General features: G+C 30.1%; 51 protein-coding genes, 9 tRNA genes and 1 riboswitch (2 of these 61 cut by a window edge). Of the genes, 52 read left to right on the forward strand and 8 right to left on the reverse strand.

Annotated elements, in window-relative coordinates; all coding sequences use genetic code 11:
• The 12 genes from ABDZ93_RS08600 to ABDZ93_RS08655 form a co-directional block, all read left to right on the forward strand.
• A protein-coding gene (locus tag ABDZ93_RS08600; RefSeq protein ID WP_343825540.1) for a synaptonemal complex protein 1 crosses the window boundary here: on the forward strand, positions 1–795 show its 3' portion. 3,798 nt of this gene lie to the left of the window's left edge; the window shows 795 of its 4,593 coding nt (coding positions 3,799–4,593); its start codon lies beyond the left edge, outside the window; the stop codon is at positions 793–795.
• A 26-nt stretch (positions 796–821) separates the two neighbouring features.
• On the forward strand, positions 822–4,835 hold the full coding sequence (locus ABDZ93_RS08605; RefSeq protein WP_343825543.1) for an Ig-like domain-containing protein: 4,014 nt from the start codon (positions 822–824) through the stop codon (positions 4,833–4,835).
• Between the two features lie 297 nt (positions 4,836–5,132).
• Positions 5,133–6,272 (forward strand): DUF4430 domain-containing protein, encoded by a 1,140-nt coding sequence (locus ABDZ93_RS08610; protein ID WP_343825545.1) that lies wholly within the window; start codon positions 5,133–5,135, stop codon positions 6,270–6,272.
• Between the two features lies 1 nt (position 6,273).
• The gene (locus ABDZ93_RS08615; RefSeq protein ID WP_343825657.1) at positions 6,274–7,260 is read left to right on the forward strand and encodes an energy-coupling factor transporter transmembrane component T; all 987 of its coding nucleotides are present in this window, start codon (positions 6,274–6,276) and stop codon (positions 7,258–7,260) included.
• A complete protein-coding gene (locus tag ABDZ93_RS08620) occupies positions 7,250–8,980 on the forward strand; it encodes an ABC transporter ATP-binding protein (RefSeq protein WP_343825547.1) in 1,731 nt (576 codons plus the stop codon). Before ABDZ93_RS08615 ends, ABDZ93_RS08620 begins: the two co-directional genes overlap by 11 nt.
• Positions 8,959–9,840, forward strand: a complete 882-nt coding sequence (locus ABDZ93_RS08625; protein ID WP_343825549.1) for an ECF transporter S component — start codon at positions 8,959–8,961, stop codon at positions 9,838–9,840. The genes ABDZ93_RS08620 and ABDZ93_RS08625 overlap by 22 nt, the downstream gene beginning before the upstream one ends.
• Positions 9,837–10,634 carry a class B sortase gene (gene srtB, locus ABDZ93_RS08630; RefSeq protein ID WP_343825551.1) on the forward strand — a complete coding sequence of 266 codons (798 nt, stop codon included), beginning with the start codon at positions 9,837–9,839 and terminating at the stop codon, positions 10,632–10,634. The genes ABDZ93_RS08625 and srtB overlap by 4 nt, the downstream gene beginning before the upstream one ends.
• Positions 10,635–11,230: 596 nt before the next feature.
• On the forward strand, positions 11,231–11,794 hold the full coding sequence (locus ABDZ93_RS08635) for an HD domain-containing protein (RefSeq protein WP_343825553.1): 564 nt from the start codon (positions 11,231–11,233) through the stop codon (positions 11,792–11,794).
• Between the two features lie 61 nt (positions 11,795–11,855).
• Complete coding sequence (locus ABDZ93_RS08640; protein WP_343825555.1) at positions 11,856–12,284, forward strand: GNAT family N-acetyltransferase; 429 nt, start codon at positions 11,856–11,858, stop codon at positions 12,282–12,284.
• Between the two features lie 18 nt (positions 12,285–12,302).
• On the forward strand, positions 12,303–13,094 hold the full coding sequence (locus ABDZ93_RS08645; RefSeq protein ID WP_343825557.1) for an HAD family hydrolase: 792 nt from the start codon (positions 12,303–12,305) through the stop codon (positions 13,092–13,094).
• 6 nt (positions 13,095–13,100) lie between these two features.
• The gene (locus tag ABDZ93_RS08650; protein ID WP_343825559.1) at positions 13,101–13,679 is read left to right on the forward strand and encodes a DUF4269 domain-containing protein; all 579 of its coding nucleotides are present in this window, start codon (positions 13,101–13,103) and stop codon (positions 13,677–13,679) included.
• 132 nt (positions 13,680–13,811) lie between these two features.
• Positions 13,812–14,001, forward strand: a riboswitch (cobalamin riboswitch).
• Between the two features lie 138 nt (positions 14,002–14,139).
• The gene (locus tag ABDZ93_RS08655; protein WP_343825562.1) at positions 14,140–14,565 is read left to right on the forward strand and encodes a hypothetical protein; all 426 of its coding nucleotides are present in this window, start codon (positions 14,140–14,142) and stop codon (positions 14,563–14,565) included.
• Positions 14,566–14,619: 54 nt separating this feature from the next.
• Here ABDZ93_RS08655 and ABDZ93_RS08660 read toward each other — a convergent pair whose 3' ends face one another.
• Entirely contained in the window at positions 14,620–15,513 is an 894-nt protein-coding gene (locus ABDZ93_RS08660) for a DUF1002 domain-containing protein (protein ID WP_343825564.1), read from the reverse strand.
• A 399-nt stretch (positions 15,514–15,912) separates the two neighbouring features.
• Between ABDZ93_RS08660 and pepV the strand changes: the two genes are divergently transcribed.
• The 3 genes from pepV (at position 15,913) to ABDZ93_RS08675 (ending at position 19,839) form a co-directional block, all read left to right on the forward strand.
• The gene (gene pepV, locus ABDZ93_RS08665) at positions 15,913–17,316 is read left to right on the forward strand and encodes a dipeptidase PepV (protein ID WP_343825566.1); all 1,404 of its coding nucleotides are present in this window, start codon (positions 15,913–15,915) and stop codon (positions 17,314–17,316) included.
• 376 nt (positions 17,317–17,692) lie between these two features.
• Positions 17,693–18,148: a DUF1905 domain-containing protein gene (locus ABDZ93_RS08670; RefSeq protein ID WP_343825568.1), complete on the forward strand. Its 456-nt coding sequence runs from the start codon at positions 17,693–17,695 to the stop codon at positions 18,146–18,148.
• Between the two features lie 449 nt (positions 18,149–18,597).
• Positions 18,598–19,839, forward strand: coding sequence for an HlyC/CorC family transporter (locus ABDZ93_RS08675; protein ID WP_343825570.1), 1,242 nt, complete (start codon positions 18,598–18,600; stop codon positions 19,837–19,839).
• 228 nt (positions 19,840–20,067) lie between these two features.
• Here ABDZ93_RS08675 and ABDZ93_RS08680 read toward each other — a convergent pair whose 3' ends face one another.
• On the reverse strand, positions 20,068–20,748 hold the full coding sequence (locus ABDZ93_RS08680) for a lysoplasmalogenase (RefSeq protein ID WP_343825572.1): 681 nt from the start codon (positions 20,746–20,748) through the stop codon (positions 20,068–20,070).
• 425 nt (positions 20,749–21,173) lie between these two features.
• On the opposite strand from ABDZ93_RS08680, the gene ABDZ93_RS08685 reads away from it, so the two are divergent.
• Positions 21,174–23,081, forward strand: coding sequence for an endonuclease MutS2 (locus ABDZ93_RS08685; protein WP_343825658.1), 1,908 nt, complete (start codon positions 21,174–21,176; stop codon positions 23,079–23,081).
• A gap of 99 nt (positions 23,082–23,180) precedes the next feature.
• Here ABDZ93_RS08685 and ABDZ93_RS08690 read toward each other — a convergent pair whose 3' ends face one another.
• Entirely contained in the window at positions 23,181–23,624 is a 444-nt protein-coding gene (locus ABDZ93_RS08690; protein WP_343825574.1) for a hypothetical protein, read from the reverse strand.
• A 141-nt stretch (positions 23,625–23,765) separates the two neighbouring features.
• Between ABDZ93_RS08690 and ybaK the strand changes: the two genes are divergently transcribed.
• Complete coding sequence (ybaK, locus tag ABDZ93_RS08695; protein ID WP_343825576.1) at positions 23,766–24,242, forward strand: Cys-tRNA(Pro) deacylase; 477 nt, start codon at positions 23,766–23,768, stop codon at positions 24,240–24,242.
• 69 nt (positions 24,243–24,311) lie between these two features.
• On the opposite strand, the gene ABDZ93_RS08700 is transcribed toward ybaK, so the two are convergent.
• Positions 24,312–24,965, reverse strand: a complete 654-nt coding sequence (locus tag ABDZ93_RS08700) for an HAD family hydrolase (protein ID WP_343825578.1) — start codon at positions 24,963–24,965, stop codon at positions 24,312–24,314.
• A 163-nt stretch (positions 24,966–25,128) separates the two neighbouring features.
• Here ABDZ93_RS08700 and ABDZ93_RS08705 point away from each other — a divergent pair, with 163 nt between their 5' ends.
• Positions 25,129–25,545 carry a hypothetical protein gene (locus ABDZ93_RS08705; protein WP_343825580.1) on the forward strand — a complete coding sequence of 139 codons (417 nt, stop codon included), beginning with the start codon at positions 25,129–25,131 and terminating at the stop codon, positions 25,543–25,545.
• A gap of 95 nt (positions 25,546–25,640) precedes the next feature.
• On the opposite strand, the gene ABDZ93_RS08710 is transcribed toward ABDZ93_RS08705, so the two are convergent.
• A tRNA-Pro gene (locus tag ABDZ93_RS08710) sits at positions 25,641–25,716 on the reverse strand.
• A 208-nt stretch (positions 25,717–25,924) separates the two neighbouring features.
• Between ABDZ93_RS08710 and ABDZ93_RS08715 the strand changes: the two genes are divergently transcribed.
• Positions 25,925–26,353: a hypothetical protein gene (locus tag ABDZ93_RS08715; protein ID WP_343825581.1), complete on the forward strand. Its 429-nt coding sequence runs from the start codon at positions 25,925–25,927 to the stop codon at positions 26,351–26,353.
• 80 nt (positions 26,354–26,433) lie between these two features.
• Positions 26,434–27,669: a glycoside hydrolase family 10-like protein gene (locus tag ABDZ93_RS08720; RefSeq protein ID WP_343825583.1), complete on the forward strand. Its 1,236-nt coding sequence runs from the start codon at positions 26,434–26,436 to the stop codon at positions 27,667–27,669.
• A 15-nt stretch (positions 27,670–27,684) separates the two neighbouring features.
• Here ABDZ93_RS08720 and ABDZ93_RS08725 read toward each other — a convergent pair whose 3' ends face one another.
• Complete coding sequence (locus ABDZ93_RS08725; protein WP_343825586.1) at positions 27,685–28,611, reverse strand: PhzF family phenazine biosynthesis protein; 927 nt, start codon at positions 28,609–28,611, stop codon at positions 27,685–27,687.
• 79 nt (positions 28,612–28,690) lie between these two features.
• Positions 28,691–30,067, reverse strand: a complete 1,377-nt coding sequence (murC, locus tag ABDZ93_RS08730) for a UDP-N-acetylmuramate--L-alanine ligase (protein ID WP_343825588.1) — start codon at positions 30,065–30,067, stop codon at positions 28,691–28,693.
• 435 nt (positions 30,068–30,502) lie between these two features.
• Between murC and ABDZ93_RS08735 the strand changes: the two genes are divergently transcribed.
• Positions 30,503–30,646, forward strand: coding sequence for a hypothetical protein (locus ABDZ93_RS08735; RefSeq protein WP_343825590.1), 144 nt, complete (start codon positions 30,503–30,505; stop codon positions 30,644–30,646).
• 80 nt (positions 30,647–30,726) lie between these two features.
• On the opposite strand, the gene hutG is transcribed toward ABDZ93_RS08735, so the two are convergent.
• On the reverse strand, positions 30,727–31,749 hold the full coding sequence (gene hutG / locus ABDZ93_RS08740; RefSeq protein WP_343825592.1) for a formimidoylglutamase: 1,023 nt from the start codon (positions 31,747–31,749) through the stop codon (positions 30,727–30,729).
• A gap of 256 nt (positions 31,750–32,005) precedes the next feature.
• On the opposite strand from hutG, the gene ABDZ93_RS08745 reads away from it, so the two are divergent.
• From ABDZ93_RS08745 to hpt, 31 genes are all read left to right on the forward strand, one after another.
• On the forward strand, positions 32,006–32,239 hold the full coding sequence (locus ABDZ93_RS08745) for a hypothetical protein (RefSeq protein ID WP_343825594.1): 234 nt from the start codon (positions 32,006–32,008) through the stop codon (positions 32,237–32,239).
• Positions 32,240–32,638: 399 nt separating this feature from the next.
• Positions 32,639–33,469: a pur operon repressor gene (gene purR / locus ABDZ93_RS08750; RefSeq protein WP_343825596.1), complete on the forward strand. Its 831-nt coding sequence runs from the start codon at positions 32,639–32,641 to the stop codon at positions 33,467–33,469.
• 95 nt (positions 33,470–33,564) lie between these two features.
• Positions 33,565–33,849: a septation regulator SpoVG gene (spoVG, locus tag ABDZ93_RS08755; protein WP_035132518.1), complete on the forward strand. Its 285-nt coding sequence runs from the start codon at positions 33,565–33,567 to the stop codon at positions 33,847–33,849.
• A 240-nt stretch (positions 33,850–34,089) separates the two neighbouring features.
• Positions 34,090–35,460, forward strand: a complete 1,371-nt coding sequence (glmU, locus tag ABDZ93_RS08760; RefSeq protein ID WP_343825599.1) for a bifunctional UDP-N-acetylglucosamine diphosphorylase/glucosamine-1-phosphate N-acetyltransferase GlmU — start codon at positions 34,090–34,092, stop codon at positions 35,458–35,460.
• Positions 35,461–35,481: 21 nt separating this feature from the next.
• Positions 35,482–36,441, forward strand: coding sequence for a ribose-phosphate diphosphokinase (locus tag ABDZ93_RS08765; protein WP_343825601.1), 960 nt, complete (start codon positions 35,482–35,484; stop codon positions 36,439–36,441).
• 253 nt (positions 36,442–36,694) lie between these two features.
• Positions 36,695–37,381 carry a response regulator gene (locus ABDZ93_RS08770; RefSeq protein WP_343825603.1) on the forward strand — a complete coding sequence of 229 codons (687 nt, stop codon included), beginning with the start codon at positions 36,695–36,697 and terminating at the stop codon, positions 37,379–37,381.
• Positions 37,382–38,806 (forward strand): sensor histidine kinase, encoded by a 1,425-nt coding sequence (locus ABDZ93_RS08775; RefSeq protein ID WP_343825604.1) that lies wholly within the window; start codon positions 37,382–37,384, stop codon positions 38,804–38,806.
• 33 nt (positions 38,807–38,839) lie between these two features.
• On the forward strand, positions 38,840–39,973 hold the full coding sequence (locus ABDZ93_RS08780; protein WP_343825606.1) for a S1C family serine protease: 1,134 nt from the start codon (positions 38,840–38,842) through the stop codon (positions 39,971–39,973).
• Between the two features lie 274 nt (positions 39,974–40,247).
• Entirely contained in the window at positions 40,248–40,817 is a 570-nt protein-coding gene (pth, locus tag ABDZ93_RS08785; RefSeq protein ID WP_343825607.1) for an aminoacyl-tRNA hydrolase, read from the forward strand.
• A 23-nt stretch (positions 40,818–40,840) separates the two neighbouring features.
• Positions 40,841–44,356, forward strand: coding sequence for a transcription-repair coupling factor (mfd, locus tag ABDZ93_RS08790; protein ID WP_343825609.1), 3,516 nt, complete (start codon positions 40,841–40,843; stop codon positions 44,354–44,356).
• Positions 44,357–44,442: 86 nt separating this feature from the next.
• Complete coding sequence (locus ABDZ93_RS08795) at positions 44,443–45,444, forward strand: peptidylprolyl isomerase (RefSeq protein WP_343825610.1); 1,002 nt, start codon at positions 44,443–44,445, stop codon at positions 45,442–45,444.
• 147 nt (positions 45,445–45,591) lie between these two features.
• Positions 45,592–46,140: a stage V sporulation protein T gene (gene spoVT, locus ABDZ93_RS08800; RefSeq protein WP_343825612.1), complete on the forward strand. Its 549-nt coding sequence runs from the start codon at positions 45,592–45,594 to the stop codon at positions 46,138–46,140.
• 205 nt (positions 46,141–46,345) lie between these two features.
• Positions 46,346–47,881, forward strand: a complete 1,536-nt coding sequence (locus ABDZ93_RS08805) for a putative polysaccharide biosynthesis protein (protein ID WP_343825614.1) — start codon at positions 46,346–46,348, stop codon at positions 47,879–47,881.
• A gap of 17 nt (positions 47,882–47,898) precedes the next feature.
• Positions 47,899–49,362, forward strand: a complete 1,464-nt coding sequence (yabN, locus tag ABDZ93_RS08810; RefSeq protein WP_343825616.1) for a bifunctional methyltransferase/pyrophosphohydrolase YabN — start codon at positions 47,899–47,901, stop codon at positions 49,360–49,362.
• A gap of 110 nt (positions 49,363–49,472) precedes the next feature.
• Positions 49,473–49,748: an HU family DNA-binding protein gene (locus ABDZ93_RS08815; RefSeq protein WP_343825617.1), complete on the forward strand. Its 276-nt coding sequence runs from the start codon at positions 49,473–49,475 to the stop codon at positions 49,746–49,748.
• A gap of 106 nt (positions 49,749–49,854) precedes the next feature.
• Positions 49,855–50,115, forward strand: coding sequence for an RNA-binding S4 domain-containing protein (locus tag ABDZ93_RS08820; protein ID WP_343825619.1), 261 nt, complete (start codon positions 49,855–49,857; stop codon positions 50,113–50,115).
• Positions 50,116–50,192: 77 nt separating this feature from the next.
• Entirely contained in the window at positions 50,193–50,489 is a 297-nt protein-coding gene (gene yabP, locus ABDZ93_RS08825) for a sporulation protein YabP (RefSeq protein ID WP_343825621.1), read from the forward strand.
• Between the two features lie 7 nt (positions 50,490–50,496).
• Entirely contained in the window at positions 50,497–50,889 is a 393-nt protein-coding gene (yabQ, locus tag ABDZ93_RS08830; protein ID WP_343825623.1) for a spore cortex biosynthesis protein YabQ, read from the forward strand.
• Positions 50,890–51,015: 126 nt separating this feature from the next.
• The gene (locus tag ABDZ93_RS08835) at positions 51,016–51,282 is read left to right on the forward strand and encodes an FtsB family cell division protein (RefSeq protein ID WP_343825625.1); all 267 of its coding nucleotides are present in this window, start codon (positions 51,016–51,018) and stop codon (positions 51,280–51,282) included.
• A gap of 81 nt (positions 51,283–51,363) precedes the next feature.
• Positions 51,364–51,780, forward strand: coding sequence for a S1 domain-containing RNA-binding protein (locus ABDZ93_RS08840; protein ID WP_343825627.1), 417 nt, complete (start codon positions 51,364–51,366; stop codon positions 51,778–51,780).
• Positions 51,781–51,988: 208 nt separating this feature from the next.
• Positions 51,989–52,077 (forward strand) — tRNA-Leu (locus ABDZ93_RS08845).
• Positions 52,078–52,081: 4 nt separating this feature from the next.
• A tRNA-Met gene (locus ABDZ93_RS08850) sits at positions 52,082–52,157 on the forward strand.
• Between the two features lie 3 nt (positions 52,158–52,160).
• A tRNA-Met gene (locus ABDZ93_RS08855) sits at positions 52,161–52,237 on the forward strand.
• Between the two features lie 34 nt (positions 52,238–52,271).
• A tRNA-Leu gene (locus ABDZ93_RS08860) sits at positions 52,272–52,360 on the forward strand.
• 5 nt (positions 52,361–52,365) lie between these two features.
• Positions 52,366–52,441, forward strand: a tRNA-Met gene (locus ABDZ93_RS08865).
• A gap of 3 nt (positions 52,442–52,444) precedes the next feature.
• A tRNA-Met gene (locus ABDZ93_RS08870) sits at positions 52,445–52,521 on the forward strand.
• Between the two features lie 34 nt (positions 52,522–52,555).
• Positions 52,556–52,644 (forward strand) — tRNA-Leu (locus ABDZ93_RS08875).
• Positions 52,645–52,649: 5 nt separating this feature from the next.
• Positions 52,650–52,725, forward strand: a tRNA-Met gene (locus ABDZ93_RS08880).
• Between the two features lie 420 nt (positions 52,726–53,145).
• Complete coding sequence (gene spoIIE, locus ABDZ93_RS08885) at positions 53,146–55,548, forward strand: stage II sporulation protein E (RefSeq protein ID WP_343825629.1); 2,403 nt, start codon at positions 53,146–53,148, stop codon at positions 55,546–55,548.
• 167 nt (positions 55,549–55,715) lie between these two features.
• On the forward strand, positions 55,716–57,146 hold the full coding sequence (tilS, locus tag ABDZ93_RS08890) for a tRNA lysidine(34) synthetase TilS (RefSeq protein WP_343825631.1): 1,431 nt from the start codon (positions 55,716–55,718) through the stop codon (positions 57,144–57,146).
• Positions 57,139–57,671 carry the 5' portion of a hypoxanthine phosphoribosyltransferase gene (hpt, locus tag ABDZ93_RS08895; RefSeq protein WP_343825634.1) on the forward strand. Its footprint extends 10 nt past the window's final position, so the window shows 533 of its 543 coding nt (coding positions 1–533); its start codon is at positions 57,139–57,141; its stop codon lies beyond the right edge, outside the window. The genes tilS and hpt overlap by 8 nt, the downstream gene beginning before the upstream one ends.

Below are 57,671 nucleotides of genomic sequence, written 5' to 3' on the forward strand. Positions count from 1 at the left end.
GTTTCAAGAGATACCATACAAGGTATTAAACTAGCATCAGAAAAATTTGAAGAGTTGAAAAAAAGTTCAGAAAGTGCAGCAAGTATTTTAGAAAATGAAGTGGCTAGTTTAGAAAGATTAAAAGATAAAATTTATGCAAAGAAAAAGCAACTTAATGAAGAGAACAAGGTAGTTAGAATTTCAGGCGATATTCCATGGGATGTGGAATTAGAAATCAAGGAAGTAGAAGATAAAAACTATGATATGTTAAAGAGTTATTTATCTAAATATAAGGATGCTTCAATGATTAAAGCAATAAGTATTGATGGTTCTGAAATAATGTCCGATGGAAGTTTAAAGAAGTATATTACTGCAAAAGGTTATGTTGCTACAATATTTACTAATGAAGATTTTGCAAATAAAAATGTTTATCTAGCTATGTTATCAAATGATGGAGTAAATATTTTAAATAGTAGTGTATCTGGTAGTGATGTTACCTTTACTATGGATGGTATTAGCGGAGAGTATGCAATAGGTGTCAAAGCTGTTAAAACAATAGGGCCATCGAATGATGATACAATTGGTGGTAATAAAGAAGGGGATATAAATAAAAACGGTGCAGATAAACAAGGAAAGACAACTACCTTGCAGCCATCAGATAAAGGTAAAAATGTAAGTAATAGTTCTGGAAAAACTTCATCAGCACCTAAAACTGGAGATGTTTTACCACAAAAGATGGGAATTATGCTTCTTTTAATTGCTATAGGCAGCAGTATATTTATTACAGCAAAAAAATGCAAGACTAATACTAGGTAGGTTTTTATAGAATTGAGGTTGAAAAAATGAAGTATAAGAAAAAAGATAGAATTAAAAAGTTAACGGCAGTTCTTTTGCTTCTATTTATGACAGTTACTACTTTTCTGGGAAATTGTAAACCTGTTTGGGCAGATTCAGAAAAGGGTATTGTAACAGTTACCGTTGAGAGATTTTCAATAGGTAAAGGATATGTAGTTGAGCCTAGTATGATATCAATAAAAGAAGGGGAAAACTATGCTTCTCTATTGAAGAGATTCTTAAATTCACAGGGATATGGGTATGATATTCCTGATACTCAATATGGTGCATATTTAGCTTCTATTCATAATGCAGATTCACAAGATATGAAGTTAAATATTCCTAATTCCATATTAAAGATGGCTAGGGCAAATGGAGATTTTACATTAAATAATAATTTGACTAATGCTTATGCACCAAAGCTATCAGAGTTTTCCTATACAGGAACTTCTGGATGGGTATATTCTATTAACAATGAATTCCCTGGCGTAGGAATTGGCAATATGTATCCTAAAAATGGTGATGTATGTAGGTTACAGTTTACTATTTATGGAACAGGAGCAGACGTAAGTGGTAAAGACGTAAGTAGTGGGAAAGTTTATTACACTCCAGCTGATAGAAGTAAATTATTATGTAAGATAGCAGAAATAAATCAAGCAAAGGATCTTTGGTTTACTATAGATGGATGTGAAGCGGCTTATGATAAAGCTATGAAGGTTTTAAATAACTTTGATGCAACTCAAGCAGAAGTGGATACAGCATTAAGTGCGCTTCCTTCTATGGAAGCTATTTATCCTAAATCTGTAGCGTTATCAGATAGTAATCTATCTATAGATATAGACGAAGAAGGTAAGCAACTTAAAGCATCTATTTATCCTAAGAACACTACTTTTAGTAAACTAGTATGGAAGTCTTCAGATGAAAGAGTAGTAAAGGTAGATGAGGAAGGAAAGCTTTTACCAGTTTCAGTTGGTGAGGCTGATATTACAGTAAGTACAATAAATGGATGTAGTGCTACATGTCATGTTGTAGTAAAGGATCGACTTTTAACTGAAGTTGTATTAAATAAGTCAAGTCTTTCTTGTGAAATAGATGATACATTTCAACTAAGTGTAGCAGAATGGATACCTGAAAATACTACAAATGAAAAAAATGTGACTTGGACAACTAGTGATGAAAAAGTTGCTACAGTATCTGAAGATGGATACGTTGTTGCTAAAAAATCAGGTGAAGTAGATATTAAAGCTACAACCAAAACTGGAATTAATGCCATCTGTCATGTGACTGTAGGAAATGGCAAAGAATTAGCAGAAGCTATGGAAAAGAAAGTTTTTGAACTTCCAAATCCTGCTGATATGAAAATAAAAGATGTTAAGGGAGTTTATGCTCTTAGAGATGAGTTTGAATCTTTAAAAGAGGAAAGTAAAGTTTATATATCTGATGCTGCAATAAGTAAGCTAAAAGCTTGTATAGAGAAAGCTGATGTGCTAACTGTAATTTCTAAAATTAATGATTTGCCTTCTATATCAGTTCTTAAACTTGAGGATGAAAGCAAAGTGCAGGAAGCAAGATCATATTACGATGCTTTAAGTAGTAAAAATCAAAAGCTTGTTGGAAGACCTTATATAAAACGGCTTTCCAAGGCTGAGAATCGTTTAAAAGATTTAAAGAAAGAAGTAAAAAATGTAGAAGATAAGATGATAAAATTACCTAATGAAGTAACATTAGCTGATATTGACTTAGTTATTTCTGTCAGAAATGCTTATGAAGGTGAGCTTACTCAGGCACAAAAAAGTATTATTTCAGAAGAAGCTAAAAACAAGCTGGCTAATGCATTAGGTAGTTTGCAATCATTGATTACAAGCGCCATAGATGCAGTAGATACTAGTAAAGAGGTTGATACTAATTCAAAGGAAATTCAAGAATTCCTTAAAGCTATAGCCTTTTATGAGGATATGGAAGGAATAATGGAAGTTCCAGAGGATACAAAAAGTAAAATTGATGCTACAGAAAAATGGATTGAACAAGCCATTCATACTTGTGAAGGTATTACTGTAGAAAGCCCTTGGTATATAAAAACTAAGGTATCAGATGTAAATGGAAAAACAGAATTCCTTAAACAGATAAAAAAGGCTTATGATTCTTCTAAAGCATCTATAGTTTTTGCAAAAGAGATTAGTTATGAGGATATTAGAAATAAATCTAATTATTCTCAAGAGAAGACTGTTGCAATTACCTTTAAGTTACCAGCAGAATATGATTCTATGGAAAATCCAAAGATATTCATGGTCAAAGATGGAAAAACTAAGGAGCTAGATACAACTTATAATTCTGAAAGTAATAATATGACTGTTCATTCTCGCTCCATTGGAAAATTGATTTTAGCTGATGTACCAGTAGCTATAAAGGATATTTCTATTTCCTCTACAGCACAAGTAGAAAAAGGTGGAACTACATCTTTAAAAGCCCATAAGCTACCTGAAAGTGCTACAGAACCTCTAGAAATTAGATGGAAGTCATCTAATGATAATATAGCTACTGTAGATAATAATGGTGTAGTTACTGGAATTAGTGAAGGTACTGTAACAATTACAGCTTCTTTAGCTAGTAATTCGCGTATTAAAGCCCAATGTAAGGTGGCAGTAGTTACAAAGGCAAACTCTCTTTCTAAAAGTGTTGAAGACATTTTAAATGAAACAAGAGGATATATTCTTTCTATTGATGAAAATCCTGCAAAGGGTAGTGAATGGTTTGTAATAGGTTTAGCAAGAGGTGGAATGGACATAAATAGTGATTATTTTAATACTTATTACAATCATATGGTAAATTACTTAAAAGAGAAGGATGGAAAGCTAACAGATACAGTTAAATATACTGAATACTCTAAAGCTATTACTGCTATGACTGCCATAGGAAAAGATGCTAGGAATATTGGAGGATATAATTTACTTGCTAACTTAGCTGACTTTAATGAGATTAAAAAGCAAGGAATTAATGGATCAATATGGGCTCTTATTGCTTTAAAAACAAATCCAGATTATGTTATTCCTGAAGTTTCTGGAGTATCAAAGCAGACCACAGAAGAAGTATTAATAGATTATATTCTTTCGGATCAAAAAAGTGATGGAGGATGGAATTTATCAGGAAAATCAGGTGATGTTGATTTAACAGGAATGGCATTACAAGCTCTTGCGCCTTATTACAATAAAGAAGGAAGAGAAAAAGTAACTGTAGCAATAAATAAAGGACTTTCATTTTTAAGTAAAAATCAGCTAGAAAATGGAGGATTTGCTACTAGTGGTGTAGAGACTTCAGAATCTAATGCTCAAGTTATTACTGCTCTTTGTGCTCTTGGAATTGATCCAGAGACAGATCATAGATTTATTAAAAATGGTTATTGGTCAGTGGAAAATATACTTAAATATCATATATCAGATAGTGGGTTCATGCATGCAAAAGTTGGAGCAGGCAATAATGGTGGTGCTGAAGCAGGTATGGTTGATGGAATGGCAACAGAACAAGCTTATTATGCGTTAGTTGCTTATAACAGATTAAAAAATAAAAGAACTTCTTTATATGATATGTCAGATTTATCTATAAAAGCTGGTGGTAGTGGAGATAATTCAGGCACTGGAATTAACAATGAAAAATCTGAACCTGAAGTAGAAGTGAATAAAGTTGAAAATAATATATCCAGTATTTTAAGTAAAGCTATAGAGGGAAAAAGTGTTCCAAAAGTTTCAAAAACTACTGATAATGCGAAGAAAAAGGATAAGAAAAGTGTAGATAAAAAGACTACGAAAGATTCCAAGAAAGATGAAGAAGGTTGGAATTTTACAGGTGAAGAATATGAAGGCAGTGAGGATTCTTTAGATGCTGGATTGGAAGAAAAAGTAAATAAAACTGAAGATACAAGGGTAAGTTCAAATAAAATACTTAAAGAACATTTACCATATTCCCTTTGTATTTTATGTGGAGCTGCAGTTGTAGGTGTATGCATTTACTTTAAAAAGAAAAAGTAATAATTTTAAAGTAAGGCATCTTCAAAAAATAAATAAGTCAGAATGCTCGTCTATTTCGTGTTATACTGCGTCAGCAGAACCCTTAGATAGTGCTATTATCTGCGGAACCTGTTTCCTTGTCTAACTCAAAATATACTTCTCATCTTTGACTTATTATTTATTTTCAGATGCCTAAGCTAATTCTCATGTATAGAATTATGGAAATTGCTCGTTAAAATGTATTTTTATATGTAAGAAATATGCTGAGCATTAGTGTATTTCTTACATATAATTTATTTTCGCAGGGAGGAAAATAATATGCGCAAAACTTGGTTAAAAATAATTGCGTTGTTAATATGTATAGTTTTTTTTATTACTGGTTGCAGTAAACCTAATAGTAAGAGGAATAGTAATAATGATAAAGACAAGCAGGGCATAACAGTATCAGAAAAAAATATCTTATCGGAAGATGGTATAGTATCAGAGGATATTATGTCAGGAATATCTGGAGTAGATAAGGTTTTTTCTTTTGAAGGAATGGATAGTAGTGGAATTAAGTACACTTGGTTTTATGATGGAAAAAAAGTTCAAAATCCTATAGAGCAAAAGTTGAAAGTAGAATTTTCTAAGGAAAATTTAGATGATATAAAAATTGCAGCTAATAATGCTACAGTTGGACTAGAAATGAAATTTGATAAAATGCAGTTGGCAGCTCCAGTACAATTGAGCATTATACTTACAGAAAAGTGGGATGCTGATAAGGTTTTGCTTTGCAAGTATATCGATGGCAAAGTTCAAAAAATGGAGGATGTTAAGATTGAAAACACTAATAATGGAGATAAGGAATGTACTAAGTTAACTTTTGAAGTTAGAGAAGCTGATGGTACTTATTATTTATTAGGCGGTAATACAAAAAAGACATCGGACAAAGAAGTAAAAAGTGAGGAAAATTCACAAAAGGAGAAAAGTGAAAACTCAAAAGAACAGGCTAGTGTAAAAGAAAAGTCTGATGATAAAGCAAGTGTTTCTCCAAGAGATAATTCTTCCCAAAAGTATACTTGTACAATATCCATTGAATGCGGAACAATTTTAAATAATAGGAATGATTTGAACAAAAATAAAGCTGATTTTGTTCCATCTAATGGTTGGATTTTAGGAAGCAAAACTGTGGAATTTACTCCAGGAGAAACGGTTTATGATATTCTTGGAAGAGTATGCAAGGAATCTAATATACAAATGGAGGCAAATTTTACCCCTATGTATAGTTCCTATTATGTAGAAGGTATAAATCAACTTTATGAATTTGACTGTGGGAGTTTATCAGGTTGGATGTATAGGGTAAATGGTTGGTATCCTAATTACGGATGCTCTAAATATGAAGTAAATGATGGAGATAATATTGAGTGGAAGTATACTTGTGACTTAGGAAGAGATGTTGGAGGATATGTAGGTGAGTGATATGGAAGAAGAGAAAAGGGACGTATTTGCATCTTATCATCCTATAGTTAATCTTCTTTTCTTTTTATTAGTTTTAGGAATAACTATGTTTTCACAACATCCTATGGTTTTGATTATTTCATTTTTAGCAGCATCATCTTATGCTGTTCTTTTAAAGGGATTAAAGAAGGTAGCAAAGTTCAATTTTTTATTTACTCTTCCAGCTATGATAATAGTAGCTTTGGTTAATCCTGCATTTAATCATTATGGTGTAACACCATTGTTTTATTTAAAGACAGGAGCAGTTACTTTAGAAGCTATTGTTTATGGAATAGTATTAGCATGTAATTTATTTATAATTATACTTTGGTTCACATGTTATAACGAAATAATGACTAGTGACAAGTTTATTTATCTATTTGGACGTATAATTCCAGCAATGTCCCTAGTATTGTCTATGGCTTTACGATTTGTTCCTAAATTTATTGAGCAAGTTAAAGAAATTAGAAATGGACAAAAATGCGTTGGAAGGGACATTAAAAATGGTGGTTTTATAAAAAAAATAAAATATGGAATTAAAATTATTTCTATTTTAGTTACATGGTCATTAGAGAATGCCATCGAAACCTCAGATTCCATGAAGGCAAGAGGCTATGGATTAAAAGGAAGAACAGCTTTTTCTTTATATAAACTAGATAAAAGGGATAAAATAATGCTCATAATTCTAGGAATATTGTTTTTAATATTTTGTCGAGGGGTGAAAGCTGGGTATACCAATGCAATATATGATCCTATGATTAAAATAGGTGGAATGACATTGTCTGTAGGTGTAATTTTCACCTGGTTAGCATTTGCAACCATATGTTTTATACCATGTATTTTGCAAGGTTACGAGGCTATATTATGGAAAAAGCTATATGGCAAAATAGAGGAAGAAAGGAATATTCCGTCTTATTTATATACATTGATGGGAGAAGAGAGGATAGGTGAGAAAGAACATGGAAGATAAGAATTGTATTATAGAGATTAAAGACCTTACTTTTTCTTATCCGTTACAGCAATATGCTTCTCTCAATAACATTAATTTGTCCATTGAAGAAGGTGAATTTATAGTATTTTGCGGGAAAAGTGGTTGTGGAAAAAGTACTCTTTTACGTCATTTAAAATCAGTACTAGAACCTCATGGAAAAAAATGTGGTAAAGTACTATATTATGGAACACAATTATCACAGGTATCTGAAAGAATGCAAAGTGCAGAGATCGGATTTGTATTACAAAATCCAGATAATCAAATTGTAACGGATAAGGTATGGCACGAATTAGCCTTTGGCTTAGAAAGCTTAGGGTATGATACTCAAACCATTAGACTTAGAGTAGCTGAAATGGCATCATATTTCGGAATACAAAAATGGTTTATGAAGGATGTTAGAGAACTTTCAGGTGGACAAAAGCAACTATTAAATTTAGCCTCAATTATGGCAATGCATCCAAAGGTATTAATATTAGACGAGCCAACCTCACAGCTTGACCCAATTGCTGCTTCAGATTTTTTAGAAACTGTTAAGAAAATAAATAGGGATATAGGAACAACGATTATACTGACAGAGCATCGTTTAGAGGATGTAATTCCCTTTGCAGATAGGGTATACGTTATGGAGAATGGACAAATATTAACTGAGGGTACTCCTAGAGAGATTGGAGAAAAATTAAAAGAACTTAACAATGATATGTTTGTATCGATGCCAACGCCAATGCAAATTTATACAGGAGTAAATAATGATTACATATGTCCATTGACGGTAAGAGAAGGAAGAAGATGGATAGATAATATAGTAAAGAATAAGAAGAGTATTGATTTAAAAAAAATAGAAGAAACAAGAGTATCAAGAAATAGTATAAAGATGAAAAATAATATAGAAATTCCGGCTATAAAGGTAAAGGATGTATGGTTTAGATATGGTAAAGATATGGCAGACGTTGTAAAGGATTTGTCAATGGAAGTCAAGGCAGGTGAGTTTTTTGCATTGTTAGGGGGAAATGGAACCGGGAAAAGTACAACACTTAGTATGTTAGCACGTATAAGGTTCCCATATAGAGGGAAAATATGGTTAGATGGAAAAGCATTAGAAAAATATACAGATAATGAGCTTTATAATGGATTTTTAGGAGTATTACCTCAAAATCCTCAAAGTTTATTTGTGAAAAATACAGTAGAAGCAGATTTGTATGAGATGATTGACGGAAGAAAACAACGTAAAAGTGATGCTTATCCAATTGATATGAAAAAAGAAGATGCAATAAATGGGATAATATCTTTGACTAAACTAGAAGGATTAATGAAGCGTCATCCCTATGATTTAAGTGGTGGAGAGCAGCAAAGACTTGCCCTCGCAAAGGTACTTTTATTAAGACCTAAAATTCTTTTAATGGACGAACCTACTAAGGGGCTTGATAATTACTACAAACAAGAATTCGGAAAAATACTAAAAAAACTTACAGAACATGGGGTTACAATTTTGCTCATATCCCATGATGTGGAATTTTGTGCTCAATATGCAGATAGGGTAGGATTATTCTTTGAAGGACATATAGTGTCAACTTCTACGGCAAAAGAGTTTTTTGCAGGAAATAGTTTTTATACTACAGCTGCCAATAGAATGGCTAGAAAGCATTATCCAGAGGCAGTTACTGTAAAGGATGTGATAGAGTGCTTAGAGAAAAAGCTATAGATGAATTTTTAGACATGTTTCTAGAAAATAAAAATAAAGCAGAAGTTGATATAGATTTTTGGAAAGAAGATAAGAAAAATATCAAAGAGGTATTAAAGAACAACATTTTTGAAGAAGGAATAAGAATTTCTAAGGAAGAAAAGAGAAAAATCCCCAAACGTACGTGGGTTGCAATGTTTTTAATATTAGTAATGATTCCAATTACTGTGTGGATAGGAATTACATATTTAAATGATAGAAAGTATTTGTTTATTAGTTTAGTTATAGTGATTTATTCCACAATTCCTTTTTTTATGATATTTGAAAGTCGTAAGCCAAAGGCTAGAGAATTAGTTATAATAGCTACATTGTCAGCCATTGCAGTGGCTGGTAGAGGTGCATTTTTTATGCTTCCGAGTTTTAAACCAGTAGCAGCCATAGTGATTATATCTGCCGTTTGTTTTGGAGGAGAATCAGGTTTTTTAGTAGGAGCCGTATCAATGATTGTATCAAATATGTTTATGGGACAAGGTCCATGGTCTCCATGGCAAATGTTTGCCATGGGTATAATTGGATTTATTACTGGGATTTTATTTAATAAAGGCTGGTTAAAAGCAACTAGAGGTTCTTTGTGTATATATGGTTTTTGGTCTGTATTTATTATATATGGAGGAATAATGAATCCAGCCTCTTTAGTAATGATGTCTAAAAGAATTACTTGGAAAGGATTATTAGCTGTATACATTTCAGGAGTTCCTGTTGATTTGGTACATGCTACAGCTACTGTTATCTTTTTATGGATTATAAGTAAACCTATGATTGAAAAGCTAGAGAGAATTAAGGTTAAATATGGATTGATTGAAGGAGAAGATATTAAATGAAGAAAGACGAAATATCTGAAAAAGATAATAAAGAGAATTGTGAAGATAAAGATAAGAAAAAGAAGAGTAATAGAATATTAAATATTATTATGATTTTTGCTATATGTATTATAGTTTATGGAATATGGAGTGTAATAGCTTTAAAGATGCAGTATAAAAAGGCAGGAGAAGAATATGAAAGGTTACGTAAAACAATGGACATAGCTTCTGAAGAAAATTTACTCGATAAAGATGCACCTAATTTAAATATAGATTTAAAACAATTAAAGAAAGAAAATCCAGATACTATGGGGTGGATTTATTATCCATGTCTTAATATCAATTATCCAATTATGAAAGATGAGGATAATACTTACTATATTAAGCATACATTCTCAGGGGATAAAAATGATATAGGAAGTATTTTTTTGGACTGCATGGCAAGTGAAGACTTTACTGATGACAATACATTTTTATATGGACATAATGCAATGGACGGTTCTATGTTAGGGAGTTTAAAAGATATAAGAGAAGTGGGTGTAGTAGAGAAAAATCCGTATTTTTGGATATATACTGAGAATGGATGGCAAAAGTACAGTATATTTTCTTATCATGATGCTAAAAAAACAGATAATACTTTTAAAATAAAGTTTGACAATGAAGAAGAACATAAGGCGTTTTTAGATCACATAGTAGAGCTATCAGAAGAAAAAATAGATGTTAAAGTTTCAGAAAAAGATAAAATTGTAACACTAGCTACATGTACAAGTAACTCATCTATACGATTTGTAGTCCATGGAGTAGAAATAAAGTGAAATTGAGTAATATTCATGATTATTCTAAGAAATTTATACGATGACTACCAGCTCTAATACTCCCACCTTCTTCAAAGTGGGAGTAAAGAGCAGCTACGTCCCTGGATAACCATTTCCCCTAAAGGACAACGAATTCTAAGTATCGAAAATACTGATACTAAGAATTCTGTTAGTAACCTTCATCGGGAGTAAAAACTCCCTTTGAAGCAAGGAACTATGTTTATGTGACTCTGTGTTAGTGTTTGTGTAGTCCATAGTTATTATTCTCCATGTATGTATTTTGTTTATAGATTAAATCATACACAGAATAATCCACTATGGATTTTTTATTGGTGCAATTTCATTATACAACTAGTCCATAATTTTTATATGTGAAATAAAGAGAATAAATTTAACATAATTTTAGAATAACTAGATAATTATGTATGAAATGTATTATAATTATTTGAATGGGTAGTAAAATTATATGTAATTCATATTATCAAGAAGATAATTTAGCTATTTTACAATTGTAGATAAGGTTAAGTAAATAGATTTTTGATAATTGAATAGTATTATATTTTAATAAGTAAAATAGCCTGGTGAATGGAGGAAAAATGGAAAGGAATATGATTGAGAAGATAAAGGAAGATGTAAAAAGAAGATGTGAAAGTCCAAATAATTTTTTTGGTGTTGGAAGTTATGAACATATTGAAAGTGTAGTGAATAATGCAATTGAATTAGCTACACTATATAAAGCAGATGTTGAGGTATGTGAAATTGCAGGATGGTTGCATGATATAGCTTCAATCACAGATTATAAGTTATACGAAAATCATCATATTCATGGTGCAAATATGGCAGAGAAAATCTTGAAATCATATAATTATCCAATAGATAAAATTGGGTTAGTTAAATTATGTATATTAAATCACCGTGGAAGCGTATTAAAAGAAAAAACAACTAAGGAAGAAATATGTGTTGCTGATGCTGACGCTATTTCTCATTACGATACATTGCCATCACTATTTTATTTGGCATTTGTTCAAAGAAAACTGAATATTGATGATGGGTTGGAGTTTGTTAAAAGCAAACTTGAAAGAAGCTATAATAAAATGTCTATAGAGAGCAAAGAATATTATCAAGATAAAAGAAATATGATTCAAGCTATATTAAGGTAATTATGGTTGAGATGTATTATACATATTTAATAAGGTAGTAAAAAAATATGGAGGCCTTAATATGAAAATAGCAGAAATGAAAACTTCAAATTATGAGGATGTTTTTAAACTATGGACTTCTACCACTGGAATGGGTTTGAGAAATTTGGATGATTCTAAGGAAGGTATAGAGAAATTTCTAATGAGAAATCCTACTACTAATTTTATAGCTAAAGAGGATGGTAAAATAATAGGAAGTATATTATGTGGACATGATGGCAGAAGAGGATATATTTATCATACTGCTGTAGATATAAGATATAGAGGGAGAGGTATTGGGAAAAAGCTAGTTAATTCAGTTATTAATGCCTTAAAACGTGAAGGAATAAATAAAGCTACACTAGTTGTATTTACTAATAATGAAATTGGGAATGAGTTTTGGAGATCTATAGGATGGGAGAAAAGAGAGAATTTAAATTCCTATAATTTAAGTCTTAATAATGAAAATTAATTTAGTTGGGGGATTAATATGGATAAAAAGATTAAATTGATTATAACTGATTTAGATCGTACCTTTTTAAGGACAGATAAAAGTATTTCTAACTATAGTTTAGATGTTATAAAAAGATGTAAGGAGCAGGGAATATATATTGCTATAGCTACAGCTCGTTCAGAGCAAGCAGCTACTAATTACATTGATCTAATAAGACCTGATATTGTAATTTCTAATGGAGGAGCATTAGCAAAGTGTAGGGATGAGGTTATCTATAAATGTATGCTATCAAAAGAGGTATCTGATTCATTAATTAAGGATTGCGTTATGGATTTACAGGTGGGTGAAATAACTGTTGAAACTGAAAATGCATATTATTCCAATAGTGAAGAGATAAATAAACACGGTGAAGATTATATTCATGCTAAATATACTGATTATTCCAAACCACTAAATTGTATGACCTATAAAATAACAGTGGAAGTTTTAGAAAATAGTATTGCTGAAAAAATTGCTTCAAAATATCCACAATGTAGTTTTCTAATTTTCGTTGGAGAAAATTGGTGTAGATTTGCTCATAGAGAGGCAACAAAATTTAATGCTATTAATGAGATAGCTAAATATTTAAATATTAGCCTGGAAGAGATAGCTGCATTTGGTGATGATATTAATGACATAGGAATGATAAAACATTGTGGACAAGGTATAGCAGTATCAAATGCAATTAAAGAAATTTTAGATTGTGCATCACATATTACAGGAAGTAATGATGAGGATGGTGTAGCAGCTTTTATTAGTGAAAATTTCTTAGAGAAGGATGAAAACTAGATTAGTATGAAGAATAAAGATTTTACAAATATAAACTACCTTAAACAAGGTAATATAAAACAACAAAATGCATATAAAGTACTTAAGGAACTAGATATATTTAATGTTTTAAGAAAGTTTGATCCAATATTAGTAGGAACTATACCAATTAATATTGATATAGAAAACAGTGATTTAGATATAGTATGTGAAGTTTATGATTTTAAGGAATTTCAGAAGATAGTAGAAAATAAGTATTCTATGTTCAGCAAGCTTCATATAAGTAATAATAGTACAGATAATGAGACAATATTAACTGTAAATTTTTATGTGGAAGATATTGAAATAGAAATATATGCTCAGTCATTGAATAGTTGTAAGCAGAATGGCTATAGGCATATGGTAGTGGAAGATAGAATACTTAGATTAGGTGGAGAAAGAACTAGAGAAGAGATTGTTATCCTTAAGAAAAGTGGCTTAAAAACAGAACCAGCTTTTGCAAAATATTTAGGTATTGATGGAAATCCATATGATGAGTTATTGAAATTAGAAGAATATAGTGATAAAAAGATTAGGGATATGTTATATAATATTAGAAATAGCTAGTTAAATTTAGATATTTAACAATAAACATTAAAATAACTACTAAAACTTCTAATTTGGAAGAAAAACAATAGTTAGAGTTATAATTAATAGTTTGACATGAAAATAAGAAAGGTATAATATGATATTAACAATTGAATATTATGGAAGATGGGTTCAGTTATATTCTTTTATAGCTGATTAAAAGAGAAGTTGGGTGCAAATCCCACGCGGTCCCGCCGCTGTAAGAGAGGAGTTTTCTTCTAATATGCCACTGTTTTTATGGGAAGGCAGAAGAAAATAATGATACTCAAGCCAGAATACTTGCCTATTTTTTACGCTATAATTCTACGAGAGATGGAAGGGTGTGATTTAATCTATGATAAATAAGATTTAAGACCTTTTAGTTTTAGTAGCTAAGAGGTTTTTTATTTTAGCAGTAATAAAGCATTAAATTTAAATTATTAGCAAGGAGTGATTGTATATGAAAAGAGCACAATTTGATAAGGAAAGTTTATTACTAGTTATATCAGAAGTACCAAAGGTTTTAAAAAACCTAGATAATATTATAGATACAAACAATGAGAAAATAGATTTTTCGGAAGAGAACTTCAAGACAGAATTTACTAAGTTTATAGAACTTTTAGGAAAATATATGAGTAAATGCTTAGTAACCATAAGCGAGCCTTATAATGAAAATTTATATAGTGTAAGTATAGACAAATCAGTAGATGCTGGATTTTTTCCGCAGATATCATCTGAATTTTACAACTATTTGAAAAATTTTAGAAAATGTGACGAGTCTATAAAGAATGTATCCTATAATGAACTATATAAATTCTACGTGGATAACCATGACAACATAGATAAATTATATGACCATATGATAGAGTTTACTAACAAACTATAAAAAATAAACCGTACCTTAAAAGGTGCGGTTTATTTTTATAATTTAGCCTTCATTTTAGTTGAAAAGTGAACTGAAGAATTCGCTAATCCAGTTAAATAGTTTATCAAAGAAGCCTGAATCCTTAAGTTCTTTTCCTAGAGATGCCATCTCATCTTTAAACTTAGATGCACTTTTATCTAAGGTATCCTTAAGCTTAGAATAGTCTAAGTCTAGGTTGTTTATATCAGACATTAATGAAACCATATTGTTTTGAATAGTAGCACTTATATCTACATCATATTTATTTTCAACCTTCTCAACAATTTTCTTAATTTCTTCTTCACTAGACGGCTTGTCTTTTATAACGGCTGTCTTAACTTCATTGATGATTGCAGAAGCTTCTGTATCACCTATTTCTTCAGCTAAATCTAGGGATACATCTATTTCCTTTTGAGCAGCTTGCTTATTAGGTGTAGATAATTCACCACCCATTATATTCTCAGCACCAGCTAGAATTCCAGCAAGGGCTGATTCTCCAGTTACCTCAAAAGGAGCTGAGGCTGTAACCTCTGCATTCAATATACCAGAAGTAATTAATGCATTGGCAAGCATATCATTAGTTACTAGAGTTAAGTTAGAAGAGTTTACTGTTACGCCATTTTCTTTTTGTAATAGCTTAACATAGGCACTGGAATACCATCCACCTGTAAAATTGGTTAATTCCTTTTCATCAAGTCCAAATTGTTTTATTGCCATTTTACTGTCTACATATATAGCTTCAATATTGTCTGGAGCTTTAAAGTATTCTCTTAATTGAGCTTCTTGACTATCACTTAAATCTGAACCAAAACTTAGAATTTCACCACTTGGGTATTCACCATGAATATCTGCAAAGGCAGTTGTAGGTATAGATATACATGTGAGAATACCTAAAGTTATAGCTAACTTTTTAAAAAATTTCTTTGACATCTTAAATTCTCCTTATACTTAAAATGTAAGTAATACTACTTGTATCATAAAAACTAAATAGTATACTTATATAATTAATTATATATATTATATTTTATATTTATAGGATATAGAATAAATATTAATAAATTTGTAATAAACATTAGGTATCTTCAAAAAATAAATAAGTCATAATGCTCGTCTATTTTGTCTTATACTGCGTCAATAGAACCATTAGATAGTGCTACTATCTGCAGAACCTGTTTCCTTGTCTAACTCAAAATATACTTCTCATCTTTGACTTATTATTTATTTTCAGATGCCTTAAAGAGTAAATTAACTGTGACATCTATGGAAATAAAACAATTTTAGTATTAGAATGGAATTATAGTTAAATTTTAAAATAAAGGTGGGATTTGGATGTATAAAAATCAAATAGAAGAGTATTTTCAAAATCATAAAGATGAAATGTTAAATGACATATGTGATTTAATAAGAATAAGAAGTGATAGATCAGAGGCAAAAGAAGGTATGCCTTTTGGTGAAGGTCCTGCAAAGGCTCTAGAGTCTGCTCTAACTCTAGCAGAAAGCATGGGATTTAACACTAAAAATTATGATAATTATGTAGGTGCTATTGATTTTAATGATAAAGAAAAACAATTAGATATTTTAGCTCATCTAGATGTAGTGCCTGTTAGTGATGATTGGACAGTTACAAAACCTTTTGAACCAATAATAAAGGATGGCAGATTATATGGAAGAGGCTCAGCTGATGATAAAGGACCAGCACTAGCAGCCTTGTATGCTTTAAAGGCTGTTAAAGATTTAAATATACCTTTAAGTAAAAATGTTCGTCTTATTTTAGGTACAGATGAGGAATGTGGAAGCTCTGACATAGCATATTACTATAAAAAAGAGAATGAAGCACCTATGACTTTTTCACCTGATGCAGATTTTCCTGTTATAAATATTGAAAAGGGAGGACTACATAGTCCTTTTGAAAGTAAATTTGAAGAAGATAACAACCTTCCAAGAGTAATTTCTATGACAAGTGGAGTAAAGGTTAATGTAGTTCCAGATACTGCAATTGCAGTGGTAGAGGGCTTCTCAGAGAAAGAAATAAATAAATACTGTGTAAATGCATCAAAAAGTACAAATTTAAAATTCACATTTGATAAAGATGGTGAAAGTTGGGTTATAAAGGCTAAGGGAGCTGGAGCACATGCATCTACTCCTGAAAATGGAAACAATGCTCTTACAGGAATGTTAGAATTACTTACATCTATGCCATGTGCTAATAGTGAAGGATTTAATAAGCTATGTGCTGTTAAAAAGTTATTCCCACATGGAGATTTCAAGGGAGAAGCTTGTGGTGTTAAGATGAGTGATGAACTTTCTGGGGAATTAACCATAACTTTAAATATATTTAAATATACTACTACAGAATTAATGGGAACCTTTGATTGTAGAGCGCCACTTTGTGCAACTAATGAAAATCTACGTGATGTTCTAAGAGACAATATGGCAAAGGATAATATAATCTTATCTAAGGATGATATGTTTTCAGCTCATCATGTTGATGAGAATTCTGAATTTATACAAACACTTTTGAAATGTTATGAGGAGTATAGTGGACAAAAAGGTGAATGCATAGCCATAGGAGGAGGTACATATGTTCATCATATTAAGAATGGAGTAGCCTTTGGATGCACAATGCCAGGTACTGATAATAATTTACATGGTGATGATGAGTTTGCAGTAGTAGATGAACTTCTACTTAGTGCTAAAATATTTACTCAAGTAATCATTGACCTATGTAAATAATATTTGAATTTAATAAGCCTAGTTAGGATAAATAAAGCACTAATTTCATTTATCTTAACTAGGTTATTTTATTGTAAAAACCGATATCTATACTAGCTAAGTCGCCAAGAAAAATGGCAAAAATCATTCTTATTTTAACATGGATTTAGTCATGCTTTTAAGATAGGAAAACCTCTGAAACCCGCATGAATAAAACAACTATTTAACTAGTTATATAGTTTTATAGTTAAATAGGTTTATATGTAAATAGTTTTCTATATAAATATTTGTATAGTTTCCTAGGATAGATTTTATTATAATTAATATGTGATATTATATTATAATACACAGAAGTTATAGTGAATATTTTATTTCATATGTAAAGGAGAATAAAATAATGGAAAAGTTTGAAGGACAACTTAAAGAAGCGATAGGAAAAGGCGGAGCATATATAGAGATACCTTTTAATGTAGAAGAAACTTTTGGAGCTAAGAGGGTTAAAGTTAAAGCTACTTTTGATGGAGTACCATATAGAGGTTCTATTGTTAGAATGGGAACAGAATGCCATATAATAGGTGTAACTAAAGATATAAGAAAAAAGATAAATAAGGATGTTGGAGATTATGTTGAAGTTATAGTTGAAAAGGATGACGAGGAAAGAAAAATTAATCTTCCTGAAGAGTTTAAAATAAGAATTGAAGAATCTAAGGAAATATATGATTTTTGGAATAGTTTATCTTACTCAAATCAGAAGAAATATGTGGATTATATAGATTCTGCTAAAAAGGAAGAAACACGAAAAAAACGAATAGGAGATTCAATAAATAAGTTAATTAATGAAGAGAAGCTATAAACATAGCTTAAAGATTTTATGTAATACAAAGATTATTAATGAATAGTCTAAATAATAAAATCCCCGTAATATAATATTACGGGGATTTTTAATAAGTTTTGGGTTGTAATGAACTCTAGTTTCATTCCTTTAAAAGTACCTGGGGGGGACAAACTTTAAAAGGGGATCTTATGAAGCTAGAGTATGTATAGATAATATTATTTAAACCTCTAATACCTTAGAGACATATTATATACTATGATTTCCCTAATATATTGGTGACACCTTTATTGTAATTTTAAAAAATATATTTTATTAGTAGATATATTTGACTTATAAAATCTTTTAGATAATATTTTAGAATGAAATGTAGCATAATTAAGATATGTATTTGATTTTATTTTTAATTTTTAGTTTTTTAATTAATACCAATAAAATTAAGTATTAATTAAGGGAGAGGAGGATTAGATTTGAGTTCAATAATATATATACAGATTATAGGATTAATAATATTAATAATGTTGTCTAGCTTTTTCTCGGCCTCAGAAACTGCCTTAATGTCTATTAGTAAGATAAGGGTTAGACATATGGCAGAGGAAAACATAAAGGGAGCTAATAGAGTTAAGGAGTTAGTTGATAATCCTAGTAGCTTGTTAGCATCAATTTTAGTTGGAAATAATGTTGTGAATATAGCATCATCTTCCTTAGCAACGGTTCTGGCTATTAGTCTTATTGGAAGTAGAGGGGTAGCTATAAGTACTATATTAATGACTATAATAGTACTTATTTTTGGTGAAATTACACCTAAAACTTTAGCTTCACAAAATTCAGAACAGGTATCACTAAGGGTTGCAAATCCAATATTTATTGTAAGTAAGATACTTAAGCCAGTAGTTATCATAACCACTACAATATCAAATTTTTTTATAAAAGTACTTGGAGGGAAAAGTGTTAGCAATAAACCTTTTATAACGGAAGATGAATTAAAAACTATTGTAGATGTTAGTGAAGAAGAAGGGATATTAAATTTAGAGGAAAAAGATATGATTCATAATGTTTTTCAATTTGGTGACCTTTATGCAAAAGATGTTATGGTTCAAAGAGTGGATATAATAGCCTTAGATATAGAAGAAAGTTTAGATAAGATTATTTCAGTAATAAAGGAAGAAGGCTTTTCAAGGATACCTATATATTCAGATACTATAGATAATATAGTGGGTATATTAAATGTTAAGGATATTATATTCATGGAAGATACTAAGAATTTTACTCTAAAAAATTATATGAGAGAGATAACTTATACCTATGAATTTAGAAAGGTTACAGAGCTTTTTAAGGATATGAATAAAAATAGGCAACACATGGTAGCAGTTCTTGATGAATATGGCGGAACTGTAGGAATTGTAACTATTGAAGATTTAATAGAGGAGATAGTGGGGGATATAAGTGATGAATATGACGATGAGGAACCTGAAATATATGTGGTAAAGGAAGATGAGTATATAGTTGGAGGAAGTGTTAGAATAGAGGATATAAATGAACTGATAGGAACAAGAATTGAATCTGAGGAGTTTGATTCTATAGGAGGATTTATAATAGGTGTACTTGGTAGATTTCCTAATATAAGTGAAGAAATAAATTATAGTAATTACAGATTTATAATTGAAGATATAGATAGGAATAGAATAAAGAAAATTAGAATATATACATAGAATTCGTTATCCAGGGTCGTAGCAGCTCTTTATTCCAGCTTTGAAGGAGAGATGGGAGTATTAGAGCTGGTAGTCATCGGATAAATTCATATATAGGAGCAAATAAAAGGGCTTTTGTAAAAAACTAATCTAAAAGTTCATGTTCAACATTAAATATAAGATTAGTGATATTTTTTACAAAAGCCTCTTTTTATTTATAAAATTAATACTATTTATTGTATTAGGTTGTTAAAAAGCTAAACTAAGAGCTATAAGTCCTTGTCCAACATAGTAACATAACAGATTTAAGGCTGTCATGTAAGAAGGTGATTTTTTATGAAAATATATAAAACATAAAATTAGATCAGATAGCAAGAAGAGACACGCACCTACTATGACAAGAATGGTACTCCAAAAGTTCTCATGAATTAATGAAGTTAAAGATAGAGCTCGTGTAAACATAAAGCTAATTATAATAGAGTAAGTAACAACTAGTTTATATGCACCTTTAAAATCAAAACCCTTTATTAAGTTTAAAAATAGAATAGACATTACTGAAATCAATATAAATAATAAAATATGCCACACTAATACAGGTGTAAGAGTGGAGAAGGCTATAGAAAAAAATATATGAGCAATAGAAAAACTACTTAATCCATACACAAACATTTTACTAACTTCATCAGAGCTACTATTATTAAAGGCAAGAAATACATCACCAATTAGAGATAATATTAATGCTAGAAGTATAAAGATGAAATATTGGGTATTCAAGTAAATAATTTTATAGCTAGATATGCATATAGCAATAAATAGTAAACTAGTAATAGTCTTAACTATAGGCATTTTATAGCCATGAGGATGATAATTAAAGTATATTAGAAATCCTAGTGATATTAGCATGAATACAAAAAATGTAAGTGACAACATACTTAACCCTCCTTTAATAAAATATAAGTAATAAAATGATTATATCATATATTACATATGAGTAAAACAATGGAAAGAAAAAATAATAAATTAAATTATTTAATGAAGATATATTGATTTTTTATAAATAATGTTTTAACATTAAATTACATAGATTTCAAAAGAGAGAGAGGGTTTTTTGTGAGTGTCTAGTATCTAAAATAGTAATTAAATATTAATCTTAAAATTAGGGTATTATATACCTTTGTTTGTTGTGGGATTAATTAAAACTATTAAAGATACAAGTCCACGAAATTTACCTTAGGATAGCTAAAGCTATCTTTATTAATGGCAAGTTTAAGGCTGTGGAAGTATCCATAGCTTTTTTATTTTAGAAATCTATGAAGGATTTCATGGACTTAATAATAAGTAAAGGAATCGTTAAAATGAATATTAGTACATTGGAAAAATTACATCATGCTAAAATAAAGGAAATTGTTAAATCATATTGTGTAAGCGGATTAGGAAGAGAGTTACTAGATAAACTTCAACCTAGTAATAATATTAAACAAGTGAAAAGAATGTTAGAGGAAACATCCGAAGGAAGAAATCTTATAGATGCTTCTTACCATATGCCTTTAAAGGGAATATTTAATATTGCTCCATTAATAGATAAGATTGAAAAAGGCTCAGTACTTGAACCATCAGAATTAACTACAATAGACAACTTTTTACGTGGATGCAGAAAGGTTAAAATTTTTATAGAAAATAAGGAAGGATATGCGCCAACTTTAAGTGCTTACGGTAAAAGTATTACAGAATTAAAGTATATTGAAGAAGAAATAGAAGCTTCAATTAAAGGTAGTATAGTGGATTCTAATGCTAGTAAAGAACTTAAGAGAATTAGAAGACATATAGAAAACTGCGAAGAAAAGATAAAAGAAAAGTTAGATAAATTTATAAGAAGTAGTGCTAATAAGGAATATATTCAAGAATTTTTTATAAGTCAAAGGAATGGTAGATATACAATTCCTATAAAGGCTTCTTATAAAAATCAAGTTCAAGGATCCATAGTAGAAGTATCTTCTAAAGGGACTACTGTATTTATAGAACCAAGTTCTGTATCAAAGTATACTACAGAGTTAACCACACTAAAATCAGAAGAGTCTATGGAAGAATATAGAATACTTGCAACTTTAACTGATATGATATTTGAAAGAATTAAAGAGCTAAAGATAAATATAGAAGTAATTGCAGAGTATGATATGATTCTAGCAAAAGCAAAATATAGTAAAGATATAGATGGAATACAACCTATTTTAAATAATCATGGATATATAAATATAATTAAAGGTAGATATCCGTTGATAAAAGATGCAGTTCCATTAGATTTTAATATAGGAAATGACTATAGAACTTTGATTATAACTGGACCTAATGCAGGGGGAAAGACAGTGGTGTTAAAGACAGTGGGACTTCTTACCTTAGCTACACAAAGTGGATTTCATATAGGTGCAGAATCAGGAAGTGAGATAGCCGTATTTGAAAAGATATTTGTAGATATCGGGGACGACCAAAGTGTGGAAAATGCTTTAAGTACATTTTCATCTCATGTTAAGAATATTAGTGGAATTTTAAAAGAGTGTAATAAAAACACCCTTCTTCTCCTTGATGAGATAGGAAGCGGTACAGAACCTAATGAAGGAGCGGCACTTGCTATTGCAATATTAGAGGAGTTTTATCATAAAGGATGCATTACTATAGCTTCTACTCATTATGGAGAGATTAAAAACTTTTCTCAAAATCACTCTGATTTTGAAAATGCAGCCATGGAATTCCAAAGAGAGACCTTAGATCCACTATATAAGCTTTCTATTGGAAAGAGTGGAAATAGTAATGCTCTTTATATTTCAAAGAAAATGGGAATAGCTGATAAGATAATAGAGAAAACGAGAAAGTATATTGAAACAAAAAGCTATAACTATGAATTACTAAGAGATAGTAAGGTTACTAAAAATAAAGAAGTGGATATTGATGATGAAGAATCTCATAATTATGAAAAAGGAGATAGAGTTATTGCTCTAGATAAGAAGCTATCAGGAGTTGTATATAGAGAGAAAGATGAGTTTAATAATGTAATTGTATTTTTAGATGGTGAATTTATTGAAGTAAATTACAAGAGATTAAAGCTAGAAGTTAGTGGGGCAGAGTTATATCCTGAAGGTTATGACTTAAATCAGATTTTTATAGCTTATAAGGAAAGAAAGTTAGAACATGATATAGAAAGAGGTTCTAAAAAAGCCCTTAAAAAAATTCAAAAGGAATCTAAAAAGGGAATTATAAATAATGGCTAGCATCAATATAGGTGCATATAATAAAACGGCTAAGTATATCTTGGCCGTTTTATTTTAAAACTTTAATAATATAAATATTTTATTTTTATAGGTAAAGTTTTAATTTCTTATAATATGAGTTTCTACAACTTGAAGTTCTTTAACTAGCTCTTGTCTAACAAAACCTTTTGTATTTACTGTGTCAGAAGTTATAATTCTTACTTCATACCATAGGGTTTCTAAAGCTTCAACTGCATAAAGAATTGCTATTTTTGAGTTAGATGGTATGGAACGGAGTATAGGACTATTACTGAGAGGTGATATATAAAGAGAACAGCGCTTTAATGTTTCACCAGTATTAAATCTGACAGGGCGATAGTAAACTTTTAGTGTTTCATTAGGCCTATTAATAGTATTTAATTGAGATGTTAAACTATTATTTTGTTTTGTTAAAACTCTTACTTGAATATTTTGTTTGTTATATTTATCATTTAATAGATAATATAAAATTCCTAATCCACCAGAGGTAAGAAGTAGGACATAAATAAAAAAGGTTTTTATCACGAATATACCTCCATAAAAGAGCTTGCTAGTATAAATATATTCGACCTATTTATGAAATAGAATTGATAAAGAAAATATGTAATATTATTAAAGATAATAAAAATTTGGTGTTATAATTTTAAATAAGGAGTTGATGAACAAATGGCTAACACTAAAACTAATGTGATGAGGATATTAGATAAGAGTAATATACATTACAATATATATACATATCAGGTTAAGGATAATGCTATAGATGGAATATCAGTAGCAAATAAACTAGGAGTAACGTCAGAAAAAGTATTTAAGACTCTTGTTACAAAAGGTCATAGTGGAGATTTTTATGTCTTTGTAATTCCTGTGGTAAAGGAATTGAATCTTAAGGCTGCAGCAAAGAGTGTTGGAGAAAAGTCAGTGGAAATGATAAAAGTAGGTGATATGCTTAAGGTAACTGGATATATAAGGGGAGGCTGTTCTCCCATAGGTATGAAGAAAAATTATACTACCATAATAGATGATTCATCCTTGAATTTAGATGAAGTTATTATAAGTGGTGGTAAAATTGGATTTCAAGTAGAAATAGCACCCAAGGATTTGATTCAGTTGATAAATGCTGAGACTAGTTCCATTGTGGATTAGAATGTAAATAAAAGAAACAAAGGTTGTCCTAGAAGAAAAATTAATTCTTACTAAGACAACCTTTAATAATTATATAGCTAAAGAAAAATCAACATAATCTAATATAAAATCGTCAGCTAAAGCTTTCATGTCATTGTGCTGATCTATAGAATGTTCATCATATACGCCTATAACCTTCATGCCAGCTTTTTTAGCACCGTGTATAGCTGGAAGTAAGTCTTCAAAGACCATGCATTTATCTGGAGAAACACCTAATTTATTAGCTGTTAGGAGATATACATCTGGAAAGTCTTTTCCTCTTTTAACTTCATTAGTTAAGGTTATTGTATCAAAATATTCATATATTCCATTAGCTTTTAAGCAAGCTTCTAAAAGTAAAGTGTTATTGCTTGTAGCCAATGCAATTTTTATGTTATTTTCTTTAAGTAGGCTAAAAAATTCTTTAACACCAGGTTTTAGTTTTACTTTATTACAATAAGCTTCATAAGCCATGTCATTCCAGTGATGTTTAATTTCCTCTACGCCATAAGGTAAATTAAAGAAATTCTTAAAGTAAATAGCTACTTCGTTAAAGCTAAGATGAGCAATGTCATTATTTAATGATGGAGGCACTTCTAAATTATGTTTAGCTAGGTATTCTATATCAATTTTATTCCATACCCACATAGAATCAACTATAGTACCATCCATATCAAAAATTGCAGCGTCTATATTTTTAAACATACATTATCACCCCCGCATACTAACATAACAAATAAAACTTTTAATGTAAAGTGTAATATATGTAATCTGAAAACTATATCCTTCTATAAATAAAAAATAATAAAAAAGAATGTAATAAAATTAAAGACATATAATGTATTAGTAAAATATAAGGGGGGAAACCATGGATTTCCTAGGTAAGTTATGGGGTATTATTTCAGTTATATTTACTTTAGCAGCGTTGTCGAGAGTGGCATCTTCTAGGTTTTATAATAAGTTTATTAGAGGTTTATCAAAGAAAAAGCATAGAGGCATAATAAATAAAACTATTAATGTAAATAGTATTTTAGAGGAAAATCATGGGATATTTGGATTAGGTGCATTTATTTCTTCTATAATTCATATATTGATAATGAATATTAAGGAGGGTTTTTCTTTTTGGGGGATTGTGACTTTTGTAAGCCTTTTAATAATATTAGCTACTGGAATTATAAATAAATTTATTTATAGAGATAAGGGAGGACAAATAGCAAGGTATCATAGGACTATAATATTAGTATATATAGTATCTTTAGTAATGCATATAATTTTTAGTAAGTGATATATTGGCCATAGCAATGTATTTTTTAAAACTTATTAAAGCAAGGAAATTTATTAGCTATAAAATAAAAAGGAACATGATACTCATGTTCCTTTTGGTCGGGGTGACAGGGATTGAACCTGCGACCTCATGGTCCCAAACCACGCGCGCTCCCATCTGCGCCACACCCCGCCGACAAAAATTATTATATGATATATTTAATAGGTTGTCAACATATTTTATGCAAAAAGTTTTGCGATGTAACACATTTTTTTTAAAGATCAATAAAAGGTGTTATAAAACCAGTATATTGTAAATAATAAAGGATGCTACTGAATGTAAAAATTTTAATAAGGATATTATTATAATACCCTTGGAATTAAAGACTGGAGGAGTACAAATGATGAAGGAATATAAATTTAGTGAGACTTCTAAAAGGTATATGAGAAAACAATTATCTAACAGTATACTTTTATCGAGCCTTTTACTGATAATTACAATAGGATTATTTATAAGGAACAATCTTTTTTATGGAAGATTTTTATTAGTTTTTTTTATAATGGGATTAATAGTTACAGCACTTGTTACTAAAAAGGTTAGAATAATTGATGATTTAAATTATATTAAGATATATAAAGATAAATTTTATATTAATAATAACATGAATGAAAAACCTAAAACTCTTTACTTTAGAGATGTAAATAAAGCAATGAGGGATAAAAAGGGGATTATATTTTATGTGGGAAAAAGAGACTATAGAATATTAGCTAGCTTTTTAGAACAAAGTGAAGTTGATGAACTTTGGAAGAAGTTTTCTAGATATGAATAGATACATTTATTACAATTGAATTCTATACCTTAAGTTATATGCATAGGTATATACTATTCTTAAATTAAGGAGGGGCATTAATGAATAAAATGAATTTTGCCACTTTAGGAGTAATTATATTAGTAATTTTAGGTTTAGTATGGATCGTATGTTTTGATAATGTAGATAATAGCAGTAATAAAATAATTAATAAAGAAAGAAAAGTTATAAGTTATGATGAGATAAAGGGTGTTTGGTTATCTTATTTAGATCTATCCTCCATGCTTAAGGGGAAAAATGAGAGCGAGTTTAGAAAAAATATATCCCAAGCAATAGAAAAGGTAGAGGAGATGGGATTAAATACTTTAGTAGTACAAGTAAGACCATTTTCTGATGCGTTATATCAATCTAAATACTATCCTTGGTCTGTATATTGTTCTGGGATAGAAGGAAATGATCCAGGCTATGATCCTCTTCAAGTTATTATAGAAGAGGCTCATTCAAGAAATATAAGAGTGGAGGCTTGGGTTAATCCATATAGAGTTAGAAGTGATAGTGAAAAGTTACCATTGTCTTCAGATAATCCTGCTAGCAAGTGGATAGAGGATGGTAGTGATAATATAATAAAATGTAATGGTGGAATATACTATAATCCTGGAAAGGAAGAAGTTAGACAACTTATAGTAAATGGAGTAAAAGAAATAGTGGAGAACTATGAAGTGGATGGAATACACTTTGATGATTATTTTTATCCATCCAGTGATGATTCTATAGATAAAAAAGCCTATGAAGACTATATAAGTTCAGGAGGAGATTTAGATTTAAGTAGTTGGAGAAGAGAAAATGTTAATATACTTGTAAAACAGGCTTACACAGCTATTAAAGAGATAAATTCAAAGGTAGTCTTTGGTATAAGTCCACAAGGCTCCATGAGTAATAACTACAATAGCCAATTTATTGATGTGAAGAAGTGGGTTCAAAATCCTGGATATATTGATTATATTTGTCCACAAATATACTATGGATTTTTAAATGATAATAGTGATTTTCAAAAGGTGATTGAGGAATTTAATGCTCTTATTACTGAACCTACAGTGAAGTTATATATGGGTTTGTCTGTTTATAAAATTGGAACTGAAGATACTTGGGCAGGAAATGGAAAGGACGAATGGAAAAGCTGTACTGATATGCTAAAAAGACAGGTTGAAGCTTCACGAAAGTTAGAAAAATATAATGGTATAATATTGTTTAGATATGATTCTTTGTTTAATCCATCATCAGAGGTAAAAGGGCAGATAGAAAAGGAAAGAGAAAATTTAAAATCTATACTTAAGTAAATAAAAAGGAGGTGACTACTTATAAGTCACCTCTATAGTTGTTTCTATACTTCCTACACCACCAACTTTTATTATATAGTCACTATGAACAGCTTCACCCTTACAAATAATTTCACTTGGGTTATCCATATAGTAACCTTGTTCGCAAGATATAGTTAGTGTATCTTTAAATTCAAGGATATTATGTTTCATAATATATGAGCATAAAGCACCATTAGATGTACCAGTAGCACTTTCTTCATCTATACCTACACTAGGTCCGAAATTTCTAGTTGCAACTGAGCTTTCAGGATTTTCAGTTTCTAAAGAAAATGCGTGAAGACCAACTAAGTTTAATTTATCAGTGTATTCTTTTAGTGATTGAAAATCTGGGGTAATTCTTTTCAGTGCATCTAGGGATTTCACTGGAAACATTATATCTTTAAGGCCGGTAGAAATTATCATAGGCTTTAATTGATATCCCTCAATTCCTGCATCTTCTTTGCTGATGCCTAATATATCACAAAGCTCTTTTTCATCATCAATATATGAATAGAACTTAGGATTTGTCTGAGTCATAAGCACATAGGAAACCTTGTCCTCGTCAAAACAAATCTCTATATCTAAAATACCAGCTAAAGTTTTTTGTTTTAATTGCACTGGATTAGTATTGGGTTTAATAAATCCTAGTTTAGCTAAAGTGTAAAAGGTAGCGATGGTAGCATGGCCACATAAATCAACTTCTGTTGAAGGAGTAAAAAATCTAACTTCATAGTCATAATCAGCACATTTTGATTTTATTACAAAAGCAGTTTCAGAAAGGTTCACTTCTTTTGCTATAGCTGCCATGTCATTAGAGGATAGATTATCACAATCAATAACTACACCAGCTTTGTTTCCACCCATATCATTGTGAGTAAAGGCATTAACTATGTATACTGTTTTATTAAAGCTTGAATTCATTTTGTCACCTCGTTTATATATTTTAATTATAGCTATCCTAATTAAAGAGATAGCTATAATTAATTATTATTAGTTAAGTTTAATCAGCTAGATACATTTCACCAACAAGATTTATGTCTCCTGCACCTACAGTAATAATAAGGTCACCATCTTTAGCCTTTGATTTTAAGTAATTAACTATTTCTTCAAAGCTATGATAGTTTATTGCATCAACTCCTGTAAGTCTTATAGCATCACCTAGCTTTACAGAGCTAACAATTCCGGTATCTTTTTCACGAGCAGCGTATATATCTGCTAATAATAAATGATTTACTTCATTAAAGGTTTTAACAAAGTCATCAAAAAGTGTTATAGTTCTGGTGTAGGTATGAGGTTGAAATACAATGTATAAATCTTTATGAGGATAATTTTTACAAGCATTAAGAGTAGCTTGAATTTCTGTTGGATGATGAGCATAGTCATCTATTACAGTAACACCATTTTTTAAACCCTTAAATTCAAATCTTCTATGAGTCCCTCCAAAATTAGATAACCCTTTAATTATAGATTCCTTAGAAATATTAAGAGCTAAGGAAGTACATATAGCAGCTAAAGAATTAAGTATATTATGTTCTCCAGGTACATTTAAGACTATAGAAAATAACGCATGGTCATTTTTATATAAATCATAAGAACCACATCCAAGGGAGTTGTAAGTTATATTTCTAGCTGTATACTCACCATTGTTTATTCCATAGGTCATTATGGTACATTTATGATTATTTATTATATCAGAAACGTTACCATCATCACCATTGCATACAAGGAAACCATCCTCCGGTATGATATCAATAAATTTATTGAAAGTATCCTTTATATGATCTATATCCTTATAAAAATCTAAATGGTCTGCATCTACATTTAATATTATTCCTATATAAGGATGAAATTTTAGGAAAGAACCTTTATACTCACATGCTTCGGTAACAAAGTAATCACTATTTCCAGCAAGGACATTACCCTCTATAACATCTAATTCTCCTCCAACTAATATGGTAGGATCCACTTGTTCTTCAATAACAATATGGGTAAGCATTGAAGTTGTGGTTGTTTTACCATGAGTACCAGCAACAGCTACATTATATTTATGGCCAAGCATAATTTTGCCTAAGAATTCAGCTCTATCCATCATAGGAAGCTTCAGTTCAATGGCTTTCTGAAACTCAGGATTATCCTCACTGATAGCAGCAGTGTAAACTACTAAATCTGAATCCTGTATGTTATCGGCACTATGTCCTATATATATATTTGCACCTTTATTTCTAAGCTTTTCAACCATATTTGAATTTTTCATATCTGAACCAGATACAGTATATCCGTTCTTAAGTAGAATTTCAGCAAGGCCACTCATGCTAATACCGCCAATGCCGATAAAGTGAACTTTTTTATTTTTATCTTGTAAAAAATCAAAACTCATATAATAACAACTCCTATACAAAATATAATACTACATTCATGAATTTATATATTTAAAACATAATTATAGTTTAACCTAATAATTATTGTAAGTGTATAAAAATAAATGAGTACCTATTATAAATTATATACAAAAAGCCATATAAAAAACACATATATTTTTGAAACCTTTGTAATTTATATGTCTATAGGAAAAGTGAAGAAAAATATTCAAAATATTTAAAAGAAAATTCAGAAAAAGGCTTTTCAAATAAAAATAAATGTGTTAAAATAAAAACAAAGTTAAACATGCTTAATAAGTATAATAGTTAATTATATTTATTAAGTATTTAAGGTGAAATGGCAGATGTTTTCTAAGTGCATGTATATTTAATATCAATTACAATGACTACTAGGTGAGAAATCTAGTAGAAAATTTCTGGAGGAGAGTGTTAAAATGTTAACAATTGGTCTGGGAGAATATGTAAATTGGCAACTAAATATTAATGGTGAAGAAGAGGATAAAATGCTCAATGCTTGTGAAGAAAATGATATCATGGGTATGGAGTTTGAATATTTATTGTGGCAATTTAGCTTGTAAATTGCCAAATCTATTTTAAAATCCCTATAATAATAACAAAAAATCCTTAGCTCTGAAGCTAAGGATTTTTTATTATGTAATTATGTTAAAAAGTTGTGCTGTAAGTTTTGTAATTTGCAAAGAGTATTAACAATGGAGAAGATAATTACGCTAGCCAAATTAGAAGTGATATTATCTTTATCAAATCTAGGAGCTACTTCACATATATCAAAGGTTATAACTCTATTTGATTTTAAAATATGTTTAAGCAGTTTTATAACTATTTCAGGATTTAAACCCAAGGTTTGTGTAGAACTAACGCCTGGTGCAAAGGAGGCAGAAAATACATCTGAACAAATAGTTACATATATGTAGTCTTGATTTCTCATAAAGTTATTTAATTCTCTTAAAAGTTGCCAACCATCACTATATAGGATGTCTTTAGCGAGGGTGTATTGAACACCTAATTTTTTAGCGGTTTTAAATAGATCTACTGTGTTGCTGTGTTGCTGTATCCCTATACAGAAATAGGAGAAATCCATGTCTTTATCCTGACATATATCAGAGATCTGTCTAAACATAGTTCCAGAACTGCCCTCGTTGTTATATGGTCTGAGATCAAAGTGAGCATCAAAATTTATAATTCCTATTCTAGGTTTAGAAGATATTTTATCTAAATGAGAAAGTGCTCCATTATAATTTCCAAAGGCTGTTTCATGTCCTCCCCCCAGAACTATAGGAAAAATATTTAAATTTAATAACTTGGACACGCAATCACTTAAAAGTTTTTGTCCTTCAGCAAGAGGAATATCTTCAACTATGATATCTCCAGCATCAAAAATTTTTACTGATTGATTAAAAGTACAAGGTAGATTTGAAAGCTCTTTTCTAATGGATATAGGACCATTCATGGCACCTATACGGCCTTTGTTTTTTTTAACTCCTTCATGACAGCAAAAGCCTAAAAGCGCAAAATTTAATCCATCAAGAGGCTCAAGATCATCTATTTGAAGATCAAGAGGCATAATCCATTGGTGCCATCTAAAAGCATCAAAATTGTCGTTGCTATCTATTCTTCCTTGCCATAAACTTTCATTCATAGGCTCATAGTTTTTAATAAACATAAAATCACCCCACAAGTAACTTCTTAGTAGTTTTATACGTTTTCAGTATAAATTAAAGAAGAGATATTATCAACTTTATATGCAAAATAATAGTCATATTTTACTTATCTTCGAATATATATTTAAAGATAAAGGGACATGCATTGAGCTAAAAGTTATTGATGATAATTTTTAATAATGAGTATAAAAATAATATTGACAATTGAACATGTGTTCGTTATTATGTAAATATGAGAACAGATATGGGGGTAAAAAGATGGGAGACAAAGGTTTATTCATTGAGTTAAAGTATAAGGCAGATGGACAGGGACTTGAAGGTATAAATTTTTTAGAAGATGATAGAGAGTGTGGTGGCCAAAAATACATGCTTTGCGGTGGAGTTTTAAATAAGAATGGAGGTAAACTTTTATTTAAAGCTAGAAATATACAAGAAGCTAATGAATTTACTAAAAGGAATCCTTTAACTTCAAAAATAGTTGTATGCAGCTGATATATATTATGAGATAAGGCTGAAGTCAAAGGCTATTTCAAAATGAAGATTTATTTAATCTTTATTTTGAAGTAGCTATTTTTATTTACGACAAATTCGTGGTATGATTTTACATATGCATTTATCATTAGAGGTAAATAAGGATAGTTTTTTAGTGTTTCTTATTAGGTTCACAGGAGTTACTTTTGTTAGTATGTTTATTAATATGGCTATCTATTTTAACAGAATAATTAATTGATTAAATTTATATTAAGGCTTATATAGAGTTAATTCATGTTATTTTATATATTATATTGAAGAAAATAAAAAAAGTAATTGTAATATAGTAATAAAACATATAGAATAAATGTGAACAATAAAGGTAAAAATAAAGATAAAATTCGGGAAGGTATAGTTTGTATGGAGAAAATTAAACATAAATTTAATAGAAACCAAAGGGTTATTGGTATAACTAAAGTTTTAACTGAAAATCCTAATAAGGTTATAACTTTAAATTTATTTACAGAGAAATTTAATGCAGCAAAATCTACTATTAGCGAAGATATAGTTATAGTTAGGGAAGTAATAGAAGGTTTATCTATGGGAAAGATAGAAACAGTAGCAGGTGCTGCTGGTGGAATAAGATTTATCAATGAAAAGTCTAACGAAGACAAAAAACAGTTTTTGGAAGATTTGTGTGAAGCATTAAGACAACAATCTAGAGTTGTTCCAGGTAATTTTTTATATATAACGGATATAGCATATAATCCAAGTATTATTCAAAATTCAGCTATAATATTAGCTAGTAAATTTAAAGACATGAATGTGGATTATGTAGTTACAATAGAAACTAAAGGTATTCCATTAGGTTATGAGGTTGCAAAACAATTAGGAGTCCAGCTTGTTACAGTACGTCATGACACTAAATATACAGAAGGTACTACAGTAAGTATAAATTATGCTTCTGGTTCAAGTAATAGACTTCAAACTATGACATTATCAACAAAGTCTATGAAGAGAAATAGCAGGTGTGTATTTGTAGATGACTTTATGAGAGGTGGAGGAACTGCAAAGGGTATTAAAGAACTTTTAAGTGAATTTGATAGTGAATTATTAGGTAGTGGTTTTTTAATAGATAATGTAGAAGTTGAGGATAAACTAGTGGATGATTATATTTCATTAGTAAATTTTTATGGCATTGGAGAAGATGGAATTGCAATTGTTAGTCCATCTAGTGAAAAAAACAAGTAAACTGCAAATAAAATGGAAAATCTTTCGACAAATAGAAGGAATTACATTGTCTTAGTAGAATAATACATGAAAGCACATCTTGGAGGTGGAATTTCATGATAATTACAGACGTTAGAATTAGAAAGATTACCACAGAAGGAAAAATGAAGGCTATAGTATCTATAACTTTAGATAATGAATTCGTGGTTCATGACATCAAAATAATTGAGGGTCAAAGTGGTAATTTTATAGCTATGCCTAGTAGAAGAACTCCTGATGGAGAATTTAAGGATATAGCTCACCCAATTAATACAGAAACAAGAGAGAAAATTCAAAAATCTATACTTGACGAGTATGAAAAAGTTAAAAATGAAGAGCAAGTAGAAGATGAAATAGTCTAGTTATAAAAAGGAGCGTAGCACTCCTTTTTATTTTGTGTATAGTTAATACATATTTTTATGTAAAAAATATACTTTGGTTGAAAAAGTGTAACAGTTTCAATATAATAGTATAGAAGTAGTATATAAATATAATAAATATGATAGATTAATATTGAAGTTTTAAGAAATATTAGTATTAAAGTATAATAGAATGATTTAATAAGAAAGATTAATTACATTTTAAATGAAGAGGTGTATGAATTGTATAAATGTGCTATAATCCTTGCCGCTGGCGAAGGTAAAAGAATGAAATCTAATACTCCTAAGGTTCTACACAGAGTTTGTGGAAAAGAAATGATAAACCATGTTATAGATAACATAAGAAAGTCTGGAGTAGAAGAAGTAAGTGTGGTTATTGGAAAAGGTGCTGATAAAGTTAGGAAAGGCACTGAAAGTAGAAATATTTTCTACTCAGTTCAAGAAGAACAATTAGGTACTGGTCATGCAGTAATGTGTGCAGAAGAATTTTTAAAAGGTAAAAAAGGATCAGTAGCAATATTTGTTGGAGATGGTCCTTTAATAACGGAAGAGACAGTAACAAAACTTACTAAATATCATGAGGAACAAAAATGTAGTGCCACAATATTGACATCTATAATGAGCAATCCTCTAAAGTATGGAAGAATAATTAGAAATACTCAAGGAGAAGTAGAGAAGATTGTAGAATTTAAGGATTGTAATGAAGAAGAAGTAAAGGTTAATGAAATTAACTCAGGTATGTATTGTTTTGATATAGATACATTATTAAATACTTTAGGTAAACTTAATAATAACAATAATCAAGGTGAGTATTACTTAACAGATGTAATAGAAATACTAAAAAGTGAAGATAAGAAAGTTGGAGCTATTGCTGTTGATGTAGAAGAAATTACAGCAGTAAATTCAAAGGAAGAACTTTCAGTTGCAAATGATATAATGAGAAGTAGAATAAATAGAGGGCATATGGATAATGGTGTTATAATTATGGATCCTAGAAACACTTATATAGAGTGTGACGTAATTATAGGTCAAGATACAGTTATATATCCAGGAAATGTTATAGAAGGAACTACAGTAATAGGTGAAAATTGTGTATTATACTCAAATAACAGAATAACTAATGGTATAATTGGTGATGATGTAACTGTAGAAAATTCTGTAGTACTAAATAGTAAAATTGGAGATAATACTACAGTTGGACCTTTTGCGTATATTAGACCGGAAACAACTATAGGTAACAATGCAAGAATAGGTGATTTTGTAGAAATTAAAAAATCATCAATAGGTGATGGAACTAAGGTATCCCATTTAACCTATATAGGAGATGCTGAAGTGGGAGAAAAATGTAATTTTGGATGCGGAACTGTTGTAGTTAATTATGATGGAAAAGCAAAATACAAAACTACAATTGGAAACAATGTATTTATAGGATGTAATACTAACCTAGTATCACCAGTTGAAGTAGAAGATAATACTTATATTGCAGCTGGATCAACAATAACCGAAAAAGTACCAGAGGGCTCTTTAGCTATAGCAAGAGCTAGGCAAATTAATAAAGAGAACTGGGTATATGATAAAAATAAAAACAAATAAAATTTTAGGAGGACTACATAAATGATAAGCCATGGAAGAAACATTAAAATCTTTGCAGGAAACTCTTATCCTGAATTAGCTGCTGATATTGCAAATCGATTAGGGCTTTCTGTTGGAGAAAGTCAAGTTACTACTTTTAGTGATGGTGAGATTGCAGTAAACATTGGAGAAACTGTTAGAGGGCTTGACGTATTTGTTATACAACCAACTAGTGCCCCAGTAAACAATAATTTAATGGAACTTTTAATTATGGTTGATGCCCTTAAGAGAGCATCAGCAGGAAGAATAACTGCAGTTATTCCTTACTATGGATATGCACGTCAAGACAGAAAGGCAAAGGCTAGAGATCCAATTACAGCAAAATTAGTTGCTGATCTAATTACAGCAGCAGGAGCAGATAGAGTTTTAACTATGGACTTACATGCAGCTCAAATACAAGGATATTTCAATATTCCAGTAGACAATTTAGTGGGTTCACCAATACTAAGTGATTACTTTATTGAAAAAGGTTTTAAAGATTGTGATGATGTAGTAGTAGTTTCACCAGATCTTGGTAGTGTTACAAGAGCGAGAAAATTTGCTGATAAATTAAATGCTCCAATAGCTATTATAGATAAGAGAAGACCAAAGGCTAATGTAGCTGAAGTTATGAATATAATCGGTGAGGTAAAAGGTAAAAAGGTCATATTAATAGACGATATGATAGACACAGCTGGAACTATTTGTAATGGTGCTAATGCTTTAGTTAAAATGGGTGCTACAGAAGTGTATGCTTGTTGTTCACATGCTGTACTTTCTGGCCCAGCTTTAGAAAGGCTAGAAGCATCAGTTATAAAAGAGTTAGTTATGCTTGATAGTATTCATTTACCACAAGAAAAAATGCTTGATAAGATAAAGATATTATCTATAGCACCTTTATTTGCAGAAGCTATTAGAAGAATATATGAAGAAGTTTCTGTAAGTAAGCTTTTTGAAGAATAATATTATATGTATTTATCTTAAGTTTAGATAGTGATTTAGTTTTATTTAGGGGAGGAAGTTTTTCTTCCCCTATTTTTTAGCACAAAAAGGAATATTTTCACTATAACTTTATAAATATTTTGTTAAAAATATTAATTTTAACGAGAAAATACTTGGACTTAAAGTTATTGTTATATAATATTATAAAAGATATTATGTAGAAATTATATTCGTAAATTAAATAAAATATCTTAAGTATTTAGGAGGGATATCAATGGAAGGTAATTTAGGAAAGATATTAGTTGTTGATGATGATAAAAATATATGTGAAGTAATAAAGATGTATTTGGAGAATTCGGGATACCATGTTAAAGTGGCAAATGATGGAAGAGAAGCTCAAGAAGCGTTTACTAGTTACAAACCTGATTTAGTGCTTTTAGATGTTATGTTACCATATCTAGATGGTATAGATGTATTAAAGTGGATAAGAAGGGATAGTGAAACACCAGTTATAATGATAACAGCAAAAGGAGAAACTTTTGATAAAGTTTTAGGACTTGAGCTTGGAGCAGATGATTATATAGTTAAACCTTTTGAACCTAAGGAACTTATGGCTAGAGTTAAAGCTGTTTTAAGAAGATATACTGCAGAGGGTGATAGTAAAGAAACATTAACCTTTGATAATTTAATTATAGACATAAATTCATATAATGTAACATACAAGGGGCAAGAAATTAAAATGCCACCTAAAGAATTTGAATTATTACATTTCTTAGCAAGTAATAAAAACAGAGTATTTACAAGAGAACAACTGCTTTGTGAAGTGTGGGGATATGATTATCCAGGAGATTCAAGAACTGTAGATGTTCACGTAAAGAGATTAAGAGAAAAAGTAGCAGGAGGAGATAACTGGCAGTTAGAAACTGTTTGGGGAGTTGGATATAAGTTTGAGGTGAAATAAATGGTGAAAAATAGCTTGTTTTCTAAAATGGTTGTTACTTACACCATTATAATTACAGTAAGCTTTACTATTTTAGCTGCATTTCTTTCCTTTTGGTTTCAAGATTATTTTATAAAGACAAGGCAAGAACAACTTAATACTCAGATAAGTGCAATTGGAAGTATGGCAGGGGAGTATTTAAATACTACCTCATCACATGAGGAATTAACCAAAAATATGAAAAATATGTCATCATATATGGATGAAGACATAGTTCTTGTAGATAGTAAAGGATATGTTTACTCAGTTACTGCTATTAAATATGAGCCCCTTATGGGGAAACAGATTTTTCATGATAAGCTGGAAAATATAAAGAATAGTGACTATATAGATGCTTTTAATGACTATGGCGTCTATATGGATGAGAAAATATACGTTATGGTGGAAGATTTAAAAGATGCTAAAGATCAATCTATAGGAGTGGCTTTAATTAGTGGAACAACAGATGTTTTAGATAAATCGCTTTCTAATGTTTATCAAATTATTTGGCTATCTGCAGTGTTTGCTGTAATTGCTTCTTGTATTGTAATTTATTATTTTTCTCAAAAAATGATAGTTAACCCACTATCAGAAATGAGTGGAGTTGCAAGAAAAATAGCTCAAGGGGATGTAGATAAGAGAGTTGAAATTCACTCCGATGATGAAATGGAGGAGTTTGCAAATGCATTTAATGTGATGGCAGATTCCCTACAAAAGGTAGAACAAAATAGAAAAGAATTTATTTCAAATGTTTCTCATGAGTTAAGATCTCCAATGACATCTATAAAAGGATTTATAGGTGGAATTTTAGATGGAGTAGTTCCTGATGAAAAACATAAGTATTATTTAAATATAACCTATGAAGAAATACAGAGACTAACAAGACTTATAAATGATTTATTAGATTTATCAACAGTTGAATCTGGAACTTATAAGCTAGATAAGGTACCAGTGGATATTAATGAAATAGTTAGGATATGTATATTAAGAAATGAAAATAGAATAAGAAATAAAAATTTAGATGTACAGGTATTTTTTGAAGGAAGCGAACTTTGGGTACTTACAGATGAGGATAAGATAACACAAGTTGTAACTAACCTTTTAGATAATGCTATTAAATATGGAAAAGAAGATGGATTGATAAAAATATCCTGTAGAAAAAAAGGTAAGAAGGCTAATATATCAATCTTTAATGAGGGGCCTAATATAGATGAAGAAGATATTAAACATATCTGGGAAAGGTTCTATAAAGGTGATAAATCAAGAACACAGAAAGTGAGTACAGGACTTGGACTTTCTATAGTTAAAAAGATTGTTAGTTTACATGATGAAGAAATATGGGCATGTAATAAAGAAAATGGAGTTGAATTTATATTTACTCTACAGTTAGCTAAAAAGAGTATGTAATAATCTTAAGAAACTAAGAGAAAGGAGGCTATTATGAGCAATTTTAATGATGAGTACAAAGATGTTAAAGCAAGGATTACCTTTAATAAAATTAAGAAAAAGCGCAGAGGCAAAATTGTTGTAATTACTATATTTTGTTTATTTATAGCCTCCTTAGGTGGGGCTGTCACAGCTTTAGTTATGAATACTGAAAAAGAAAATTATTATGTTCAGGGTAATGATGATGATAAAGATACAGAAGTTAATACAACTAATTCAAAGTTTCAATCAGCTGCTGAAAGAGTATCTCAATCGGTTGTTTCAGTTATTAAGGTTATTACGGATGATAAGTGTACAAAAGAAACTAATGTAGGAGTAGGAATTGTCATAGAAAATGGACAGTATGTTATAACTAGCTATTTAGGTATTGAGGATGCAACTAGTGTTAAAGTAAAGTTACACAATGATATTGTATATAATGCGTCTATTGTAGGATTTGATAGTATTTATGACATTGCTATGATTAAAATAAATGGTGAATCATTAAAACCCATGACTATAGCTAAAAATTCTACTAAGGTTGAAAAGGGTGACAAAGTTATTAGTGTAGGAAATCCGTTAGGTAAATCCTTTAATGAAAACATAGAGGTAAGCACGGTGTTAAATACTAGAGAGAATATAGTATTTAAAAATAGAGAAACTAAAGTATCTGAATCTTTAAGAATGATAAAGACGTCGGTTGTTCCTAAGTTTATTAATACTGGAGCAGCTTTATGCAACTTGGATGGAGAGCTTATAGGAGTAAATAATACTTCTATGACATATCATAATGAATTTTTGAAAAATAGTTTCTATATTTCTGCTGAGGATCTAGAACCTATTGCCTATGGTATTTTAGATAAGCAGGATTCTCTTATTAACCATATGGGAGTCTATGGCGAAGAAGCTATTTCGCAAAGTGAAAATGGTATTGATGGAGTATATGCAAAGGAAGTTACTAGAAATGGCTTGGCTTATGAAGCTGGAATCAGACCTACAGATATAATTATAGAAGTAAATGGTGTGAAAGTTAATACTGTCAGTGATATAAATTCTATAATGAGTAAGTTTAAAAATGGAGATACAATAAAATACACAGTATTCAAAAATGGTGATTATGTTGATTTTGAAATAAAAATTCCAGAGTAATATATAAAAAGTAGCATTTAAGGATGCTACTTTTGTTTTTAGGGAAAACTTCTAGTATAATAGTCAAAGAAGATTATTTTTATCCGATGACTACCAGCTCTGATACTCCCATCTTCTTCAAAGTGGGAGTAAAGAGCGGCTACGTCCCTGGATAACGATTTCTAAGCTTCAGTGGGAGTAAAAACTCCCTCTGAAGCAAAGAACTCTGTTTATAGAAAATAATAGTTTATTATATAGAAAGTTATTGATGTTATAAAATATTTTGGAGGTTATTATGTATTTAGTTGTAGGATTAGGAAACCCAGGAGATAGGTATGATAAAACAAGACATAATGTAGGTTTTGATGTAGTTGATATGTGTGAAAAAAAGTATAACTTTAGTATAAATAGGACAAAATTTAAAGGAGTATACGGTGAGAGCAGTATAGCTAATGAAAAGGTTATATTTTTAAAACCTCAAACTTATATGAATTTAAGTGGTGAAAGTGTTAGAAGTATAATTGACTTTTATAAAATACCAGTGGAAAATATTATAGTTGTATACGATGATATTAGTCTAGAAGTTGGAAGGCTTAGAATAAAGGGAAAAGGAAGTGCAGGCGGTCACAATGGTATTAAGAATATAATTGCTCATTTGGGTACTGATAGTTTCTCGAGGATTAAAGTTGGAATTGGACAGCCAACCTATGATTTAGTTGAATTTGTTACAGGAAGATTTTCCAATGAGGATAGAGAGATTGTAGAAAAATCCTTTGAGGCAGCTGTAGATGCAGTAGCAGTAATCATAGGTGAAGGAATTAATCAAGCTATGAATAAATTTAATTCTTTTAATGCAGGAAAGTAGTAAATAGTTTAAGAGGTGATATTTTGAGACTAAAAGGAGTAATGACACCTTTAAAGTTAAGTAGTGAATATAAAGATATAAAGAGATACATAGATGAAGAAAAGTATCCATTAGGCATACATGGCCTTTCAGAATCTGGTAAGAGCTACTTGTTATATGGTGTTTATGAAGATATAGAAAAAAGTATGCTGGTGCTAACTCATAATGATATGGAAGCTAAAAATATATATGAGGATCTTAGCTTTTATTGTAACGATGTATATTATTTTCCTACAAGGGAAGTTACTTTTTACAATGTAGAAGCTGTATCTGGAGATTTGAGATGGGAGAGACTGAAGGTATTAAATAAGATTCTTCAAGAGGAAAGAAATATTGTTGTAACCTCTATAGAGGCTTTAGCAGCATCTTATGCTCCTGTAGAGCTATTCAAGAAGTTTTTATTTGAAATTTCTTTAGGGAGCACAGTAGATATAAGGGAACTGAGTGAAAAGCTTGTACAGTGTGGTTACGAAAGGTGTAGTGTTGTAGAAAATATAGGTCAATTTTCAGTTAGAGGGGGGATTATAGATATTTATCCTCCTATTAGTAGCATGCCCTTTAGGATTGAGCTTTTTGATGATGAAGTAGATTCCATAAGAACTTTTAATAAAGATAATCAAAGAAGCATAGATAAAGTAGATAAAATAGAGATATTTCCGGCAAAAGAGATAATTCTTACAGAAGAACTTATAAATCTTGCAAAACAAGAAATTAAAGATGAATTAGATGGAGCCATATCAAGATTTAAAAAATCTAAAGATAGGGATGCCTTAGAAAGAATAAATTCTACAGTTAAGACAAACTTAGAGAGTTTGGAAGAAACTTGGACTTTTGAAACTATTGATAGTTATATTCCTTATTTTTATAAAAATAAAACTACATTTTTAGACTATTTTAAAGATAGTTTAATTGTAGTGGACGATGTAAATAGGTCTATGGGTAAGTTGGATAGTGTATATTTTGAATTTGAGGAGAACTATGAGAACTTTTTAAGCAGAGGTAACATTTTGCCGAAACAAGGAGAGCTACTAATACCTAAAGAAATGATTGAAGAAATTTTAGAAGTAAGCAAAACTATAACTTTGCAGAGTTTAGCAACTACTTCTAAAGTATTAAAACCAAGAAATTTAATATCACTTTCTCAAATTACAATTCATGATTATCATGGACAGTTAGACATGCTTATTGAGGATATCATAGAGAAAAAGAAAAAAGGATATAGAACTTTAATTTTGTCTGGAACAAGAACAAGAGGAGAAAGGTTAATTGATACTTTAAGAGACAGGGGTATAGAAGCTACCTATAAAGATCTAGTTTCTAGCATTCAGCAAGGGGAAGTAGTAGTAACCTTTGGAAGTTCTATTAAAGGTTTTGAGTATCCTGATTTAAAAGTATGTATTATATCAGACTCTGAGGTTTTCGGTCAATCTAAGAGGAAAGCTACAAGAAGAACTACTAAAAAAGGAGCAGGAAAAATAAAAAGCTTTACAGATTTAAAGCTTGGTGATTATGTAGTACATGTAAACCATGGGGTTGGTGTATATAAAGGTATTAACCAATTAGATGTGCAAGGCAATAAAAAAGATTATTTAGTTTTAGAGTATAACTCAGGAGATACTTTATATGTTCCTGTAGAACAATTAGATTTAGTACAAAAATATATTGGTAGTGAAGGTAAATCACCAAAAATAAACAAACTTGGTGGAAGTGAATGGGCAAAGGCTAGGAGTAAAGTAAAAAAATCTGTGGAAGATATTGCTGAAGATTTAGTTAAGCTTTATGCTATTAGAAATACACTAAAAGGTCATAAATATGCGAAGGACACCCCTTGGCAAAGTCAGTTCGAAGGAGAATTTCCATATGAGGAAACTCCAGACCAGTTAACTGCAATAGAGGATATAAAAATAGATATGGAAAGCGACAAACCTATGGATAGGCTTCTTTGTGGGGATGTTGGATATGGGAAAACAGAAGTTGCTCTTAGAGCTGCATTTAAGTGTGTTATGGATGGAAAACAGGTAGCTATATTAGTACCTACTACTATACTAGCAGAGCAGCACTATAAAAATATGTTAAAAAGGTTTTCAGATTTTCCTATCAAAATAGGAATGATTAGTAGATTTAGAACAGCTTCTCAAGTCAAAGAAACTTTAAATGCTCTAAGAGAAGGAAATTTAGATATTATAGTAGGAACTCATAAGTTGTTGCAAAAGAGTGTAGTATTTAAAGACTTAGGTTTATTAATTGTAGACGAAGAGCAAAGATTTGGTGTTAGTCACAAGGAAAAGATAAAGGAAATAAAGAAAAACATAGATGTATTAACTTTAAGTGCTACTCCTATTCCTAGAACCCTACACATGTCTTTAACAGGAGTAAGGGATATAAGTATAATAGAAACTCCTCCTGAGGAGAGATATCCTATTCAAACCTATGTTGTAGAATTTAATGATCAACTTATAAGAGATGCGATAATTAGAGAAATGAATAGGGGAGGACAAGTATTTTTTGTATATAATAGAGTTGAAACCATAAGTGATATGGCAACGTATTTACAAAAGCTAGTGCCAGAAGCTAGAGTTGCTATAGGTCATGGTCAGATGACTGAAAGAGAATTAGAAAAGGTAATTATAGATTTTGTAGATAAAAAATATGATATACTTTTAAGTACAACTATAGTAGAGACTGGTATAGATATTCAGAATGCAAATACTATGATAATTGCAAATGCAGATAAGATGGGATTATCTCAACTATATCAATTAAGGGGAAGAGTAGGAAGAACAAATAGGATAGCATATGCTTATTTTACTTACACCAAGGATAAGGTTCTGACAGAAGTTGCAGAAAAAAGATTAAAGGCCATAAAAGATTTTACAGAATTAGGTTCAGGATTAAAGATAGCTATGAGAGATTTAGAAATAAGAGGTGCAGGGAATATAATGGGAGCAGCTCAATGTGGCCATATGTCTGCTGTAGGATATGACTTATATTGTAGAATGCTTGAAGATGCTGTAAGTCTTGTAAAAGGTGAAGTAGACAAGGAACCTATTGAAACTACAGTGGAAATGAAAATTGATGCATATATTCCAAGTAACTATATACAGGATGAAACTCAAAAAATCCAAGTATATAAAAAGATTGCGTCTATTGAATCCTATGAACATATGTTAGATGTTATTGAGGAGATTGAAGATAGATACTCTAATATTCCAAACAGTGTTTATAATTTAATGAATATAGCATATTTAAAGGCTATTGCTAGAGAAATTGGAGTTTTAGAAATAAAGGATACTGGAATTCAAGTGCAAATAACATTTAAAGATAAATCCTACTTAACTTCAGAAATGGTAAAATATATATTAGACAATTATAAAAGACAAATCACATTTAAAATGGGAGATGTTCCAGTTTTGGTGTATAAGAGTAAGGATATGAATAAAAAGGAGCTATTAGATAAACTTATAAATATTATTAAGGATTTATCAACAAAGAGTAAATAGATTTAGCTACTATTTATTTAATAGTATTTATATGGTAAAATTAGATAGCAATATTAACTAAAAAAAACCGAATGGAGGATAATAAATTGATAAAATTAAAGAAGATTTTAGCAGGTCTAATGGCATCCACTCTAATGTTTTCAGCAGTAGGTTGTGGAATGATAGAAAAAACTGAAGAAGGTATTAGTAAAACGGTAGTTGCTAAGGTTTATAAAGAAAAGATTACCTTAGGAGAAGTGGACAGTAAGTTAGCCACAGTTTATGAGCAAGTAAAGGCTCAGTATGGAGAAAACTATAAAGAAAATTCAGAAGCAATGGAATATATAAAGCAACAAAGATTAAGCATGCTTGATACTATGGTTAATGATATTATTATAAAAAATAATGGCGAAAAGCTTAAAGTAGTGCCTTCTGATGAAGAAGTTCAGACTAAGTCTAAAGAAAAACTTGATGAGATAAAGAAGTCATTTAAATCGGATGAAGAGTATAAAAATGCCCTTAAAGCAGCTGGAGTTACAGAAGAGAGCTTTTTAGAAGAATTAAAACCAGCAATAATATCTAATGCTGTATATGAAGAGGTAGTTAAGGATGTTGCTGTAACAGATGAGGAAATAAAGACTTATTATGATAGCAATCAAAATTTATATACTGAAAGTCCTAATAAAGTCAAACCAGCTCACATATTAGTTAAGACAGAAGAAGAGGCTAAAGACATAATTGCAAGATTAGATAAGGGAGAAGATTTCGCTAAGCTTGCTGCTGAAAAAGGTACAGATGCTACAAAAGATAAAGGTGGAGATTTAGGCTGGATTGAATATACCAGCAATCAGTATGATAAAACTTTCTTAATGTCAGCTATAAGCCTTAAGAAAGATGAATATACTAAAACACCTGTATCAACTAAATTTGGATTCCATGTTATAAAGTGCTTAGATAAAGAAGAATATCCTGTTAGACCATTAGAAGAAGTTAAAGAAGATGTTAAGGACGTTCTATTAGAACAAAATAAATATAATAAGTGGGTAGAAACGGTAACTGCTTGGCAAAAGGATGCAAACATAAAATTATATGAAGATAAATTAAGTTAATCATTAGTAAAAATAAGGTTAATGTCATATTTGGCATTAATCTTTTTTATTTTTTATTAATGAAAAAATTTCTAGGATGTATAAAATTTGAGTTAAGAAGGATAATAATAGCATTAATACTATTTACATAAATAAGGAGGATATTTAATGAAAGCTACAGGAATAGTAAGAAGAATAGATGACTTAGGCCGTGTTGTAATACCAAAAGAAATAAGAAGGACATTAAGAATTAGAGAAGGAGATCCACTGGAAATATTTACGGATAGGGAAGGGGGAGTTATATTAAAAAAATATTCCCCAATAGAAGAATTGAGTGAATTTTCTAAGGAGTATAGCGAGGCGCTACATCAAACTATTGGTAATATAATTATAATTTGTGATAAAGACTCAGTTATAGCTGTAAGTGGTGGGGCAAAGAAAGATTATTTAGATAAAAAGATTAGTAATGAAGTAGATAAAATTATGGAAATGCGTAAGGCTACTCTTCTAGATAAGAACTCACAGGGACTAATACCTATATGTGACGGAGAGTCAGTAGATGAATATACAACACAAGTTGTAGCACCAATAATTGCAGAAGGAGATACAGTAGGAACAGTAATCATAGTTTCAAAAGAAAATGTGAAGTTTGGAGACTTAGAGTTAAAGCTTGCAGAAACGGCAGCTTCATTTTTAGGAAAACAAATGGAACAATAGATGCTTAAAAGCATAATTATATTTAATGTAAAATTAAATAAGGAATATATAGTTATTGCCATAAGATTGATAATAATTCACATCTTATGGCATTTTATTTTATTACTGGAGAAGTTAAAGTTACTTAGATATTATATGCATTAAGTAATAAAATGTTTCACCCTAAAATACTTATTAATTATACAAAGTATTTTGAGGAGGAAGTATGAAAAAACAATCGCTTTTAAAAGGAACTATGATTTTAGGAATAGCTACGATTTTTGCACGATTTCTAGGTTTGTTTTTTAGAATACCAATACAAGGTTTAATTGGGGATCAAGGGATGGGATATTATCAGATGTCATACCCTCTATATATGACTTTTGTAGCAATAGCTTCAGGAGTACCTATTGCTATGTCAAAATTAATATCAGAGTATAATGCTCGTAATGATACTAATGCTGTTAGACAGGTACTTAAGGACACGCTTAAAATAATGATTCCCCTTGGGGTAATAATATCATTTTTGATGTTATACTTTGGAGATAGTATTATAAATATCTTAAGGTGGGATAAGAAGTCATATCATTCCTTTATGATTATATCCATAGCACCTATATTTGTATGTATTATGTGTACATTAAAGGGCTATTTTCAAGGACTTCAAAACATGAATAATACAGCAATATCTCAAATTATAGAACAGATAGGTAGAGTTGTTTTTGGGGTGGTAGGTGCATATTTATTACTTCCTAAGGGGATTGAATATGCAGCAGCGGGAGCAGCTTTTGGAACAGTAGCTGGGGGCGCATTTGGAAGTGTTTACCTGGTGATTAAATATTTATTTGTTAGACCAAAGTCTTATAAATTAAAGGTAAAAAGAAACAATAAAATACTATCAAACTTAGCTCAAGCAGCATTTCCTATATCAGTAGGAGCGGCAGTTGGAACAATTATGTCTTTAATTGATTCTATAATAGTACCTCATAGACTTTTATTAGCTGGGTATACAATTCAAGAGAGTGCTATATTATATGGTCAATTTACAGGTAAGGCCATGACTCTTCAAAATATACCATTGGCCCTTTCTATTGCACTATGCTCAGCTTTAGTACCTATAGTATCAGAGGTGTATTCTATGCATAATCAAAATGAATTATACAGAAGGGTAAATATGGTATTTAAATTATCTTTTGTTATAGGTATTCCAAGCGCTTTAGGATTATTTTATCTTTCAAGGCCTATTATGGGACTAGTGTTTATGGGAGATGTAGCTGGACATGAAATACTTAAATTATTATCTTTATCAATACCATTAATTATAGTAACACAGACTACTACATCACTTTTACAAAGCTGTGGTAGATATATGAAACCAATATATTATCTTGGAATAGGGTGTATATTTAAAGTAGTTATTACCTATGCTTTAGTAAGTAATCCTCAATTTAATATATATGGAGCAATAATTGGAAGTATAGTAGGATATGCAGTAACTAGCGTTTTGAACCTAGCAGAGGTTAAAAAACTACTAAAAGTAAAGATAAATATATATGAAGTAGTTATAAAACCTTTATTTGTGTCATTAATTATGATAATATCTGTTGTCTTTATATATAATAATGTCTATAATTATACACAGAGTAATGGAATATCATGCTTAATAGCTATTTTCCTTGGCATAATAATATTTGGAATACTATTAATTGTATTTAGAATATTTACTATTGAAGATATAAAGGGAAAGCTTATTAAAAACTAAAAGAGGAGTAGATTCAAATGATTACAGTGGTTGGTTTAGGACCTGGTTCTAAAGAGGCTTTAACCATAGGTGTACTAGAAATTTTGAAAAGTAATAAAAATATATACTTTAGAACAGAAAAACACCCTAATGTTAAATATTTAGAGTCCATGGGTGTAAAGTTTAATACTTATGATAATTTTTATGAAGAATATAATAATTTTGATCATATATATAAGGCAATTGCAGAGGATCTTATAAAAACTTATCAGCAAGAAGGAGACTTAGTATATGCAGTTCCAGGTCATCCCTTAGTTGCAGAAAAATCTGTAACTATATTATTAGAACTCTGCAAGGAGAATGGAATAGAAGCTAGATTGATGCCATCAGTAAGCTTTGTAGATGCAGTTATAGAGAGCTTAAGGATTGATCCAATAGAAGGGGTAAAAATAATAGATGCCTTTGATATAAGGGAACAGGTTATGGATAAGAGATTAGGAGTAATAATAACCCAGGTGTATAATAAATTTATTGCTTCTGAAGTGAAGTTAGCTCTATGTGAATATTATAGTGATGATAGTGATATATACTTTGTAAGAGCAGCAGGCATACAAGGAGAAGAAAGTATAAGAAAAATTAAACTATATGATTTAGATAGACAAGAGGATATTGATTATTTAACTTCCATATATATTCCTAAAGATCTTAAAGGTCCTAAAGATTTTAAGGATTTAATTAATGTGATGTCTACTCTTAGGAGTGAAAATGGATGTATGTGGGACTTAGAACAAACTCATGAATCTTTAAAAAGAGGTTTAATTGAGGAATGTTATGAAGTTATTGAAGCTATAGACGAAATGGACGATAATAAACTTATTGAGGAGTTAGGAGATGTACTTTTTCAAGTAATATTCCACGCTCAAATTGGTAAGGAGGAGGGTTATTTCAACATAAATGATGTAGTAGCAGCTATAACTGAAAAAATGATAAATAGGCATCCACATATATTTTCAGATGTAAGAGTTAAAGATACAGGTGAAATATTAGAGAATTGGGATCAAATCAAAGTTAAAGAAAAGAAATTTACTAGCTATACAGATGAATTAAAACATGTTCCACGATGTATGCCTGGACTTATTAGAGCAGAAAAGGTTCAGAAAAAGGCTGGTAAAGTAGGATTTGATTGGGATGACGTAGAACCAGCTATGGAGAAAGTTTTAGAAGAATTACAAGAGATAAAAGATGTATATAAAACATCAGATATGTCAAAAATACAGGAAGAGGTAGGAGATTTAATCTTTGCCACAGTAAATATTGCAAGACTTCTTGACATTGACCCAGAATTTGCAGTAAATTATACTATAGATAAATTTATAAAACGCTTCCAATTTATTGAGGAATCCGGTATTAAAAAGGGTATTGACATGAAGAAGATGACATTAGAAGAAATGGAAACCCTTTGGAGTGAATCCAAAAAGTATAATTTATCAACAAAAAGATAAATTATTGCAAAAAAAAGAAGGATTCTAGATAACTTGTAAGAATATTGTAAGTATTATTTTATGTAATTAAAATATAAATTACGTAAAATTAACATTAAGGAGGTACTATTGTGAACAAATCAGAATTAATAGGAAAAATGGCTGAAAAGTCAGGACTAACAAAAAAAGATAACGAGGCAGTGTTAAAGGCATTTATAGAGAGCGTTGAAGAAGCTCTTGAAGGTGGAGAGAAGGTTCAACTAGTTGGATTTGGTACTTTTGAAACTAGAGAAAGAGCTGCTAGAGTAGGAAGAAACCCAAGAACAAAAGAAGAAATACAAATACCAGCATCTAAAGTTCCTGTTTTCAAAGTTGGAAAAGAATTTAAAGACATAGTAAATAAATAATTATTTGAAAAAGCCTAGAAATGTTCTGGGTTTTTTCTTCTATTCAAAAGGATACTGGTTAAAGTATAATTTCATTAAAAATTTTATATAATTTAAGGAGGCAACTATGAGATTAGATAAATATTTAAAAGTTTCTAGAATAATCAAACGAAGAACTGTTGCTAAAGATGTATGTGAAAATGGTAGAGTATCCATAAATGGAAAAGTAGCAAAACCAAGTACTACTATAAAAGAAGATGATATCATAGAAATTCAATTTGCAAATCAATTATTAAAAGCAAAAATCATAAATATTGCTAATCATGTAAATAAAGAAGAAGCTAAGAATATGTATGAGATAATCAGTGGAGAAGAGGATAAGGAATAAATAGTAGCATAAAATAGTTTTTAATGAATATATCTTTATAGAAAGCTAATATGTTTTTAAGGTTTAAGGGGGATATTATGGAACCAAATAAAGATATATCATTAGAAAATAAAAAGAGTTTTATTACGTTAGAAAATAGAAAAAAGATGACTTTGGATGGGGTTTTAGAAATATTAAGCTTCAATGATGAACAGATACTTATAATAACTGTGTTGGGAGATATGGATATCAGAGGCGAAGGGTTAAAGATGACCAAGCTAGATGTCCAAAATGGAGATGTGGTAATAACGGGGAAAATATCTTATGTAGTATATACAAGCGAAGAAAAGAGACCAAAGAAGCAAAATAGTATTATTTCTAAAATATTTAGGTGATTAAGTTATGATATTTGATATGGGTAGACAAATAACATTATTTATATTCTCCTTACTTAGTGGAATGCTAGTTGGTATTTTCTTTGATGTATATAGAGTAATAAGAGGCTTTCAAGAGCCTGGAACTATCATAACAGCAATACAGGATATGCTATTCTGGATATTAACTGGTATTATAGTGTTTATTTTTATGATGTATACAAATTATGCTTATATGAGCTTTAATGTATTTGTATATAATTTCATTGGATTATTTATATATTTTAAATTATTTAGTAATATATTTATATTAGGATATGGAAGTATGTTAAATGTTATATTAACTATTTTTAGAGTAATATTTTACTATATTTTCTATCCTATAAGAATTATTTTTAGCAAAATAACAAAAAAAATATAAAATTAATAATATTAAGGGTTGAAGAAAATAAAAATTCAAATTACAATATAACTATAGGTTAATTTGGCTATATGGAAATAAAACCCATGTATATGTTACTATTTGTAATAAGGAAGGAAAATCAATATGAAGAAATTCAGCTTAAAAAAGATAGGTCTTTTACTTATAGCTCTTTACGTAGGCTTTACATTTATAAATCAACAAATAATAATGTTTAGGCAGCATAAAGATATTGATAACTATACTTCAGAGTTACAATCAGCACAAGAGAAGAATCAAAAGTTACAGGATGAGATTAAACTATCACAAGATAGTAGGTATATAGAAAAACTTGCAAGGGAAAAGCTTGGGTTAATTAAAGAAGGAGAATCTCCTGTAGTAGACAGTAAATAAAGTGAAAATTACTATGGCTAATTATTATTAGTTGTAGTATATATAAATTTAAATTATAAATTTAAGGAGGGTCTTTTCAATATGACCTTAAAGGCTGGAAGCATTATAGAAGGTAAAGTAGTTAATATCACAAACTTTGGTGCATTTGTTGAAGTGGAAGGGAAAACAGGCTTAGTTCATATATCGGAAGTATCTGATGTATTTGTTAAGAATGTACATGACCATTTAAAAGAAAATGATGTGGTTAAAGTTAAAGTCATATCTGTAGATGATAATGGTAAGATGAGCTTATCCATAAAACAAGCTGGTACACCTAAAAAATCTTTTAAACCTGTAGATATAGATTGGGAAAAGGAAAAATCTAAAACTACAAGTGCAGGAAGTTTTGAAGATAGGATGTCAAAATTCTTAAAAGATAGTGAAGAAAGATTTCAAGATCTTAAGAAACACCAAGATGGTGGAAAAGGTAGAGGATATAGCAGAAAAGGATATAATTAAGCTTTATACCGAAAGGATTAAAGAGTGCTTTTTAAGCACTCTTATTTATTTTAGTGGAAGTTAAACTAAAACATATATTTTATATATCTAGTTATAACAAGTTAATAAAAAATAAATAAAAAATAGAAAAAAACTATATAAATACTGTTGACATAGTTAATAATATACCATATAATAAATATTGTCGCTGAAAGGTGATGGCAGAAATGCTGGAGTGGCGGAACTGGCAGACGCACAGGACTTAAAATCCTGCGGTGGTTAAACACCGTACCGGTTCGATTCCGGTCTTCAGCACCAATAACGCGGGGTGGAGCAGTTGGCAGCTCGTCGGGCTCATAACCCGAAGGTCGTAGGTTCAAGTCCTGCCCCCGCAACCATATGGCGGAATAGCTCAGCTGGCTAGAGCATTCGGTTCATACCCGAAGGGTCGTAGGTTCAAGTCCTATTTCCGCTACCATATTTTTAAAAATAAATAAATTGCCAAGTAATATGCTGGAGTGGCGGAACTGGCAGACGCACAGGACTTAAAATCCTGCGGTGGTTAAACACCGTACCGGTTCGATTCCGGTCTTCAGCACCAAATAACGCGGGGTGGAGCAGTTGGCAGCTCGTCGGGCTCATAACCCGAAGGTCGTAGGTTCAAGTCCTGCCCCCGCAACCATATGGCGGAATAGCTCAGCTGGCTAGAGCATTCGGTTCATACCCGAAGGGTCGTAGGTTCAAGTCCTATTTCCGCTACCATATTTTTAAAAATAAATAAATTGCCAAATAACATGCTGGAGTGGCGGAACAGGCAGACGCACAGGACTTAAAATCCTGCGGTGGTTAAACACCGTACCGGTTCGATTCCGGTCTTCAGCACCAAATGACGCGGGGTGGAGCAGTTGGCAGCTCGTCGGGCTCATAACCCGAAGGTCGTAGGTTCAAGTCCTGCCCCCGCAACCATAAAAATGGATTGATATATATTCAATCCATTTTTTTTTCTAAAAAATTCAGTTAATTTATATTAACAATTAATTAATTGAATTTTTAAAATGAAGTTTGAAAATAGATTTAAATATAAGTATATTAATTTATTAGATTTATATGAAAAATATTTTCCCCATGAAACCTTTTTTAATTATTATTCATGACATAAAAATATAGTAGATTAAGTTAAGAAAATTAAGACATATAGACTTACTAAAGCCATGCTATAAGGTGAATAACTGAATAATTTAGAACTATAAACTAAAAAGGGAAAGAGAGATAAAATGGAGTTTATTGTAATAAATTTTTTTATGTATGCTCCATCAAATTACAATTATTTCCAATGGACATTGATATAATGAACCTGTAAAAAAAATACAGGTGGGTGAAATTATTATGCAATATGGAGAGAATATTAGGACATATAAAAGAGTAAAAAGCAGTATGGTTATTAGTAATGATAGGGATGGTGACGGAGTAAGAATAGTAGCGAAGAGTATTATGTTTTTCTGTGTTGCTATTTTAGTTAGTAGAGTAATAATGATAAATAAATCTGCACCTTTTGGAGTTGCATTTTTACTTACAATATTATTTTTAGGGGATAACAGATTATCTTTATTTGTTGGGCTAGGGGCTATATTGGGATACATAACTACAATAGGGACATTAGAAAATTCTTTAATGTATATAACAATAGTTCCAACTTTGGTTATAATATGTTTAATTTTAAATAGTTTTATAAAAAAGAAAATTCAAAAGTTTGTTATTATAGGAGCAACTTTAATAATGATTTTTGCATATACTATGTTAGTAAATCAGTATACACTAATGTTGGCACTTGGTAATACTGCATTAGAAGGAGTAAGCATAATACCCGTATACTTAATACTAGAGTACAGTATAAATAGTTTTAAAAAGATAAGAACAAAGCACTTATTTTCAAATGAAGAAATAGTTTCTATGAGTATATTAATAGCTTTAATAATAGCAGGTACTTGGGGAGTTGAAATTTTCAATATATCAATTTTAAGTGTATTAAGCATTGCATGTGTATCTATTATAGGTTATGTTTGTGGTACAAGCGTAGGTGCTACAGCAGGAATTGCTATGGGTGTAATTGTGGGAATGTCTAGTCAGAATATTTTTGGTTATGCAACAGTATTGGGAGTATGTGCTTTAACTTCAGGAATATTTAGAGAAGGTGGAAAGTTAATTTCAGCTTTAGCATCATTTATAGTATTTTGTATAATGAAAATTTATATAGCTACGTATATGCCAGAGGGGATTTCACAATTTATATTAGCAGAAGGAATTTTATCTACAGCATTATTTATAGTTATACCTAATGGGATATATGAAACTATATCTGGTGAGTTAGATGTAGAGAAAAAAAGTAAAAGATATGAAGAAGGATATGTTAATAAAGTAAAAGCAATTTTTACAGATAGGTTAGATAAATTTTCTGAGGTGCTTTTAAATATGGCTGGTACATTGAATAATTTAGCTGATAATGATAAGCTAGATATGAATAGTAAAAGTAGTGGGCTTATAGAAAATTTAGCTAATAGAGTATGTAATAACTGTGATACATGTGGTATATGTTGGGGAAGAGAAATGATAAGTACCTATAAGGCCTTTGGAGAACTTTTAGAAAGTGTTCAGAATAAAACTAACATTTTTCCGCAGTTATTAGAAAAGAAATGTATAAGGAAGGCTTCACTAATAAGAAATACAGAAGATATTACAAATAAATTTATCATAAATGAAATGTGGAGAAGTAGATTAGCAGAGGGTAGAGAATTAATTGCAAATCAATTCAATAACATGGCTAAGTCTGTAGATGAAATTATGGAAGAGTTTTCATCGGACTTTAATGAAGATAAGGATTCAGAAAAAAAGATTATAAGAATTCTAGAAAAGTATGATATAGAAGTTGAAGATGTATTTGCTATAAAAGATAAGAATGAAAGGTTGAATATACAGATAACCTGTGATTCTTGCAATGGAAGAAATTTATGTGTAAAGAAAATACTCCCTTTAATTAATGATTGTGTAGATTATAAAATGAAATTAAAAGCTGATGGTTGTAAGATTAATCCTATAACAAATAAGTGTACTGCTATGTTTGAAGAAGTGCCTAAGTTTGGAGTAACTACTAGTGTATCGAGGATATGCAAAGATGGACAAACTATCTTTGGAGATAATTTTAATTTTGGAGAAGGATATGATGGTAGCTACATGATGGTGATTAGCGATGGAATGGGATCGGGTCCACAGGCAGGAAGAGAAAGTAAGGCTGTAGTTGAACTAATTGAGAAATTTACAGGTGCGGGCTTTAGCAGAACTACAGCTATAAATACAGTTAACTCTATAATGAGTCTTAAATTTTCAGAGGAGGAAAAATTCTCTACAGTAGATTTGAGCGCTATTGACTTGTATAGTGGAGAAGTAGATTTTATGAAGGTAGGAGCAGTAGCTAGTATTGTAAAAAGTGGCGACACCATAGATATTATTAAATCTAGAAGTTTACCTATTGGAATACTAGATGAAGCAGATATAGAGATTCATAGTAAGAAAGTAAAAAATGGTGATCTGATTGTTATGTTAACGGATGGGGTCACAGACTGTGATGAAGAATCTAGTGGAAAGATAGATTGGATATTAGATTATTTATGTAGAAATGATAATGTGAGTGCAGAAGAAATATCTAAGGGTATAATTAATGAAGCAAAGAGAATAGGGAAAAATAGGATTAAGGATGATATGACAGTTATGGTTTCTAGAGTTCACACAGCTTAATTTGGATTAAGTAAGTTAGAAAGTTAATTATAACTAATTTTATGTTGGTTATAATTAAAAAAGTGAAGAAGTGTGTAAACATTTCTTCATTTTTTTATTATATTTGTTTTAAAATTCTTACATTTATGATATTATGACTTAAAACTATATTTTTAGGAAGTGTTTTTATGAGTGAGAAAGATTGGGCAAAAGTACATAATAATAGCATGAGAAATGAAGTTATTAAAACCATTGAGGAAAATGGAATGTTAAATAAGGGAGATAAAGTTATTGTTGCCTTATCTGGAGGTCCTGACTCTATAAGTTTATTGCATGTGTTGTCTACATTAATAGATGAGTATAATATAAAGCTATACGCAGCTCATGTGAATCATATGTTAAGAAGCAGTGAATCTGATGAAGATGAAGCTACTTGTAGAAGGTTTTGTCAAGAAAACAATATTGAATTCTTTAGCAAGGCTGTAGATATAAACTATATGGCTAGTGAAAATAATATCTCCACAGAGATGGCTGGTAGAGATGCAAGGTATGAATTTTTTGAAGATCTTCTAAAAAAACTTAACGCAAATAAAGTTGCTTTAGCTCATAATCTTAATGATCAAGCAGAAACGGTGCTTATGAGGTTGATGAGAGGAACTGGAATAGAAGGTCTTATAGGAATTAAACCTGTAAGAGATGAAGTATATATAAGACCAATAATAAATGTGAGTAGACAAGAAATAGAGGGATACTGTAAAGAAAACAATCTTCCAGCAAGAATAGATCATACAAATTATGAGACTATATATTCAAGAAACAAGATTCGATTAGAGTTGATACCTTATATCCAACAAAACTTTAATTCAGATATAGTAACAACTTTAAATAGAATGTGTGAATTGATAAAACGTGATGAGGATTATATTCAAGAAAATGTAATCAAAGTTTTCCAAAAATATTGTGATATAGGAGAAGATAAGGTTATAATATATAAAGATGCATTTTATCTTCATCCATCTTTAGTAAGTAGAGTTATAAGAAAGGCTCTATTACAAGTTAAAGGGGATATAAATAATATTCAAAGCATACATATCGATAATATAATAAACTTACAGAAATCTAGTACAGGAAAGTTTACAACTGTTCCAAAAGAAATATTAATCAAGAATGTATATGGAAATATTGAAATAACAATGCAAAAAAAACAATGCAAAGTTGATATAGATACTATTTTAAATCTTAATATGGGTAATAATTATATTGAGGAGCTAGGACTTAAAGTATATATAAGATGTATAGATGGTGACAAAAAAATGAATTTTAAATCTGATGATAACATAAAATATTTTAATGGTACTAATATAAAAAATATAACATTAAGATTTAGAAAGAATGGGGATAGATTTTCTCCTCTTGGGATGAAAGGTAGCAAGAAGTTAAAGGATATATTTATAGATTTAAAGATTCCAAGGGAAGAAAGAGATCTTGTACCTCTGCTTTGTTTTGATGAAGATATTTCATGGATAATAGGATACAAAATAAGTGATAAGTTTAAAATCCATGAAGGAGTAAAAAATATTATAGAAGTAAGATTGGAAAGGCAGGAAAAACATGAATAAGGACATTAAGGAAGTTTTATTAACTGAAGAGGTTTTGACAGAAAAAATTAAAGAAATAGGAGCCAAAATATCAAATGAATATGTAGGGAGAGACTTAATTGTCCTTGGTATTCTAAAAGGTTCAGTAATGTTTATGGCTGATTTAATGAAAAACATTACTATACCTTGCAAGATGGATTTTATGGCTGTATCTAGCTATGGAGATGCTACACAGTCTTCAGGAATAGTAAAAATAATAAAGGATCTTGACTTTGAAATAAAAGGTAAAGATGTGTTAATAGTAGAAGATATTATAGATAGTGGAGTAACTCTAAAATATCTTATGAAGTACTTAGGTGCTAGAAATCCAAGAAGCCTTGAAATAGCATGTTTACTTAATAAACCTGAAAGAAGAAAGGAAGAGTTAGAGGTTAAATATCTTGGCTTTGATGTTCCGGATTACTTCTTAGTAGGGTATGGTCTTGATTATGCTGAAATCTATAGAAATCTTCCTTATATAGGAATACTAGATGAGCATGTATATAT

This window comes from Clostridium subterminale, from assembly GCF_039521425.1.
Classification (GTDB): domain Bacteria; phylum Bacillota; class Clostridia; order Clostridiales; family Clostridiaceae; genus Clostridium_J; species Clostridium_J subterminale.

What these genes read in the sequence shown, in the direction of transcription:
- ABDZ93_RS08605 (WP_343825543.1), top strand. Translation starts at nt 822, where the DNA reads ATGAAGTATAAGAAAAAAGATAGAATTAAAAAGTTAACGGCAGTTCTT.
- ABDZ93_RS08610 (WP_343825545.1), top strand. Translation starts at nt 5,133, where the DNA reads ATGCGCAAAACTTGGTTAAAAATAATTGCGTTGTTAATATGTATAGTT.
- ABDZ93_RS08615 (WP_343825657.1), top strand. Translation starts at nt 6,274, where the DNA reads ATGGAAGAAGAGAAAAGGGACGTATTTGCATCTTATCATCCTATAGTT.
- ABDZ93_RS08620 (WP_343825547.1), top strand. Translation starts at nt 7,250, where the DNA reads ATGGAAGATAAGAATTGTATTATAGAGATTAAAGACCTTACTTTTTCT.
- srtB (WP_343825551.1), top strand. Translation starts at nt 9,837, where the DNA reads ATGAAGAAAGACGAAATATCTGAAAAAGATAATAAAGAGAATTGTGAA.
- ABDZ93_RS08635 (WP_343825553.1), top strand. Translation starts at nt 11,231, where the DNA reads ATGGAAAGGAATATGATTGAGAAGATAAAGGAAGATGTAAAAAGAAGA.
- ABDZ93_RS08640 (WP_343825555.1), top strand. Translation starts at nt 11,856, where the DNA reads ATGAAAATAGCAGAAATGAAAACTTCAAATTATGAGGATGTTTTTAAA.
- ABDZ93_RS08645 (WP_343825557.1), top strand. Translation starts at nt 12,303, where the DNA reads ATGGATAAAAAGATTAAATTGATTATAACTGATTTAGATCGTACCTTT.
- ABDZ93_RS08650 (WP_343825559.1), top strand. Translation starts at nt 13,101, where the DNA reads ATGAAGAATAAAGATTTTACAAATATAAACTACCTTAAACAAGGTAAT.
- ABDZ93_RS08655 (WP_343825562.1), top strand. Translation starts at nt 14,140, where the DNA reads ATGAAAAGAGCACAATTTGATAAGGAAAGTTTATTACTAGTTATATCA.
- ABDZ93_RS08660 (WP_343825564.1), bottom strand. Translation starts at nt 15,513, where the DNA reads ATGTCAAAGAAATTTTTTAAAAAGTTAGCTATAACTTTAGGTATTCTC.
- pepV (WP_343825566.1), top strand. Translation starts at nt 15,913, where the DNA reads ATGTATAAAAATCAAATAGAAGAGTATTTTCAAAATCATAAAGATGAA.
- ABDZ93_RS08670 (WP_343825568.1), top strand. Translation starts at nt 17,693, where the DNA reads ATGGAAAAGTTTGAAGGACAACTTAAAGAAGCGATAGGAAAAGGCGGA.
- ABDZ93_RS08680 (WP_343825572.1), bottom strand. Translation starts at nt 20,748, where the DNA reads ATGTTGTCACTTACATTTTTTGTATTCATGCTAATATCACTAGGATTT.
- ABDZ93_RS08685 (WP_343825658.1), top strand. Translation starts at nt 21,174, where the DNA reads ATGAATATTAGTACATTGGAAAAATTACATCATGCTAAAATAAAGGAA.
- ybaK (WP_343825576.1), top strand. Translation starts at nt 23,766, where the DNA reads ATGGCTAACACTAAAACTAATGTGATGAGGATATTAGATAAGAGTAAT.
- ABDZ93_RS08700 (WP_343825578.1), bottom strand. Translation starts at nt 24,965, where the DNA reads ATGTTTAAAAATATAGACGCTGCAATTTTTGATATGGATGGTACTATA.
- ABDZ93_RS08705 (WP_343825580.1), top strand. Translation starts at nt 25,129, where the DNA reads ATGGATTTCCTAGGTAAGTTATGGGGTATTATTTCAGTTATATTTACT.
- ABDZ93_RS08715 (WP_343825581.1), top strand. Translation starts at nt 25,925, where the DNA reads ATGATGAAGGAATATAAATTTAGTGAGACTTCTAAAAGGTATATGAGA.
- ABDZ93_RS08720 (WP_343825583.1), top strand. Translation starts at nt 26,434, where the DNA reads ATGAATAAAATGAATTTTGCCACTTTAGGAGTAATTATATTAGTAATT.
- ABDZ93_RS08725 (WP_343825586.1), bottom strand. Translation starts at nt 28,611, where the DNA reads ATGAATTCAAGCTTTAATAAAACAGTATACATAGTTAATGCCTTTACT.
- murC (WP_343825588.1), bottom strand. Translation starts at nt 30,067, where the DNA reads ATGAGTTTTGATTTTTTACAAGATAAAAATAAAAAAGTTCACTTTATC.
- ABDZ93_RS08735 (WP_343825590.1), top strand. Translation starts at nt 30,503, where the DNA reads ATGTTAACAATTGGTCTGGGAGAATATGTAAATTGGCAACTAAATATT.
- hutG (WP_343825592.1), bottom strand. Translation starts at nt 31,749, where the DNA reads ATGTTTATTAAAAACTATGAGCCTATGAATGAAAGTTTATGGCAAGGA.
- ABDZ93_RS08745 (WP_343825594.1), top strand. Translation starts at nt 32,006, where the DNA reads ATGGGAGACAAAGGTTTATTCATTGAGTTAAAGTATAAGGCAGATGGA.
- purR (WP_343825596.1), top strand. Translation starts at nt 32,639, where the DNA reads ATGGAGAAAATTAAACATAAATTTAATAGAAACCAAAGGGTTATTGGT.
- spoVG (WP_035132518.1), top strand. Translation starts at nt 33,565, where the DNA reads ATGATAATTACAGACGTTAGAATTAGAAAGATTACCACAGAAGGAAAA.
- ABDZ93_RS08765 (WP_343825601.1), top strand. Translation starts at nt 35,482, where the DNA reads ATGATAAGCCATGGAAGAAACATTAAAATCTTTGCAGGAAACTCTTAT.
- ABDZ93_RS08770 (WP_343825603.1), top strand. Translation starts at nt 36,695, where the DNA reads ATGGAAGGTAATTTAGGAAAGATATTAGTTGTTGATGATGATAAAAAT.
- ABDZ93_RS08775 (WP_343825604.1), top strand. Translation starts at nt 37,382, where the DNA reads ATGGTGAAAAATAGCTTGTTTTCTAAAATGGTTGTTACTTACACCATT.
- ABDZ93_RS08780 (WP_343825606.1), top strand. Translation starts at nt 38,840, where the DNA reads ATGAGCAATTTTAATGATGAGTACAAAGATGTTAAAGCAAGGATTACC.
- pth (WP_343825607.1), top strand. Translation starts at nt 40,248, where the DNA reads ATGTATTTAGTTGTAGGATTAGGAAACCCAGGAGATAGGTATGATAAA.
- spoVT (WP_343825612.1), top strand. Translation starts at nt 45,592, where the DNA reads ATGAAAGCTACAGGAATAGTAAGAAGAATAGATGACTTAGGCCGTGTT.
- ABDZ93_RS08805 (WP_343825614.1), top strand. Translation starts at nt 46,346, where the DNA reads ATGAAAAAACAATCGCTTTTAAAAGGAACTATGATTTTAGGAATAGCT.
- yabN (WP_343825616.1), top strand. Translation starts at nt 47,899, where the DNA reads ATGATTACAGTGGTTGGTTTAGGACCTGGTTCTAAAGAGGCTTTAACC.
- ABDZ93_RS08820 (WP_343825619.1), top strand. Translation starts at nt 49,855, where the DNA reads ATGAGATTAGATAAATATTTAAAAGTTTCTAGAATAATCAAACGAAGA.
- yabP (WP_343825621.1), top strand. Translation starts at nt 50,193, where the DNA reads ATGGAACCAAATAAAGATATATCATTAGAAAATAAAAAGAGTTTTATT.
- yabQ (WP_343825623.1), top strand. Translation starts at nt 50,497, where the DNA reads ATGATATTTGATATGGGTAGACAAATAACATTATTTATATTCTCCTTA.
- ABDZ93_RS08835 (WP_343825625.1), top strand. Translation starts at nt 51,016, where the DNA reads ATGAAGAAATTCAGCTTAAAAAAGATAGGTCTTTTACTTATAGCTCTT.
- ABDZ93_RS08840 (WP_343825627.1), top strand. Translation starts at nt 51,364, where the DNA reads ATGACCTTAAAGGCTGGAAGCATTATAGAAGGTAAAGTAGTTAATATC.
- spoIIE (WP_343825629.1), top strand. Translation starts at nt 53,146, where the DNA reads ATGCAATATGGAGAGAATATTAGGACATATAAAAGAGTAAAAAGCAGT.
- tilS (WP_343825631.1), top strand. Translation starts at nt 55,716, where the DNA reads ATGAGTGAGAAAGATTGGGCAAAAGTACATAATAATAGCATGAGAAAT.